Source organism: Paraglaciecola sp. L1A13 (genome assembly GCF_009796745.1).
In the GTDB taxonomy this organism is placed as follows: Bacteria; Pseudomonadota; Gammaproteobacteria; order Enterobacterales; family Alteromonadaceae; genus Paraglaciecola.
This window is the reverse complement of sequence record NZ_CP047024.1, coordinates 346,030-403,700: the sequence shown is the minus strand read 5'-3', so window position 1 is coordinate 403,700 and position 57,671 is coordinate 346,030. Positions and strand designations below refer to the sequence as shown.

At 43.8% G+C, this 57,671-nt stretch carries 52 protein-coding genes and 1 pseudogene (2 of these 53 only partly in view); 21 read left to right on the top strand and 32 right to left on the bottom strand.

What is annotated here, in order from left to right; translation table 11 throughout:
• From GQR89_RS01655 to GQR89_RS01645, 3 genes are all read right to left on the bottom strand, one after another.
• On the bottom strand, nucleotides 1–674 hold the beginning of the coding sequence (locus GQR89_RS01655) for a TonB-dependent receptor (protein ID WP_158768445.1). The gene continues 2,710 nt to the left of window position 1, outside the view; 674 of the gene's 3,384 nt are visible here — the first part of the coding sequence; the start codon lies at nucleotides 672–674; the stop codon falls past the left edge of the window.
• A 118-nt stretch (nucleotides 675–792) separates the two neighbouring features.
• Nucleotides 793–1,923: a FecR family protein gene (locus GQR89_RS01650; RefSeq protein ID WP_158768444.1), complete on the bottom strand. Its 1,131-nt coding sequence runs from the start codon at nucleotides 1,921–1,923 to the stop codon at nucleotides 793–795.
• The gene (locus GQR89_RS01645) at nucleotides 1,920–2,492 is read right to left on the bottom strand and encodes an RNA polymerase sigma factor (RefSeq protein ID WP_158768443.1); all 573 of its coding nucleotides are present in this window, start codon (nucleotides 2,490–2,492) and stop codon (nucleotides 1,920–1,922) included. Before GQR89_RS01645 ends, GQR89_RS01650 begins: the two co-directional genes overlap by 4 nt.
• 545 nt (nucleotides 2,493–3,037) lie before the next feature.
• Between GQR89_RS01645 and GQR89_RS01640 the strand changes: the two genes are divergently transcribed.
• On the top strand, nucleotides 3,038–4,021 hold the full coding sequence (locus GQR89_RS01640; RefSeq protein WP_158768442.1) for a GGDEF domain-containing protein: 984 nt from the start codon (nucleotides 3,038–3,040) through the stop codon (nucleotides 4,019–4,021).
• On the opposite strand, the gene GQR89_RS01635 is transcribed toward GQR89_RS01640, so the two are convergent.
• Nucleotides 4,011–5,243, bottom strand: a complete 1,233-nt coding sequence (locus GQR89_RS01635) for an MFS transporter (protein ID WP_158768441.1) — start codon at nucleotides 5,241–5,243, stop codon at nucleotides 4,011–4,013. The genes GQR89_RS01640 and GQR89_RS01635 overlap by 11 nt on opposite strands.
• A gap of 371 nt (nucleotides 5,244–5,614) precedes the next feature.
• Between GQR89_RS01635 and GQR89_RS01630 the strand changes: the two genes are divergently transcribed.
• The 8 genes from GQR89_RS01630 (at nucleotide 5,615) to GQR89_RS01595 (ending at nucleotide 16,185) form a co-directional block, all read left to right on the top strand.
• Entirely contained in the window at nucleotides 5,615–7,966 is a 2,352-nt protein-coding gene (locus GQR89_RS01630) for a TonB-dependent siderophore receptor (protein WP_158768440.1), read from the top strand.
• Nucleotides 7,967–7,973: 7 nt separating this feature from the next.
• Complete coding sequence (locus tag GQR89_RS01625) at nucleotides 7,974–10,115, top strand: FAD-dependent oxidoreductase (protein ID WP_158768439.1); 2,142 nt, start codon at nucleotides 7,974–7,976, stop codon at nucleotides 10,113–10,115.
• 135 nt (nucleotides 10,116–10,250) lie between these two features.
• On the top strand, nucleotides 10,251–11,117 hold the full coding sequence (locus tag GQR89_RS01620) for a DUF547 domain-containing protein (protein ID WP_158768438.1): 867 nt from the start codon (nucleotides 10,251–10,253) through the stop codon (nucleotides 11,115–11,117).
• A complete protein-coding gene (locus GQR89_RS01615) occupies nucleotides 11,101–12,333 on the top strand; it encodes an ABC transporter substrate-binding protein (protein WP_158772098.1) in 1,233 nt (410 codons plus the stop codon). The genes GQR89_RS01620 and GQR89_RS01615 overlap by 17 nt, the downstream gene beginning before the upstream one ends.
• Nucleotides 12,309–13,958, top strand: coding sequence for an ABC transporter permease (locus tag GQR89_RS01610; protein ID WP_158768437.1), 1,650 nt, complete (start codon nucleotides 12,309–12,311; stop codon nucleotides 13,956–13,958). Before GQR89_RS01615 ends, GQR89_RS01610 begins: the two co-directional genes overlap by 25 nt.
• Nucleotides 13,942–14,607, top strand: coding sequence for an ATP-binding cassette domain-containing protein (locus tag GQR89_RS01605; protein WP_158768436.1), 666 nt, complete (start codon nucleotides 13,942–13,944; stop codon nucleotides 14,605–14,607). Before GQR89_RS01610 ends, GQR89_RS01605 begins: the two co-directional genes overlap by 17 nt.
• A gap of 73 nt (nucleotides 14,608–14,680) precedes the next feature.
• Complete coding sequence (locus GQR89_RS01600; protein ID WP_158768435.1) at nucleotides 14,681–15,307, top strand: CDP-alcohol phosphatidyltransferase family protein; 627 nt, start codon at nucleotides 14,681–14,683, stop codon at nucleotides 15,305–15,307.
• 170 nt (nucleotides 15,308–15,477) lie between these two features.
• Complete coding sequence (locus GQR89_RS01595) at nucleotides 15,478–16,185, top strand: DUF1499 domain-containing protein (protein WP_158768434.1); 708 nt, start codon at nucleotides 15,478–15,480, stop codon at nucleotides 16,183–16,185.
• A gap of 84 nt (nucleotides 16,186–16,269) precedes the next feature.
• Here the strand turns inward: GQR89_RS01595 and GQR89_RS01590 are convergent, their stop codons facing one another.
• Nucleotides 16,270–16,497: an EexN family lipoprotein gene (locus tag GQR89_RS01590; RefSeq protein ID WP_158768433.1), complete on the bottom strand. Its 228-nt coding sequence runs from the start codon at nucleotides 16,495–16,497 to the stop codon at nucleotides 16,270–16,272.
• Between the two features lie 294 nt (nucleotides 16,498–16,791).
• Here GQR89_RS01590 and GQR89_RS01585 point away from each other — a divergent pair, with 294 nt between their 5' ends.
• A complete protein-coding gene (locus tag GQR89_RS01585) occupies nucleotides 16,792–17,352 on the top strand; it encodes an outer membrane beta-barrel protein (protein ID WP_158768432.1) in 561 nt (186 codons plus the stop codon).
• Nucleotides 17,353–17,442: 90 nt separating this feature from the next.
• Here GQR89_RS01585 and GQR89_RS01580 read toward each other — a convergent pair whose 3' ends face one another.
• The 4 genes from GQR89_RS01580 to htpX all read right to left on the bottom strand — a co-directional run bounded on the left by GQR89_RS01580 (nucleotide 17,443) and on the right by htpX (nucleotide 21,259).
• Nucleotides 17,443–17,859: an acyl-CoA thioesterase gene (locus GQR89_RS01580; protein WP_158768431.1), complete on the bottom strand. Its 417-nt coding sequence runs from the start codon at nucleotides 17,857–17,859 to the stop codon at nucleotides 17,443–17,445.
• 64 nt (nucleotides 17,860–17,923) lie between these two features.
• Complete coding sequence (locus tag GQR89_RS01575) at nucleotides 17,924–18,793, bottom strand: hypothetical protein (protein ID WP_199271361.1); 870 nt, start codon at nucleotides 18,791–18,793, stop codon at nucleotides 17,924–17,926.
• A 257-nt stretch (nucleotides 18,794–19,050) separates the two neighbouring features.
• Nucleotides 19,051–20,232 carry an NAD(P)/FAD-dependent oxidoreductase gene (locus GQR89_RS01570; RefSeq protein WP_158772097.1) on the bottom strand — a complete coding sequence of 394 codons (1,182 nt, stop codon included), beginning with the start codon at nucleotides 20,230–20,232 and terminating at the stop codon, nucleotides 19,051–19,053.
• 154 nt (nucleotides 20,233–20,386) lie between these two features.
• Nucleotides 20,387–21,259, bottom strand: coding sequence for a protease HtpX (gene htpX, locus GQR89_RS01565; RefSeq protein ID WP_158768430.1), 873 nt, complete (start codon nucleotides 21,257–21,259; stop codon nucleotides 20,387–20,389).
• Nucleotides 21,260–21,578: 319 nt separating this feature from the next.
• Here htpX and GQR89_RS01560 point away from each other — a divergent pair, with 319 nt between their 5' ends.
• The gene (locus GQR89_RS01560; protein ID WP_158768429.1) at nucleotides 21,579–23,948 is read left to right on the top strand and encodes a bifunctional diguanylate cyclase/phosphodiesterase; all 2,370 of its coding nucleotides are present in this window, start codon (nucleotides 21,579–21,581) and stop codon (nucleotides 23,946–23,948) included.
• 59 nt (nucleotides 23,949–24,007) lie between these two features.
• Here the strand turns inward: GQR89_RS01560 and GQR89_RS01555 are convergent, their stop codons facing one another.
• From GQR89_RS01555 to gmk, 19 genes and pseudogenes are all read right to left on the bottom strand, one after another.
• Entirely contained in the window at nucleotides 24,008–24,844 is an 837-nt protein-coding gene (locus tag GQR89_RS01555; RefSeq protein WP_158768428.1) for a hypothetical protein, read from the bottom strand.
• 241 nt (nucleotides 24,845–25,085) lie between these two features.
• Nucleotides 25,086–26,720: a long-chain fatty acid--CoA ligase gene (locus GQR89_RS01550; RefSeq protein ID WP_158768427.1), complete on the bottom strand. Its 1,635-nt coding sequence runs from the start codon at nucleotides 26,718–26,720 to the stop codon at nucleotides 25,086–25,088.
• A 199-nt stretch (nucleotides 26,721–26,919) separates the two neighbouring features.
• A pseudogene (locus GQR89_RS01545) lies at nucleotides 26,920–27,165 on the bottom strand (GMC oxidoreductase); the annotation flags it as partial.
• Between the two features lie 1,014 nt (nucleotides 27,166–28,179).
• A complete protein-coding gene (locus GQR89_RS01540; RefSeq protein ID WP_158768426.1) occupies nucleotides 28,180–28,461 on the bottom strand; it encodes a hypothetical protein in 282 nt (93 codons plus the stop codon).
• A gap of 174 nt (nucleotides 28,462–28,635) precedes the next feature.
• On the bottom strand, nucleotides 28,636–29,130 hold the full coding sequence (locus GQR89_RS01535) for a hypothetical protein (protein ID WP_158768425.1): 495 nt from the start codon (nucleotides 29,128–29,130) through the stop codon (nucleotides 28,636–28,638).
• Nucleotides 29,131–29,546: 416 nt separating this feature from the next.
• Nucleotides 29,547–30,164: a DNA-binding response regulator gene (locus tag GQR89_RS01530; RefSeq protein WP_158768424.1), complete on the bottom strand. Its 618-nt coding sequence runs from the start codon at nucleotides 30,162–30,164 to the stop codon at nucleotides 29,547–29,549.
• Entirely contained in the window at nucleotides 30,151–31,299 is a 1,149-nt protein-coding gene (locus tag GQR89_RS01525) for a sensor histidine kinase (protein ID WP_158768423.1), read from the bottom strand. The genes GQR89_RS01530 and GQR89_RS01525 overlap by 14 nt, the downstream gene beginning before the upstream one ends.
• A gap of 49 nt (nucleotides 31,300–31,348) precedes the next feature.
• Nucleotides 31,349–32,167 carry an ABC transporter permease gene (locus tag GQR89_RS01520; RefSeq protein WP_158768422.1) on the bottom strand — a complete coding sequence of 273 codons (819 nt, stop codon included), beginning with the start codon at nucleotides 32,165–32,167 and terminating at the stop codon, nucleotides 31,349–31,351.
• The gene (locus tag GQR89_RS01515) at nucleotides 32,167–33,138 is read right to left on the bottom strand and encodes an ABC transporter ATP-binding protein (RefSeq protein ID WP_158768421.1); all 972 of its coding nucleotides are present in this window, start codon (nucleotides 33,136–33,138) and stop codon (nucleotides 32,167–32,169) included. Before GQR89_RS01515 ends, GQR89_RS01520 begins: the two co-directional genes overlap by 1 nt.
• A 146-nt stretch (nucleotides 33,139–33,284) precedes the next feature.
• Nucleotides 33,285–33,758, bottom strand: a complete 474-nt coding sequence (locus tag GQR89_RS01510) for a peroxiredoxin (protein ID WP_158768420.1) — start codon at nucleotides 33,756–33,758, stop codon at nucleotides 33,285–33,287.
• Nucleotides 33,759–33,795: 37 nt separating this feature from the next.
• Complete coding sequence (locus GQR89_RS01505) at nucleotides 33,796–34,191, bottom strand: VOC family protein (protein WP_158768419.1); 396 nt, start codon at nucleotides 34,189–34,191, stop codon at nucleotides 33,796–33,798.
• 49 nt (nucleotides 34,192–34,240) lie between these two features.
• Entirely contained in the window at nucleotides 34,241–35,029 is a 789-nt protein-coding gene (locus tag GQR89_RS01500; protein WP_158768418.1) for a class I SAM-dependent methyltransferase, read from the bottom strand.
• Nucleotides 35,022–37,097, bottom strand: coding sequence for an ATP-dependent DNA helicase RecG (gene recG / locus GQR89_RS01495; protein WP_158772096.1), 2,076 nt, complete (start codon nucleotides 37,095–37,097; stop codon nucleotides 35,022–35,024). Before recG ends, GQR89_RS01500 begins: the two co-directional genes overlap by 8 nt.
• Nucleotides 37,098–37,353: 256 nt before the next feature.
• A complete protein-coding gene (locus GQR89_RS01490) occupies nucleotides 37,354–38,001 on the bottom strand; it encodes a peroxiredoxin-like family protein (RefSeq protein WP_158768417.1) in 648 nt (215 codons plus the stop codon).
• 107 nt (nucleotides 38,002–38,108) lie between these two features.
• Entirely contained in the window at nucleotides 38,109–38,858 is a 750-nt protein-coding gene (gene trmH / locus GQR89_RS01485) for a tRNA (guanosine(18)-2'-O)-methyltransferase TrmH (RefSeq protein ID WP_158772095.1), read from the bottom strand.
• A 162-nt stretch (nucleotides 38,859–39,020) separates the two neighbouring features.
• On the bottom strand, nucleotides 39,021–39,407 hold the full coding sequence (locus GQR89_RS01480) for a RidA family protein (RefSeq protein ID WP_158768416.1): 387 nt from the start codon (nucleotides 39,405–39,407) through the stop codon (nucleotides 39,021–39,023).
• 21 nt (nucleotides 39,408–39,428) lie between these two features.
• Nucleotides 39,429–41,558 carry a bifunctional GTP diphosphokinase/guanosine-3',5'-bis pyrophosphate 3'-pyrophosphohydrolase gene (gene spoT / locus GQR89_RS01475; protein ID WP_158768415.1) on the bottom strand — a complete coding sequence of 710 codons (2,130 nt, stop codon included), beginning with the start codon at nucleotides 41,556–41,558 and terminating at the stop codon, nucleotides 39,429–39,431.
• A 114-nt stretch (nucleotides 41,559–41,672) separates the two neighbouring features.
• Entirely contained in the window at nucleotides 41,673–41,945 is a 273-nt protein-coding gene (gene rpoZ / locus GQR89_RS01470; RefSeq protein ID WP_158768414.1) for a DNA-directed RNA polymerase subunit omega, read from the bottom strand.
• 105 nt (nucleotides 41,946–42,050) lie between these two features.
• A complete protein-coding gene (gene gmk, locus GQR89_RS01465) occupies nucleotides 42,051–42,698 on the bottom strand; it encodes a guanylate kinase (RefSeq protein ID WP_158768413.1) in 648 nt (215 codons plus the stop codon).
• A gap of 120 nt (nucleotides 42,699–42,818) precedes the next feature.
• Here gmk and cyaY point away from each other — a divergent pair, with 120 nt between their 5' ends.
• The 9 genes from cyaY to GQR89_RS01420 all read left to right on the top strand — a co-directional run bounded on the left by cyaY (nucleotide 42,819) and on the right by GQR89_RS01420 (nucleotide 50,353).
• Nucleotides 42,819–43,145 (top strand): iron donor protein CyaY, encoded by a 327-nt coding sequence (gene cyaY, locus GQR89_RS01460; protein WP_158768412.1) that lies wholly within the window; start codon nucleotides 42,819–42,821, stop codon nucleotides 43,143–43,145.
• A 22-nt stretch (nucleotides 43,146–43,167) separates the two neighbouring features.
• Nucleotides 43,168–43,839: an alpha/beta hydrolase gene (locus tag GQR89_RS01455; RefSeq protein ID WP_158768411.1), complete on the top strand. Its 672-nt coding sequence runs from the start codon at nucleotides 43,168–43,170 to the stop codon at nucleotides 43,837–43,839.
• 166 nt (nucleotides 43,840–44,005) lie between these two features.
• A complete protein-coding gene (locus GQR89_RS01450; protein ID WP_158768410.1) occupies nucleotides 44,006–44,467 on the top strand; it encodes a YHS domain-containing (seleno)protein in 462 nt (153 codons plus the stop codon).
• 34 nt (nucleotides 44,468–44,501) lie between these two features.
• On the top strand, nucleotides 44,502–44,984 hold the full coding sequence (locus tag GQR89_RS01445) for a GNAT family N-acetyltransferase (RefSeq protein WP_233269049.1): 483 nt from the start codon (nucleotides 44,502–44,504) through the stop codon (nucleotides 44,982–44,984).
• 161 nt (nucleotides 44,985–45,145) lie between these two features.
• The gene (hemC, locus tag GQR89_RS01440; RefSeq protein WP_158768409.1) at nucleotides 45,146–46,075 is read left to right on the top strand and encodes a hydroxymethylbilane synthase; all 930 of its coding nucleotides are present in this window, start codon (nucleotides 45,146–45,148) and stop codon (nucleotides 46,073–46,075) included.
• Between the two features lie 3 nt (nucleotides 46,076–46,078).
• Nucleotides 46,079–46,801 (top strand): uroporphyrinogen-III synthase, encoded by a 723-nt coding sequence (locus GQR89_RS01435; RefSeq protein WP_158768408.1) that lies wholly within the window; start codon nucleotides 46,079–46,081, stop codon nucleotides 46,799–46,801.
• A complete protein-coding gene (locus tag GQR89_RS01430) occupies nucleotides 46,802–48,124 on the top strand; it encodes a uroporphyrinogen-III C-methyltransferase (RefSeq protein WP_158768407.1) in 1,323 nt (440 codons plus the stop codon).
• Nucleotides 48,121–49,302, top strand: coding sequence for a heme biosynthesis HemY N-terminal domain-containing protein (locus GQR89_RS01425; RefSeq protein WP_158768406.1), 1,182 nt, complete (start codon nucleotides 48,121–48,123; stop codon nucleotides 49,300–49,302). The genes GQR89_RS01430 and GQR89_RS01425 overlap by 4 nt, the downstream gene beginning before the upstream one ends.
• Before the next feature lies 1 nt (nucleotide 49,303).
• The gene (locus tag GQR89_RS01420; RefSeq protein WP_158768405.1) at nucleotides 49,304–50,353 is read left to right on the top strand and encodes an MBL fold metallo-hydrolase; all 1,050 of its coding nucleotides are present in this window, start codon (nucleotides 49,304–49,306) and stop codon (nucleotides 50,351–50,353) included.
• A 91-nt stretch (nucleotides 50,354–50,444) separates the two neighbouring features.
• Here the strand turns inward: GQR89_RS01420 and GQR89_RS01415 are convergent, their stop codons facing one another.
• From GQR89_RS01415 to GQR89_RS01400, 4 genes are all read right to left on the bottom strand, one after another.
• Entirely contained in the window at nucleotides 50,445–51,602 is a 1,158-nt protein-coding gene (locus GQR89_RS01415; RefSeq protein ID WP_158768404.1) for an ROK family transcriptional regulator, read from the bottom strand.
• Between the two features lie 167 nt (nucleotides 51,603–51,769).
• Nucleotides 51,770–53,008: a glycerate kinase gene (locus tag GQR89_RS01410; protein ID WP_158768403.1), complete on the bottom strand. Its 1,239-nt coding sequence runs from the start codon at nucleotides 53,006–53,008 to the stop codon at nucleotides 51,770–51,772.
• A gap of 8 nt (nucleotides 53,009–53,016) precedes the next feature.
• Entirely contained in the window at nucleotides 53,017–54,597 is a 1,581-nt protein-coding gene (locus tag GQR89_RS01405) for a sodium:solute symporter (RefSeq protein WP_158768402.1), read from the bottom strand.
• Between the two features lie 145 nt (nucleotides 54,598–54,742).
• The gene (locus tag GQR89_RS01400; RefSeq protein ID WP_158768401.1) at nucleotides 54,743–57,190 is read right to left on the bottom strand and encodes a TonB-dependent siderophore receptor; all 2,448 of its coding nucleotides are present in this window, start codon (nucleotides 57,188–57,190) and stop codon (nucleotides 54,743–54,745) included.
• A 184-nt stretch (nucleotides 57,191–57,374) separates the two neighbouring features.
• On the opposite strand from GQR89_RS01400, the gene GQR89_RS01395 reads away from it, so the two are divergent.
• Nucleotides 57,375–57,671: the beginning of a trehalase family glycosidase gene (locus GQR89_RS01395; protein WP_158768400.1), read on the top strand. 1,002 nt of this gene lie beyond the right edge of the window; 297 of the gene's 1,299 nt are visible here — the first part of the coding sequence; it begins with the start codon at nucleotides 57,375–57,377; its stop codon lies beyond the right edge, outside the window.

The window sequence follows — 57,671 nt, the reverse complement described above, 5'->3', positions numbered from 1 at the left end:
TTAAGATTAAGAGAGCCGGTATCTCCTCGAGCCGCGTTACTACTGCCTGGTATCCATGACTCATTCCAGGTCATATCCCCCATCTGAGGCATACTTCTAACCAGTTCATTACCGTCCCCAGCACCGATGGCATCAATTGCATCTTGATCGAATACCGCGACCGGCAGCGCGGCCTCAGTACGCAAATTACCAATCTTAGAACCAACGACCGCAATTCTTTCTACTTTCGCCTCTTTATCGCTAATGAGGTTAGTATTTGTAGACTCATTCTGGCCTGTCTCTACTGACATCCTCGTCTGGCTGTTGGACGCCAGTTGGGACTTTCCCAATGGTTTACTACCATCGAGTTCAGAAATAGCGACCGTGTCATCACCAATAATCGTATAGGTGAGCCCAGTATTACTTAGTAATGCACTGAGAGCTTCAGAGCTCATTTTCTGACCCATCACGCCTTGTATATTGACCCCTTCAATAATGTTTGTTTGAACGGCTAGTTGCACACCTGATTGCTTTGAAAATGCTAATAATGCTGCATCCAATGATTGCGCTGGAATATTAAACTCGATGGATTTATTTAATTCGTTAGCATCAACTGTGAACATCAAGGAAGGAATTAAGACTGAGAGTGCTATAGAGAGCTTCCTATTGAATTTCCCTTTATTTAGTTGTCGCATGTGATTTTCCACCATTTTAATTATTTTTGATTTATAGGTTCAGTAGCTGTCATTTAACTTTAATAAATGACAGCTACCGACTAAGACGGAAAAACAAACAAGAACGGAACTTAAAACTTTAATTAACAGAACTATTTTTTATTCTGGTGGTATCAGTGACCAATACAATGTCACCATTATTATGACTTAAAACCTTTATTGGAAATGCCTGCGAAATACTGTCTAACCAGTTTTCTATACGGTCGGTATACACCGTTCCCGAATAAGCTTGGTTGCCAACCTGTTCGTCACCGATTCTAATGGGATGCTCTGAATAACGATTGATATCTTCAACAACAAACTTCAGCTTCTCAGTTAAGTACTGCAAGCTTCCTTCTCTCCAAGATGTAACAGTCTTCGAATTTGCTGGTTCAACCTCAGAAATCGTATCGTCGTTATACGTCAGTTGCTGTTCAGCAAGTAAAAATGTATTCGTATTACCGTACTTCTTTTTAAACGCTTTAATAATCCTAGGGACTGAGGATGGCTTGGATTTAGGTTCAACTAATACTTTGCCTTCAGCCACAGTTACTACCACTCGTTCAGACTGGCGCATAATGTTAAACTCAGTACCTACAGCAGTAACTGTGCGACTACCCGAACCCACTACAAAAGGTCGATTAGGATCTTTAGCTACGTCGAAGTAAGCCTCGCCTCGTTCTAAAAGTACTTTTCTTTGCTCTTCACTATATGCGACTGAAATCAAACTTTGGGCACCCAGCGTAATGACTGAACCATCATCGAGCTCTATTCGTTCATGCTGGCCAGATGCCGTTTCATGTACTGATACGGCAATATCACTTTCGCCCAAGTTAGGCATGTGAGCGCTTAGTAAAACGAATAAAGCAAATGCCATGACTGATAAGGCAAATGAGGGTAAGAGATTTTTTTTAGCCGGTAATTTAAAATCTAAGAAAATCCTATACCATTTTCGCCAACCCCTTTGATTCAAACGCCACTGCTGGACACTAATGTCACCATCATAGTCATCATCTAACAACTCATTATCGTCTGGCCAATCAATCTCTTTCGCTTGAGTGGTCAATTGCATAAGCTGTTCAACTTTCTCAAATGCTTGCGTATTCTCCTCACTGGCTTGTAGCCAAGAAAGCCAATCGACTATGGCCTGCTCAGTAACTTCTGGATCCTTAATGGTGTAGTACCATAGTGTTGCCTCATGCAGGGGCTCTAAGGTTTTTTCATCTTTCACTGACCACCTCCGGTCGCTTCTTCCAAACGCATTTGACAATGTTCGGTTGCGCGAACCAGATACTTTCTGACCATTCGGTCTGACAACCGCATTAACTGAGCAATTTCATTAGTCGTCATATCGTGATAACGACTTAACATGAATACTTTGCGACATTTAGCTGGCAGCTCATTCACAAATCCATTCATCAATCTCATTTTTTCATTTACTAAAGCGACATGTTCTTCCGAAGGAGCTTCTTCTTTAAAAAATGTCATTGGCCGATACCGACTAGCCCGTTGCGCAGAGCGCAAATGATCCACTGCTAAATTCGACGCAGTCTTAAAAAGATAAGCACGTAAGTAGCTAATTGCTCCCGGTTTATCCAGATCAAGTAACCTAACATAGGCTTCTTGTGCAACTTCATGGGCATCTGAGTCCGATGGTAAACGCGCGCGTAAAAAACGTAACAGAGTATCGTTATGTTGATTAAATAAATCCGTAATTAATGCCCGCTGAGCTTCACTCAGATCGTTATCTTCTACATAAATTCGGAGATCACGGTTGTTAATATGTTGTGCAACTGACACCGTTTGTCTCCTTTTTAGTCGTATCCTATATGCCCTAACGCTTAAGACGCTAAAAACGGAACCTTAAAACAAAATTAAATTTATATTTTTTTTATTAGCACTATATCCGATGACCTAAAAATGTTCTTAAGTAATTGTTTAATATTGATTTTTATATAATAAATGTGAAATGTGACAAGTATTAAAAATATTACACATAATGCGCAATATTAATACGGGACGAAATATTGTCTTTTAACTGCACCGCACTTTATAGCTACTTCAAATAAGAACATGACATTGCACTTTTGAATCATTGTGCCGGTGATTCTGTGCGCCAATCTATAGCAATTTTAGCCTTGAGATTTTCTACCGCTACAGCATGACCGTTTTCGTAAAGCTTGAAAGCATAAAAAACAACCTGCCCGAACCAATCTAAAAACAAAATAAAAACCTACAAATCAATAACTTAAAAAAGGAAGGTTAGCAGAAGGTATTAGAGACTTTAGTTTAATAAAGTGTTTGCCATCAAACATCAGCGTGACAACGCAAAACAAGGAAGAACGATGTCAAACTCAAAAAAATCGAACGATAAAACGCCTAAAATATCTTCATTGCTAGATACTTTTTCGGTCCCTTTATTAAATGAAAAGATGACGGCGTTTAGCAGAATGGCGAACGTAATAGCTGAGGCTATTTTTATCGTAGATAGAGATGGCGTAATTGAAATGATAAACCCGCTTGCGGCAAAATTTTTCGGTGCACCACAAGAATCTCTTGTAGGACAAAAATGGTTTACCTTTCTTCACGAACGTTATCGAGAACAATATGAATATTTATTTTTGAATTGGCAACGCAATCCCGATTTAGCCTTAAATCATGGCCCCAAGGAAGTACTTATTACGCGCTGTGATAGTACATGGTTGGAAGCCGATTTATCTGTATCTTGCCTGCCTACATCGATTACGCATTCCGCACCATTGTTTGTGGGCGTTATCCACAACTTATCTAAACACAAATCAGAGTACAGCGAACTACGCAGATTGGCATCCACTGATCACTTAACTGGCTTAGCCAATCGCCACAACCTTGAAAAAAAATTAGAGAAAAGTTGGCTCGAGTGCCTCAACAATACCCAACCCATAAGCTTAATTTTGATTGATGTGGATTATTTCAAATTATTTAACGATCAGTTTGGCCACGTCAATGGAGATAAATGCTTACAGAGGATTGCTAAGACGATACAAGACTGCCTTCCCGCCAATGACAGCTTAGCAGCACGCTATGGCGGAGAAGAATTTGCCGTAATTCTGCCGCGCTTTAAAAGCGCCAGTGCTGACATTGTTGCTAAAGACATTCAACAACAGATTAATACCCTTACTTTTAGCGATTTGGGCTTACCTGCAAATTTCAGGGTCAGTGTCAGTCAAGGCATTGCTACTGAGTTCGGCGGGCAGTTTCGTACCACTGAAGCCTTAATTTGTGCCGCTGACACCGCCTTATATCGCGCTAAAGCCGATGGCCGAAATAGAATTAGCATCAGCCTTTAATATCACCAGGAGGCTCGGCTACAGTAAAGGCGCGCCTAAAAAGTGACAACATAATTAAGCACAACATGACCACAAACGCGCTAATGCTGAATAGCCCCTGGGGCGGCAGGTATTCAACTGCCACCCCAGTAGCAAACCCGGCCAGCAGCATTCCCATGGCAAATGCGTTTTGATACAGCGTTGCGGCAAAAGTGGGTTCGCTAGGCAGTAAACGTTGTAATAAATTCACGCCTAGCCCTGCCATAATTCCGTACATGATGGCTTTTAGAATTTGCAGTAAAAATAAATATGACGTGTTTTGACTAACAGGCAACAGCACAAAGAAAGTAATACCGACAAGGCTCGCGACAATAAATAGCTGATGGTACGAGAAACGAGAAAGTAAACTAGGGCAGCGCATAATTAAGCTAATTTCAACGATCGCTGCGCTCATAAAAAGCCCCCCAACCAGACTAACAGACAGTCCTTCCTCAACAAAATAGACTGGCAACAGATGTTGATACAAATTAATGGCAAAACTGAGTAACGTGAAAAGCAGTATTGGTGGCCATAAGTATGCGTAGTCCATAATGCCATTGACCGTTTTAGTGGGTGGGTAAACCAGATCGCCTGACTTTACTTCGCAAGCCTGCCTATGCAGTTCGGCGCAACTATTCAAATCTACCGCTATAGCGTTGTCAGAGACAGGCAAATAACAAAACAACAGAGCGAGTAGTATTAACACCGCCCCAAGGGCATAAAAAAACACGTTAAACCCGAGGTGTTCAGTCATATAAAATGCCACACTTGGGCACACTACCCACGCAGCGCTGATTGTTGCCATTAACCGCGCATTTACCGTGGTCATTTGTTCTTCTGGAAAATATCGAAACGCCAATCCCATTAATAGCGACGTTGATGCATGAAACGGGGCAAACAGGGTTATCATGATAAGCGCAGCAAACAGATAATTTTGCGTGCTACTTAAAAGCCATACTGCGCAACTGGCCATCAGGCTGGTACCCAGCAGCCAAATCTTGTGTCCGCCGAGACGCTCCACAATTCTAGAAATAACAGTAGCGTAAAAAATACTGCTAAGGGAATATCCGCCCAACAACACACTCAGTTGCGCAGAGTTTGCACCGAGATACCGGTATGCATACAAAGACATGACAGGGATAAAGCACGCCATAACGCAGGCGTTAATAAAGCCGATTAAATAGTAAGGGCTATACCTGTACATAAAGTTTACGCCGTATTTCACCACGGATGAATCGACTTCCTTCTGAATTGCATAAAATTAGCTATTTTTAGATCTTTTTCACTGCCCTAACCTATTACATCTTCAATATAACAAAATGGTTTATGGAATATTGGGCCTTCACAAGTAAGATATTGTTTTTTAAGACTTTTACTTACTCTCCCAACTTAATCAAAACTATCACTACAATGACAAATATGGCATATAAGTAAAAAATTAAACTAAATCAGTTATAAAACGTAAAAGATATATAACATTTAGTACCAATCTAAGCTATTTGCATTGAATACTAATGTAATAAAACACAAGGTTACTAGGTCTCTAAGCACAGAATCATTTATAAGGGAAAAATTATGTCGACTTTACCGCACAGCTTGTTTGTTAGTGCAAGCTTAGCGATGGCTTTTAGTGCCGGCGGCCAAGAGCAAGACAACAGTGTCGAACATGTTACTGTTACCGGCTCAGCGCTACCTACTTTGATCATGTCCCCCAAAAATGCGGTGATCGACGGTCCATTCGGTAAAGATAAAAGCTTAACGGACATTGCTCGTACTCTGACCTCGATTTCAAGCGACATGTTAGAGCAGTTGTCCATTGACGACCTACAGGACGTACTAACTTTAGTCCCGAACACGTACTCAGCCAGTGGCTTTGGCGCACCGAGTTTACCTACCATTCGAGGCCAGTTAGGAGAACTCTTTCAGCAAGGTATGCGCCGACAAGCCGGTAATAACGGTTTCGGTATCCCACTGTCATTTAACAGTGTAGGCCAAATAGACGTCGTAAAAGGTGCACCGTCAGTAATACTCGGTACCACACAACGCAACGGTGGCTTCGTCAATTTAAACAACAAAGTCGCCACTTTGTCAGGTACCGATATAAAACTGCAAGCCAGTGCCGGTAGTTGGCAGCATTATCGCGGGCAAGTTGATGTAAATACCGCTATAGATGAAGGTAAAAGTGGTATTCGAGTCAGTGCAGAATACATAGACAACGACAGTTATTACGATTTTAGCGAATATCAGAGTAAAGACTTATTTGTTGCTTATCGCTTATTACCCGACGATAAATCTAGTTGGGATATCAGTTTTGAATACTTCGATGTCGATTTTACTGATAATGCAGGGATCAATCGCCCTACACAAAATCTTATCGATAATGGCTTGTACATCACAGGTCAAGGCGTGCAGCCTAATGGGTCTCAAGTACCGGGGGCATTTGCAGTCGTCTCACCTACGGGTGAAGTTCACATTCCTCGCAATAGGGTGCTAACCGACCCAGACACCATTAACAACGCTCAAACTTACGTTTTGCATAGTACCTATGAGCGCCAGCTAAGTTCTGTACACAGCCTAACCAATCGTAGTTACTTTCAGTATCTAGACCGCGAAGAAATTGCCCCAAATAGCTTTGTTGAAATTATTGATGGTGCCAAAACGGTACAAAACCGTATAGAAATTAATTCAAATTGGAGCGCCGACCAGCAAACCACATGGGGTTTGGATCTGCGTTACAACGATGTATTAGGCTACAGCCAATTCACCACTGAAGCAGACTTACCCATTGATCTACTTGGCAGTGTAGAGCAGCGCCGTATTCCATTAACCAATGCACAACAAGCTCGTTTGGTTGAACTTCGCCCAGGTGTTTTCGTATCACCCGGTGCAAACTACGATGTGGACGGTGATGGCACTAACGACTTTTCGTTGTCTGATACCACTGACTCCACTGCATGGCAAACAGGTTTATTCGCCGAACAGGACAGTGACTGGAGTAACAGATTCAGTACCACAGTCGGTTTGCGCGCGGACCATTACGATGTAACAGCCCGCGATGCTCTGGCTCCACAAGGTCAAATAGCGGCCCAAGACAGCTTTAGTAAATGGTTGTACGCTGGCTCAGCCAGTGCTCGTTTTAAAATTAACAGCGATATTGTTACCTATGCGACTTATAGTTACAGCGAAGCAACGTCTAACAGTATGGGAGGCGGCACGGTACTAGGTGCAGACAATAAAATAAGCCCCCTCAATTTTGCCACAGAAAATGAACTTTACGAGCTGGGCATAAAGTACTCACCTGCAAATACCCCTTGGTATGCTGATGCCTCAGTATTTGAACAAACTCGCAGCTTACGTAACCGTGACGGCAGCAACACAGGCATCATCGCCAAAGGTTTTGAAGCCCAAATGTTTTATCAAGGCGACGCCTTGTGGGCTAATCTAGGGTACAGCTATCTAGATGCGCGTTATGACGACTCAGCCAGTGCTCAAGATTCACAGCAAGTCGCCGATGCCTTTGATAACTCCCGCCCTGATATTATTCAAGGTACCGGTATAGGTGCACCTAATTTTGCAGGCTTTGCAGCCTCAAATCAACGTGTACAGGGCATACCACAACAGACTGTTTCTGCCAGTGCAGGTTATCAAATATTAGATAACTGGGACGTTTCGGGCTCGGCTATTTACAGTAAAAGTTACCCGCTCGATTATTTAGCCACAGTGTTAATACGCGACCAGATTACGATTAATGCCAACACCAATGTGACGCTATCAGAGCAATCAAGCTTACGCTTGGAAGTACACAATCTAACAAATGAAAAAAATTGGCGTCCCGTTTTTGAAGGCGGCTATTTCGGTTCAACCTTGGTTTTTCCTGAACTCCCACGAAATGTTCAGTTAACCTATACCTACAATTTTAAGGCCTAAATTAGACATGAATAGTAAACGTACAATATTAGTCGTTATTATCGCTGCGCTTATCGCCAGCTTTTTTATATTCGATTTAAATCAGTATCTCACCCTTGAGAGTTTAAAGAGCAACCAACAAGACCTCGCTGAATATATCAATGCAAATTGGTTAGTCGCATTTATCGGTTACCTTGTCATTTATGCTGTCGCCACCGCCCTAAGTGTGCCAGGGGCAGCTATTTTAACCCTGGGTGCAGGTGCATTGTTTGGCTTCGGTTGGGGTTTATTACTCGCTTCCTTCGCCTCAAGTATAGGTGCGACATTGGCCTTCTTAGCATCGCGCTTCTTACTGCGTGATTGGGTAAAAAGCACCTTCTCAAAGAAACTTGATTCCATTGATAAAGGGATCGAAAAAGACGGCGCGTTTTATTTACTTAGCTTGCGTCTTGTTCCTATATTCCCTTTCTTTATCATAAACTTAGTTATGGGCGTAACGGGCATTAAAACGTGGACTTACTACTGGGTTAGCCAAGTAGGTATGCTGATTGGCACCGCGGTTTTCGTCAATGCGGGTACCCAATTGGTAGAAATAAACCAATTATCAGACATCGTTTCAACTGATCTTATCCTATCGTTTGTATTGTTGGGTATATTCCCTATTTTAGCCAAGTTCATTCTTAGTGCTTTGCAACAACGTCGGGTATATAAAGGCTGGAAGAAACCTAAAAAATTCGACCGTAATCTTGTTGTTATCGGTGCAGGCTCAGCAGGTTTAGTAACAGCCTATATAGCAGCAGCCATTAAATCATCTGTAACCTTAGTTGAACGTCACAAGATGGGCGGCGACTGTTTAAACACAGGTTGCGTACCGTCCAAAAGCTTATTACACGCCAGTAAACTCGCCCACATTCACCACACATCGCAAAATGCAGGTGTGACTTATGAAGCGCCAAAGATAGATTTTGAAGCCGTGATGAACAAAGTTCATAACGTTATTAAGTCTATCGAACCCCATGATTCTGTTGAGCGTTACGAATCCCTTGGTGTAAAAGTAGCTATTGGTAGCGCGACCATAGTGTCGCCTTGGCAAGTGGACATTCAAACCGAAGATGGGGTGCAATCACTCACCACTCGCAATATCGTAATTGCCACCGGTGCCCGCGCATTTGTGCCTGACATTCCAGGTTTAAAAGACATCGATTATTTGACTGCTGACAACCTTTGGGAAATTACTGAGCAGCCTAAACGCCTAATCGTACTGGGTGGTGGGCCGATTGGTTGTGAATTATCTCAAGCGTTCGGTCGTTTAGGTACGCACGTCACCCAAATTGAACGCGGTGATCAGGTACTGAGCAAAGAAGATCCAGATGCAGCTAAGCACTTACAAATTCAGCTGGAAAAGGATGGTATCGACTTACGCCTCAATACCAGTGCGATGGCGGTCGAAAGCACCAGTGAAGGCAATGTGTTATTGGTTGAGTTTGAAGGTAAAGAAGAACGCATACCTTTCGATAAAATCCTAGTGGCCGTCGGCCGTCAAGCTAACCTAACCGGTTTTGGTTTAGAAAAATTAGGTATTGAGACTGATCGTACCGTCATTACCAATGAATTTTTACAAACCAAATATCCGAATATCTTAGCGGCCGGTGATGTAGCAGGCCCTTATCAGTTTACCCATACTGCCAGTCATCAGGCTTGGTATGCTGCGGTAAATGCGTTATTCAGACCGTTTAAAATATTTAAAGTTGATTACAGTGTTATTCCTTGGGCAACCTTTGCTGAGCCAGAAATAGCGACAGTGGGTTTGAACGAGAGCTCTGCTAAACAACAAGGTATTGAAGTAGAAGTCACCCGTTACGACATTGGTGGACTCGACCGAGCTTTGGCTGATGATCACGCGCGTGGTTTTGTTAAAGTGTTAACCAAACCCGGTACAGATAAAATTCTAGGGGCCACTATCGTAGGAGCCAATGCAGGCGAACTATTGGCTGAATTCGTATTAGCCATGAAGCACGGCCTTGGCTTAAACAAAATACTGGGCACCATTCATATTTATCCGACTATGGCTGAAGCTAATAAAAACGTAGCTGGGAACTGGAAAAAAGACCATGCACCGCAAAAAGTGCTAGCCTTTCTTGAACGCTTCCATACATGGCGCCGTAAGTAGCATATTAGGTAAACAGGACATGCTCATTTGAGTGTGCCTTCGACTGTTTAGTAAATGCCGAAGCTATTGATAGAACGATAGCTTCGATTTTGCTTATTTATATTCAAATGAACGATTTTTTATACGAGGAATAGCATGAATACGTCACATAGTATCTCGAAATGGTTAGCGCGTTACACTGCCACCTTTAGCGCTCTCATTTTGCTGTCGCTCGCAGCTAAGCTGCATGCAGCTGACTTTGATCACAGTTATGCTGGCTTTGACCAACTGTTAAAAGAGGTTGTTCAGGTTTCAAAAGACAATAAACAAACTCGAGTCGACTACCAAAAACTTGCCATGCAAAAGGAGACGTTAAACACCCTGCTGAGCGCATATTCCAACGTCACAAAAAGTCAGTACGATACTTGGAGCAAAACCCAAGAACTAAGTTTTTTGATCAATGCATACAATGGCTTTACGTTAAAACTCATCGTGGATAACTGGCAAGAATTCACCGCAGACGCTGAATCTATCCGTGATTTAGGCAGTTTATTCACTACCCCGTGGGAAAAAAAGTTTTTCACACTCTTTGGTAAAAAGCATAATTTAGACGATATCGAGCACAACATGGTACGCAAATGGTTCAAAGAACCTCGTATTCATGCCGCTTTGGTTTGTGCTGCTGTTTCCTGCCCTCCCCTTCGAAATGAAGCCTTTGTCGCCGACCAACTGGTACAACAGCTCGATAACCAAATGCAGTTATTTTTAGCTGATAATAGCCGAAACGAAATACTAGTTGATGGTCAAGCTTCATTATCTTCGATTTTCAAATGGTATCGGGGTGATTTTGAAAAAGGCGACCAGGGCTTTAATTCGTTGTTCGATTTATTGAGTGCCTACAGCGATGCATTAGTGGAAGGTGACAACAATCCACAGGTGCAGCGCGCGTTAATTCAAAGTGGCGATTACCCCATCATATTTAAAGATTACGACTGGCGTTTAAATGATGTGGCTAACTTCTAAATCGTTGCGCTTTTTTAGCAACCTAAAACGCTTAAATCAGTTAGCGGCTTCGATTGTATTAACAGCTGTATCTATTTTGGCAGTATTGCCTGGCGTAAACGCACAGCAAGTGCTAGATACACCAATCATCCAGCTTGAGAGCAGCTCACAATGGCAGCAAACCTTGGCTGAAGCTAAGGGCGAAACGGTGTATTTTTATGCATGGGGCGGCTCAAAGCCAGTTAACGATTATTTACGCTGGGCAGCACGAGAAATCGCCAGTCGCTACAATGTACGCCTACGCCATGTAAAAGTAGCGGATATTAGTGAAGCCGTTAGTCGTTTAAAAGCGGAAGATGGCAGTAAAAGTGCTATAGACCTACTATGGGTAAATGGCGAAAATTTCAGTTATCTAAAAGAACAACATCTGTTACTTGGCAACCTTTGGTCATCAATCCCTAATAGCGCATTACTCGCCATACAAAAATTGCCCCTACAAAACGATTTCGGTGTGCCAATAGAGGGCTTTGAAGTGCCTTGGGGAGTTGGCCAATTCAATATAATTGCTGACGAGAGTTTATTTTCTCATACTGGGTCTAAGCAAAACACAGTGACGCCAAGCAGCATATTGGCAGTCGCTACGCAAAATCCTGGGCGCGTTAGCTATCCTCGCCCGCCTGAGTTTCATGGCACTACTTTTTTAAAACAGCTATTGGTTGCTCTAAGTAACAAAGACCAACGTCTCTTTTCTGCTGCAACGCCTCAAGCCCAAGAAGATCTGTTGCCCTTGTTATGGAATTACCTTGATCAACTTCACCCGCTCAGCTGGCAACAAGGTAATGCATTCCCAAGCTCAAATACCGAGCAGCTATCATTATTTCAGCAAAAGCAATTTGTGATGACTGTCAGTTTTAACCCGAACGAAATAGAGAAAGAAAAAAGTGAAAAACGCATTCCTGCCACCTCACACCGTCTGTATTTCGCTCAAGGGGCTATCACCAATAGCCACAACTTAGCCATACCCAAAGCAGCACAAAACTCAGCCGGCGCTAAGGTCGTGATTCATTTTCTATTAAGTGAACTGGCACAAAAGCAAAAACTTAATGGTAGTTGGGGTGATCCGAGCGTTATTACCCCCTTGTTAGATGAAGCTTCAACTTTACCTGCGCAACAAGAACTGCATAGTTCATGGCAACAAGTTATCGAAGATAAATGGCAACAAAAATACGGCGCCTAACGCTTAGTACGGGCTGGCTAATTGTTGCACTTGTAGCAGGCCTGCCCTTATTTGGCGTAATAGTCGGGTTATGGCCATCTGTTCCTATCTCGGGGGCTGATGTAATACGTTTCTTTGCGTACAACGGATTGACGTTATCCATCACCAACACTTTATTCATTTCTTTGGCTGCCCCACTTTTAGCGCTGTACGTAGCCTTTATGGTTTATAGCCAATATCGTTTTAATCCACGCTGGCAAACATTAGAAAAACGACTTGCTCCGTTGTTATCGCTGCCTCATTTAGCCGTTGCGTTAGGTTTAGTGTATTTGTTTAGTTCAGGTGGCATGGTGTTCAATGCTCTTTGGGGATTATTCGGTCAAGCTGCTCCTGACTGGTTGGGGTTACCACGAAAAAGCCTTTTAACTATGGTATTGGCAATCAGCATAAAAGAAGTCCCGTTTTTTCTGCTGATATTAAGCGCACTAGGCCGCCAACTCGCCATCAAAGACTGGTTACTGCAAGGCAAGGCCCTAGGTTATACCGAGAGGGCAAGTTGGTGGCTATTAATTTTCCCCATTATGCTTAAGCAGTCGCGTTTAGCATTGCTCGCCGCAATGGCCTATACCTTATCGGTACTGGATCTTAGCTTACTTATCGGGCCAAATATTCCACAACTTTACGCTGTCGTGCTTTACAACTGGCAAACAGGTTTTACCACCTATGAACAAGCAAATGCATTTCTGGGCAATCTGGTTTTACTGGTTATGCTTGGCTTATTGATATTCAGTATCTATGTGCATGAATGGTTTGCTGTAATGCGTTTACGCACTAACGCAATTATGGCCAACCCGTTTAGAATTGCTCGCATAAGCCAGATATTTACAGCATGGTTAAGTTTTTTCAGCCTGTTAACAGTGGCTATCTTAGCAACCTTTTTGCTCTGGTCTATGGGCTGGAATAGTCAAAGTACCCTGAGTACTGCTAACTGGTCATTTGTCCTTTGGCAAGATGAATGGTTCTTTATGCAAAGGCCACTGCTAAATAGCCTAAACATTGCATTTTTTAGCAGTATTTTAGGCGTTGCTGTCACCCTACTCGCCTTAGAACTGCAGCAACAAACTAAACGTAAGCTACCCGATTATATTTGGTTAATGGCTATATTGTTGCCGCAACTGAGTATGGTGTACGGTTGGCAAGTTGCCCATACAGGTTTATCAGGTAGCTACAGTACTGGTTGGATCATTCTGTCTCATTTGCCCTTCACGTTTGCTTATAGCTACTTAGTATTACGAGGACCTTTTCAAAGCCTGAACCGACACTACGAATTGGTTGCTGCAAGTTTTGGTTACACCTATTGGCAACGTTGGTGGCGAATACGCTTCATGTTGTTGCGCCCTGCACTACTAAGTGCTTTGGCTATCGCATTTTCCGTTAGTGTTGCGCAATATATTCCCACACTTATGATTGGTGCTGGACGAGTCACCACCATTACCACAGAAGCGGTAGCTATCGCCTCTGGCAACGAGCAAAGCATTACAGCAGTCTACATAATCGTGCAAGCCGCCCTTCCTTTTATTGCTTTTTTAATTGCCAGCATACTGGCCCAACGTATTCGAGGAAGTTTTGATGCTGAGCATCCGTAATTGTCATATTCAGACCGATAGTGGTCGCATTGCGCTACCTGATATCAACTTAAAAAGCGGCGAATTGCTCGTCCTGACAGGACCAAGCGGCATGGGTAAGTCAACGCTTCTGCATTGGATATTAGGTGATGAAATTCTTCATGCCGATATTAGCGGTGATATTACTCTGAATGACATTCCACTTAACGGCCTTAACATCGAAAAACGTCGTATCGGCTTACTTATGCAAGACGTGCATCTATTCCCCCATTTGAACGTGTTAGACAACATCTGTTTTGCTTTACCTTATTCCTTAACAGGAGCGAACGGTAAAAAACTGAACAAAAGCCAGCGCCGTGACGTAGCAACTAGCATGTTAGATAATATTGATATGGGCTATGTTGCCCAGCACTATTCTGACCAACTTAGTGGCGGCGAGCGTTCTCGAGTAGGCTTGATAAGAGCATTGGCTAACCAGCCCAAGGCATTATTGATGGACGAACCTTTCGCTGCGCTTGATCCAAGCACCGGAGCACTCGTTAGTCAGTGGGCTTTTAAACAGCTACAAGAGCGAGGAGTGCCCAGCATCATGGTTAGCCACGACATAAACAATATACCACCCCAAGCTCAACACTTGGATTTAGCCACCTATTATCACAGTATAAAGTGAAGTTATAAGCAGGCGCATGTTCGGTAGTGAAACCTGTAAGCAGGTGAAAATACTCTAATTAACAAGGTAAACCATGATTGACCCCATACTAAATAGGCTATTAAAGAAGCCACTTTGCAGCCTAGCTAAACAACTAATTAAGCGTGGTGTCACTGCCGACGGCGTAACATTAATCGGTTTCATTATTGGCATGCTAGCGGTACCCGCTATTTTTTACGGCCACTATACATTAGCGCTATGTCTAATTTTATTAAACCGGCTGGGAGATGGGCTAGATGGCGCCATAGCGAGAGAAACCTCCCCTTCAGACGCCGGTGGTTTTTTAGATATTACCCTAGATTTTATCTTTTACTCTGCCATTGTGTTTGCCTTTGTTTGTGCAACGCCAATGCAAAACGCTATTGCAGGTAGTTTTTTGATGCTGTCGTTTATGGCTACAGGGGGCAGCTTTTTAGCCTTTGCGATTATGGCCAGTAAGCACGGCATTGATAGCCCAAATTATCCGCAAAAGAGTCTGCATTATATGGGGGGGCTGGCGGAAGGTTTTGAAACGATTCTTGTACTGTGTCTGTTTTGCTTGTTTCCAAGCTACTTTGTGCCGATCGCCAGCGTGTTTGCCGTTATTTGCTGGCTGACGGCGATCATACGTATCTGGGTAGGTTATAACACTTTAGTTGCCACTAAAACTCGCAACACTTAAATCGAGATTGACCAGTCGCACTTCATTTTGATTGCTTATCTAAATACATAATTAATAACAAACTTAAGTCCAAAAACTGTTACTGATAGTATCAGTTGGTTCATATATCATGCGTTAACAAAATTCGATTTATAAAATTCGAATATTACAATAAGAACGGAGAACATCTTATGAAGACCTTGGTCAGCCTTGTCAGTTTACTGGCGATTTTACTCGTCGCTTTACCCGGACCCTTATACAAGTTTGGTATTTTAGAGTTAGGACCTGCATTTACCGCTTTACGTTTTGGTGTATACGCCGGTATTGCAGCATTAGCACTTATCCTTATTCAACTAATTTTCTTACGCAAAAACATCAGTTGGGCAGCTGTTGGTGTATCAGCAATATTGGCTATTGTTGCCGTCGGTTTACCAATGAGCATGATGGGGAAAGCGAAATCAGTACCACCTATTCATGATATTTCTACCGATTTGGTTAACCCTCCTAAGTTTGTCGCCATTGTTGCCCTTCGTGCCGATGCGCCAAACCCAGTGGAATACGCTGGCGAAGAAACGGCTAAACAGCAACGCGAAGCCTACCCAGAATTGATTACTCAAAAGTATCCTCAAGACACAGAACAATTATTTGATGCTGCCGAGGCTTCTATTAACGATTTAGGTTGGGAATTAGTCAATGCTGATAAATCATTAGGACTTATTGAAGCCACAGATACCACTGGCTGGTTTGGCTTTAAGGATGACGTTGTTGTGCGTATTCGCACCACCGGAGAAGAAAGCTACCTAGATATACGCAGTAAATCTCGCGTTGGTATGAGCGATTTAGGTAAGAACGCCGAACGTATCCATGCGCTTATCGATGCGATAAACAGTAAATTTTAATCCCGCTCCTAGCGATATAGAGCATAAAAAAATGCCCAGTGATACACATCACTGGGCATTTCTTAGTTTACCGTTAGGTAATTATTAGTTACCTAGCAAACCTTTCATCACGTTATTTAGAATTTGCTTTTGCGCTTCAGTCGCATTTTTGCACTCTTGCGTCTTTGCATCTTCGCCTTTCATCAGCTTAGTCGTACATTCTGCCAATATTTCACTTAGCAGCTCAGGGTCGTCTACCAAGTCTTCAACTGAGGGAGTACCACACGCGGCTAATCCAAACACCAAAGGTAGTACCAATATAAATTTTTTCATTTTTCTTCCTTAAATACCCAGTTTAAAACGCTGATCGCTCGGGCTAAAACGTCAGCTTTATCCTCTCAACTAATTGAAAAAGCGAACATTACATATCCGTTAACAATTTATCACGTTTAGATACTAAAAAAATATCTCGTGAAGTACAACTTTTTCTATTGAAAATCAGACTGTTAACATCATCTATTAGGCGAGGACAAAAGTAGATTTCCATTTTCTGTGTTCGCTTTTAATGTGCATACACGTCTGCTTTATGTTGCTCACTCAATCAATTTTTTTATTTAAGGAATTTCAATGAAAGCTTCAAAAATTGCTTTACTAGCAGCGACCGTGATCTCAGTTCCTTCTGTTTACGCAGCATCTCCTGATTTTAATTACGTAGAAGGCGGTTACGCCAAAATTGATGTAGACGACACCAGCTACGATCCTGACGGTTTTAAAGTGTCTGGCTCGGCTTTGGTAGGTAAAAATGTGTTTTTGAATGGTTCCTACACAGATACCTCAGATGAAATTGCTAACCGAGATATTGATTTTAATCAACTAAGCCTAGGACTGGGTTACCGGATGGCCGCTTCAAGCAATACTGACGTATACGGCGTAGTCAGTTATGAAGAAGCAGAACTCGAATCATATGATCAAAACGGTTACGGTCTAACAGCGGGTATCCGTTCTCGTGTAACACCTAATATCGAATTAGACGGCGGTGTTTCATATATCGATTTAGACGACGATGACGATACATACTTGAACTTAGGTGCAAGTTATTATTTCACGCCTGAAGCAGCGGTAAGCATTTCTTATCGTACGTCAGACGACAACGACATTATGGGTATCGCCGCGCGTTACTCGTTTTAATCTGAATATCTATCGCGAATACGCAGATGAGGGCGACATATAAACGTGTCGCCCCGTCTTAATATTTGCTGTAGGTACGCCTTTAGGTAACTAAAAATTTCCTAGTACGTAATCTGGTAATTCATTTTCTAACGGCAACGGTGTAGGCACGCCGTTATCGTCGATAGCAACAAATTTAAAATGCCCTTGGGTGACCTTTTCACGCAAACCAATACGATCACGCCTTACCCACGCCTCAACGTTGATCACCATTGAGGTGCGCCCTAAATGTACAACACTAGTGTAAAGACCCAAAATATCGCCAACTTTCACGGGGCGAATAAAACTCATGCTATCAACTGACACAGTCACCACACGACTTTGCGCTCTTTGGCCGGCACATATACCTGCTGCAATATCCATTTGTGATAGTACCCAACCGCCAAAAATATCACCTGAAGCGTTTGTGTCAGACGGCATGGCGAGTGTACGAGTGGTAAGTTTACCAGTGGCTTTTTCTTCGGGCATTTCGCTACCTTTATGTTAGTTCCCAATGGGATAATCAGCGCTGTGGGGCGATTGTAGCACTTTTTTATTTTGTGAGCTGGTACCAAAGTGTTAAGTCAGATAATGGGGTTTGCGAAGGAATAAGTGGGTTAGGCAAGTCAATAATTTTGCGTCCATTCAAATTCCCCCTTTGAATAAGCCACTCATTGTGCTTCAGAAACATCTGTTCAAATGAACCGTCTTCGATGGCTATTTTCAAACCTCGTTCTATGTCATCAGCCAGCGCTTGATCATCTTTATTGACAAAAAAATACATGGCCGTGGGATAACGTAGCAGAATAGTCTTTTCAACGGCGAGGTTATATTCGGGCCAAGCTTCCAGCTCACCCCATATTTCGATAATAGAACGTGGGAAAAAGTCAAAACGTTCGCTGTCAGACATATCGAACAAACGCTCATAACTCGAGGATGTCATCACTTCGATACCACTGTTGTTCAAAATATAATTGTCTGGCCAATCGTGACCTTGCCCGGCGGTAAGGTGCCGTAATTCAACCAAGCCAGTTACATAATCAAATTTGCTCTGTTGACTGGCATGGATCAAAAATAATCGCCAACCAATTAAACCTTTATAAATTGGAATACGAATAGGTATATAATTTTTTTCTCGTTCCTCTGTGCTCATGGTCCAAACAACATCCGCAGCATTCTGTGTGCCGACCATGCGCAGCGCACGACTTTGGGTCATTTGTACCTTGCTTGGTTTTAAGGCATAGGGTTTATCGAGTTTACTCAGTGCGAGTTGCAATAATCGTAAAGGATAAAGAGGCCTTTGGTCTTTAATAGAAAGGGGGTTAGGGTAAAAAACCGTCACTTGAGCACCGAATGTCGCTGTAGCAGTCATTGAGAATAATAACCCTATAACGACGCCAAGGAACACGCTGAAACGCTTCACGAGTTCCACCAATTTTCGGTAAGCGCGACTTACGAAAAGCATGGAGTAGCGAATTCCGCTCAACTTACCTTCTCCTTCCATGTTGAATTAACCTAGTTTAGCTAGAAATCACATAACCGACTGATTTTTAATCATATTGGTCTATAATAATTTAGCTGTAAAACTAAGGAACATCAATAATAAAGAGAAATTAAATACCCTATCGCCCTTAAGGGATCCTCGTTGGAACTATTTCCTTCACGCTGCTTATTTCCTACTTAAGCGTTTTGCCCTGCTACCCAACCACTGCTCCAAGCCCACTGGAAATTGTACCCCCCTAACCAGCCCGTGACGTCCATGACTTCGCCAATGAAATACAGGCCTTCAACGTCTTTGGCCATCATGGTTTTAGAGGATAGAAAATCGGTGTCGACGCCGCCTAAGGTGACCTCTGCGGTGCGATAGCCTTCAGTGCCGTTGGGCTTTAATTGCCACTGGTGAAAGGCTTGTGCAACGTCATTTAAGCTTTTACCTTGGTATTGTTTTAGGGGCTTATTCTCAATACCTAAATACGGCAATACAGCTTGTACATAGCGTTTGGGGTAAAACGCAGAAAGAGCATTACTTAGCAGTACATCTGGCTGGCTCTGTTGCGCTTTTTGCAGCTGTTCCTGCAAGTCGCCGTTCGGGTATAAATCAAATTCGACTGCTTGACCTGGCTCCCAAAAAGATGAAATTTGTAGCACCGCAGGGCCGCTTAAGCCTCTGTGAGTAAACAGAATATTCTCGTTGAAGCTAGTGTTGTTGCAACTGGCGCTCGCATCCAGAGAAATACCGCTTAGCTCGGCTAAAACGTTTTTATCTTGTTCATGTAGGGTGAAAGGCACTAAGCCGGCGCGCGTGGGCTTAACCGTTAAACCAAATTGCTCAGCTATTTTGTAGCCAAAGGGGCTTGCGCCGAGTTTGGGCATAGACAAACCGCCGGTGGCAATGACCAGTGATTCACACTGGTATTCGCCTTTGCTGGTTTTCAACGTGAAGCCTGTAGCAGTTTTTTCAATGCTTAAAACGTCACATTGACTGGTCACACTCGCCCCAGCTTTTTCGCATTCACTAAACAACATATTAAGTATATCTTTAGCGCTGTCGTCACAAAATAGTTGGCCGAGGGTCTTTTCGTGATAGGCAATACCATACTCAGCGACCAAGCCGATAAAATCCCATTGGGTATAACGGCTGAGTGCTGACTTACAGAAATGTTTGTTGTCACACAGAAAATTCTCGTGAGAGGCATACATATTGGTGAAGTTACAACGACCACCGCCTGACATCAAAATTTTGCCACCGATACGCTTAGCGTGATCTAGCACAGCTACGCTGCGCCCGCGTTTTCCTGCTTGCGCGGCACAAAACAAACCGGCTGCACCAGCCCCTAATACGATGACATCTACTTGCTTAATATTCAGAACCAATACTCTTGTAAAATTGCGCTCGATCGACAGTTTGTATTGCCGACCATTTTGGTCGGCAATTCTAACAGTTTATTAATGATTTAGGTTCTACGTATTAAGACTCTTAAATCAGTACGACCAAATATGGATGCAGTCGGTACATTTAGCCTTTTTGCAACGCCTCAATACGCTTGTCGAGTGGCGGATGGCTTGAAAACAGTTTTTGCACCTTGCCAGCGCTAATTGCAAACGCGGCCATTTCTTCTGGCATAGGGGGCGCATCTTGATTTTGTTTTAAGCGTTTAAGCGCTGCAATCATATTGTTACGCCCTGCCAAGCTTGCGCCACCCGCATCGGCTTTAAATTCGCGATAGCGTGAGAACCACATAACGATCATTGAAGCCAAAATGCCCAACAGCACTTGGCTAACAATAGACACGATCCAAAATGCTGGCCCGTGACCCCGTTCGACCTTAAACACTACTCGATCAACAACATGCCCTATCACCCGAGATAAGAACACAACGAAGGTGTTCAACACCCCTTGAATAAGTGTCATGGTGACCATATCGCCATTAGAAACATGGCTAATTTCATGGGCCAGAACTGCTTCTACTTCATTTTGGGTCATGTTTTCTATTAAGCCCGTGCTTACCGCAACTAAGGCGTTATTTTTATTCCAACCAGTGGCAAACGCATTTGGGCTTGCATGCACAAATATGCCTACTTCGGGCATACCGATATTGGCTTGTTTAGCTTGATGTTCAACAGTACGTAATAGCCATCTTTCGGTGTCATTCACTGGGCGCTCGATAACATGAACTCCCATGCTGCGCTTAGCCATAAATTTAGACAGTAGCAGTGAAATAATCGAGCCGCTAAATCCTATTACCGCCGAGTAAACCAACAAGGCTTGTAAGTCTAAGTCGACACCATTTTGCGCCAACAAACCTTGAAAGCCAAACAGACTAAACACTAAACTAATCAATGCCATCACAGCAATGTTGGTGGCCAGAAACATCATTATTCGAAACATACTTATTACTCCAAATTTGTTGAATGTAATATGTGGACTATAAACGTTCAGTACAATACCTATACATGAAAATTAGCTAATCCTAGCTTGAAAATAAAAACGTTAGAACTTGCTTATTCACTCGCGCCAAAACCTAAAACACAAACCAGGCGCCAATTAAGGCGGTTATTTATATTTTACAATCGAATTTGCACAGGATCTAACTAATGTTTACAGCTGTTGTTCTAATAGGATCCCCTTAACTCGAAACCAAACTGGCGCATAGTAACTTAGGGTATTAAACTAGTAATTAATTTCTCTAATCCATCTATATAACTTAATGAATCAAGACGTTAAACGTAAAACAAAAACGCAGGCGTTGATTTATTTACTCAAATCTTGTTGGATGGCACCGCTGGCGAGCAAAGAAGCGACAGCTAAGTTCCGTAGAAGCCAGTTCCTTGCTGTGTTGCAGGTTGTGCCATTGGCCAGCTTGGCGACCTATTTAATAATCGCGTTAGCGTTCTTTACCACTTCAGAAATAGTACCGCCTCCTACCTTTATTATTTGGGCCTGTGGTCTGACCCTCATTGCTAGCTATAATTTGATGCTTTGGCGGCGCTTTATCTTACATCGACAATGGGCCAGATACGGCGTCGTCACCCATTACATATTAATCTTTAATTTGAGCCTCGCGGCTTTACTTTACGGCTATTTATCCCTGCAATTATTTTCTCTGCTTGCTGATAACCAAAGAATATTACTTGTGGCCATAATTGCTGCATTCTCTGCAACGGGTTGCTGGATGTTTGCCAGTATTCCATTAGCTGGCTTGTTATGGAGCATGCTGCTGTCAGGTGTGTTCGGCATGGGTATATTGACTACCTCGAGCGATTTTACCTTTCTGGGTTACTTAGCCATTGGCTACAGTTTATTCCTGTGTGCGACAGTACTGATAACGTCAAATCGCTTTATTCATGCGCTAGTAACCAGAAAGAAGATGAGGCAACAAAGTGAGTTAATTAGCTTATTACTCAATGACTTTGAGGAAAACGCTAACGATTGGCTTTGGGAAATAGACAGTCAAGCTCGTATTCAACACGTGTCCATTCATTTGATTAACGCCACTGGAAAATCAGCACACGAACTAGCCCAACATGATTTTATTGCTATTTTGGCGAGTATTATTGATACATCAATCGAAACTGCGCCCTCTGATTTACATAAACTGCGTCAACGGTTAGCTCTTGCGGTGCCATTTAACGATCTTCGAATACGCGTACAAATACAAGGTGAAACCCGGTGGTGGGCGTTTACTGGTAAACCCTTGCTTCAAAATCGTCAAAGCACGAATGGGTGGCGTGGAATTACCACTGACGTGACTGAACAACATCAGCGAGAATTAGAAATGGTGAGGCTAGCCAATGAAGACTCGTTAACAGGGCTAGCTAACCGATACCGCTTTATAAAAGAATTAAACACCATAGCTTTAAGCATTAACAACCCGCAACCGTGTTTTGTGATGATGCTTGATATAGACAATTTCAAGCATGTTAATGATTCAATGGGACACCATGTAGGTGACCAATTACTGTGCGTGATTGCTAGGCGTCTGACTAATATCTTACCCTCTGACGCCGTTTTAGCGCGCTTAGGTGGGGATGAATTCGCCATACTGATTACCCAGAATGTTACCCAGCAATGGGCACGTAAGTTTAGTCATTTGATACAAATAGTACTAGCAGAGCCAACCATTCTAAGCGCCCATAGCTTAGATATACGAGTCAGTATTGGTATTAGTTTTGCTCCACAAAATGCCAATACTGTCGAAGAGTTACTTAAAACTGCAGATATGGCGCTTTATCACGCAAAAGAGGAGGGACGAAACAGAGTCTGTGTATTTACCTCAACCTTAAAAGAAAAATCACTACACAAACAGCAGTTACTTAACGATTTAAAAACAGCAATTAAAAAACAGCAATTTTTTCTAATGTATCAACCGCAATTTGATCTGCAGACATCACAATTAGTTAGTTTTGAAGCGTTGGTACGCTGGCAACATCCTACATTAGGTTTGGTTTCACCAGATGAATTTATTTCTTTAGCTGAGTGTAGCCAGTTGATTATTGAACTCGGAGCATGGGTATTAGAGCAGGCATGCCTAGACTGTATGCAATGGCCAGCATCAATAAGCGTCGCAGTAAACGTTTCAGGCGTACAACTAGAGAATTCAAATTTAGCTGAAACTGTTAACACCATCTTGGAAAACACCACTTTGCCCCATCATCGATTAGAGTTAGAGCTGACGGAGTCGTCAATTATGAGTAATAGCAGTAAGATACTTACCATGCTCAGTAACTTTCGCCTTGCCGGCGGGCGCGTAGCAATCGATGATTTTGGCACTGGCTTCTCGTCGTTTTCCTACTTACATGACTTCCCTTTGGATAAACTAAAAATAGATCGTTCGTTTATTAATTTACTTGACGCTGGCATCCCCGGTGACAAAGCACATGCGATTGTACATTCGATTATTCAACTCGGTAAAACCTTAAAATTACAAATTACCGCCGAAGGAATAGAAACCCAAGAGCAGTATCGACAGTTACAGCTACTGCACTGTGATTTAGGCCAAGGCTTTTTGATGGCAAGGCCATTAGATGCACAACAAGTTTTGAACTTTATTGCTGACTACCAAGTTAAAGCGTCTTAAATTAACAGCGACAAAGATGCAGTTACTGTCAATAACATAACCTATAGTTTCAGCTTCGATTATAAATGCAATATTGTTACGTTACGTCTATCCCAGATTTTTATAAAATATATTTCAACTTCAAAAAACTGCTCAGTATCCGAAACGGAAATTTTTATTGCCCGGTGGTGAGATACATAAATGCACTTCAGCAGCGTTAGAATTGATTGGTATAAGAATTTCAAAATAAGCATCTGGCAGGCAACGTAGTTAAAACCAGAATTATGCATTTTTTGCGTGGCGATATTCTCAGCTTGAAACGTTAAGTCTGAGGCAGTCCATGGTCCTGGCGCAACAATCGTTGGGCAAACCGCGCCCAGTTCCGATGTAATAGGTTTAGCGAGCTTGGGCGTTCCAACCGCCTTGTTACGCTGACCTTCTTCCCCTGCACCCCAAACAATCACATCATGAGATGCGCCAGAACCTGTGATATGGATTTCGTCCACGTCACCATGCTCACATAGGTACCCGCCAACATCGGCACCGCCTTTAACAATGCGCGATACATTGATATCACTTAGAGGCTTAAACGTGTCGTTTAAAAAATCCGTAAGATATTCATTCACCGGTTTCATCTTCAGAATAAGCACCTGATGTTCGCTAAAGACTTTATGCAATACATCCAACGGAGCAATTGCTGCAATATTGCCTGCCCCCAAAACGAGCGCAACTTTACCATGGCGTTGATTCGCGGGCGTGTTGTAAGCGCTTGCTGTGTGCTGAGCAAGGTTATCGAGGGTAACGCCATCTTCCATCCAAACTTCTGCTGAAACGCCAGACAAAAGCAGATGATCCCAAATGGTGTGTGGTAGCACTCGTAACGCAGTTTGCCCGCTTTGAGTTTGGCGTTTTTTCAACGATTAAAGAAAGCCCTTTCCTTCCATTTTCGATAATGTCTGTATTAAACCATTACCAGCAGACATCAACGGATATTGCCCAGAAACCCACTCTTCACCAACTAGTGCGGAATCTTCAGGCATCCCTTTCATACGACTAGCGGTTTCGGCTCAATCCTTGGCGGCGGATAGCTCAGCAAGCGCCTGATCCAACGGAATATTACGTGGGGCTTCGGGAAAGACATCATCTTTAATTGCCGTATTAAGCATTGTTTTTTCCTTTTTCTATAAGGTGTTCACCAAACTGTTTACGCAGTTCAACTTTTTGCACTTTCCCAGTGGCACCTATAGGCAATGTGTCGACAAAAATAACAGCATCAGGGATCTGCCATGATTGAATTTTGCCTTTGTAGAACGCCAATATATCGGCTTCAACAGGAGAGGTATTTGGCGCTTTTACCGCAACAACAATGGGACGTTCATCCCACAACTCATGGCGAGCAGCAACGGCAGCGGCATTAACGATATGAGGATGAGCAATGGCTATATTTTCTAATTCGACTGTTGATATCCATTCACCACCTGACTTAATAATGTCTTTGGATCTATCGCGAATAACCATATAGCCGTCTTCATCGATCGTTGAAACATCACCGGTATCGAACCAGCCATCATCAGTTAACGCGTCACTATCTTTACCAAAATAGCGTTTAACGACCCAGTGACCGCGTACTTGAAGATCACCTTGCGTCTTACCATCGTGTGGCAGTAACTGTTTGTTTTCATCCAGCAAACGTAAATCGACACCAAATAAGGGTCTGCCTTGATTAGTGCGTAGCTCGGTCTTTTCTGAGTCAGACAGAACACTGTGGCGTTGTAGAAATTGGTTTATTGTGGCAACAGGTGAGGTTTCAGTCATACCCCAAGCATGGAGTAACTCCACTCCGTAAGCAGCGAATTTGGGGATCATTGATGGTGGCAATGGTGCCCCACCGACCACAGTTCGCTTCAGGCTAGGTAATGTGGACTCTGATGCCTCAAGCGCCGTAAGTAGATTCATCCAGATTGTCGGTACACCCAATGCCATGGTTGTTTTGGTCTCATCAATCAAGGCCAAGATGCTTTCGCCGTCAAGATTAGGACCCGGAAGCACAAGCTTACAACCGTTAGCAGCCGCGATATACGGCACTCCCCATGCATTCACATGGAACATTGGAACCACAGGTAAAACCGTATCTTGCGCTGACAGCGCAATGCCATCAGGCTGATTACCCACAAGCGTGTGCAATAGCGTAGACCGATGTGAATAAAGAACCCCTTTGGGCTCGCCAGTTGTACCAGAGGTATAACACAGACTTGATGCTGCACGTTCGTCTACATCGGGCCAAGGCGCATCTGCCTCACCGGTTTCTAATAGATCATCGTAAAACAGTAATCCTGGGATACTTTGTGCGGCGGCGTCATCCCGAGGGCCCATAACAACAAAATATTGCACCGTTTCTAACAAAGTATGAATTTTTTCGATTACCGGTAAAAAGGACTGTTCAAAAAACAATACCTTGTCTTGCGCATCGTTAGCCACAAACGTAAGCTGTTCTGGAGCAAGGCGTGGATTGATGGTGTGGCACACCATACCGCCGCCCGAAATGCCAAAGTAACTTTCAAGATGACGTCGATTATTCCACGCAATCGTTGCACAACGATCACCATTAGCAATACCAAGCTTGCCTAACGCTGAAGCAAGCATACGGGCATGTTGTCCCACTTCTTTCCAATTACTGGTGGTCCGTTCGCCGGAAGTTTCAACCGATATTATTTCGGTTTTTGGGTGATAACGCTCGGCATGTTCAATAAGGCTGCCGATTGTTAGCGGCATCTCCATCATTTGTCCTAGCATTGCGGCTCTCCTATTAATGAATCGACGGGGTTTTACTTGTTATTTAAAGCATTCCCGTACAGGTATTTATTTAAATGATTATTGGCTGTGACCAAAGGGTATTTCCCAGCACATACGCCTTATGAAACGGCATTACCCAATACGAGTACCATTGCCGCAACCCTAATAAAGTAGTAGTTGAGCAAGGGTTTTGCAGACGTTATGCCCTGCGAATTAAATCTGCACATTTCTCACCAATCATGATGGTAGATGCGTTGGTATTGGCATTTATGATTGTCGGCATGATCGACGCGTCAGCGACGCGCAGTCCATCGATGCCATGTACACGTAGTTCATGATCGACAACCGCCATCTCATCATTACCCATTTTGCACGTTCCGACTGGGTGATAGATGGTTTGAATATACTTATTTATGTAGGCTTTTATTTCTTCGCCAGTCTGAATGGTAGGATCCGCTTCCAGTATCAGAAGGTTGTTGGCGGCATATTCAAGGAAACGAGCCGGTATAGCACAGCCAGCGGAGTCCGAACCAATTACTACGTAATCGTATTCTTCAGACGACGGGGTTTGCGCTTGAGCCGCGCTCAGAAAAAGCGTAGCTTGCGCTACAATCACGAGTGTTGCGACCATACGCAAAAACTCGCAGCGATAAACTTTACCTGCATTGAAGTCGTTTGATAACGATGAAGCTTTTAAATTTTTCATATCTTTCTCAGCTTGCGTAATCTTTAGTATTTTTTAGGTCGGGCCTATATCAGACATAAATCGAGACCCCAATTTGCTTCTAATTATTTAGATACAGGAAAGCAGGATACATGCTAACGTAAAATAAATGTTAATTTACTGAAATAAAGAGGTTTATTTTGGAGAGTTAAAAAACTTGAAGGTGGATAAATCAACTTAAGACAAATTGAAATTAAATGGGTATCAAGATGAAAAACTTGTAACGTAATTGGCTGGTTGTTTACGATGCAGAGTGGCTCGAGACATACCTAACTACTTGGCCGCTTAACTCACATTATCTTTACTTTACGCTAAAGCCGTTGAGATGAGTTTTTGCATCTCAAGATCCACTTTGCCTAATGACTTTTTATTTTCAATCGCCAAAGCTGACTAAGGTAATGGGTCTACAAGTGCAAGGTATTCTTCAGGCAATTCTTCAAGCGTTATCGGGTCGTCCCCTTAATTAATCTTATCTGCATAAAGTAACGCACTCCCATGTTCTTGAGTATTGCTAGGCCAATCTCAGCAGATAACGTGGAGGCTCCATTGATACAGCCACTGTACACTTAAAAATCATCATCAGTATTTTGGTAATACAGGGCGGTGACCTAGATTGGATTTCAGAATATAAATAGGGCTGAAAAATTCAGCCCTATCATTCGATTATTCCCTTAGCTTTAAAACCAATGTTTTAGGAATAGACTCCCTACTGAGTTGCCCAAGCTAAACACTAACTTATTTACGGCTAAGCAATGAGCGAATTAATATGCCACTCAGTAGCACTAAACCCGCAGACCGAACAGGATGCTCCTGAATATGGTGCCTTAGATTGGATTGTTGCCAGCGATTAGCAATCTCCACTCCTTTGCCCGCTAACATCCGACGGCGCGAGCCGCTACCTTGACGTTGGTCACCAGTAGGTTGTGCCGCTTGGTGTAAATTCTGTTTGTCTGTTTCACTCAATGTGTCCGCTATGGTTGGAGACACATGGTTATTTGCATCAACTGAATTATTCATTTCTTCTCTCCAATAGTGTGTGTAAATCACCTATATAACGTGTTCAATATGCGACTCAAGCCGGTTAGTTCTGAGCCTCTTGAATGTTTAAAAAAGATGTCCCAGATGGACTTAAGCCTGATGAAAAGTGAATGGCAGTGTCCGCTGCCATTTACTTGTTCGATTGAAGAAGCCTTATGCTGTAGACACCTTATCGGCACCGGCTGTCTCTAATATCTTTTTGATATCATCTTTATTCTCACTGGTGTACTTAACACCAACCAAAATAGAACCTTTGTCGATTGCATCTTGATAGTATTTAATTTCGTGCTCAGGAATAAATGCACCTATGATTGCACCAATCGTTCCGCCCGCCGCTGCACCAGCACCGCCTGCGGCCAAAGCCGCCACCAATGGGCCCGCGACTAATAATCCGCTACCGCCTGTGGCCACCGCACCTACTGCTGTAAATCCGGCAACAACAGCCGCTAGCACACCTGTGGAGGCCGCGCCTATGATGCCGCCTTCTGCCGCTTTACTGCCTTCGTCAACGGCAAAATCTTCTTTAGAATATGAATCGTTCGCTACAATACTGATGTCCGACTCCCGAATTCCCATTTTCTCTAGGTTGAAAATGGCCGTGCTAGCATCGATTGATTTTTCAAATAGACCTGTAATGACTTCGCTCATAAAGATTCCTTAATAGGTAAATTGTGGATAACAACTTCTACTCAAATAACAAAATAATAAGAGCAAATTTCAGGCCCGAAAAAAATATAATCATCAATTACCCACCAAGCCTTGTGCTGCATGGATTTAACGTTAAGGAAGACAAAAAAAAGTGTAGTATTGTACTCGGAGACTTGAAAATTATGCGAAAGCCAAATGTAAAATTTTCCACTCGCTGTTGTCGCATTACCTGCGCTTTAGACAATTTACTGGCGCGCCAAGTCAGTGCGTCATTTAGGGACTTTTTTGGGAGGATTAACGACCGACAATCATCTGTTACTGGTCAGGATCACCCTAAATCGGTAGACCTCTACTTCCTGTAATTAAATGCAGTATGGCGCCATTATATTCGTGACATAAGGCAGATGTCTCGGCATTTATAACCAACCATTTTGATGGGCGATGCGCGCCGCTTCAATTCGATTTTTAGCATTTAACTTACTGCTTGCAGAAGATAAATAGTTTCGTACTGTCCCTGCTGATAGGAACAATTTGCTGGCAATTTCGTCGGTAGACAATCCTTCTTTGGCTAGGCGTAGGGCGTGCCGCTCTTTGTCTGACAGCGGATCTTTTTCCATCCATGACTCGACCATCAGCTCTGGTGCAATGGCGCTACCCCCTTGCTGCACTTTGTGAATTGCCTTTATGAGTTCATCTGACGGTGAATCTTTTAATAAATAGCCTTTCACCCCTGAGTCCATTGCCCGGCGCAAATACCCACTTCTGGCGAACGTCGTTAAAATAATGACTTTGCATTGGGCTTTTGATTCATAAAGATGCTGGGCGAGCTCTAACCCTGTCATATCTGGCATTTCAATATCGCTAAGCACAATATCCACTTTTTGGCCGCTGAGGGATTGCATGTAATCAAAGGCCAGTTTGCCTGTCGCGCAGCTATGCACTACCTGTAAGTTATCTTCCAAATCCAAAATAGTCGCTAGGGCGTTACGCAACATGGTTTGGTCTTCTGCCAGTAAGATATTAATTTGTTGCATAAAGGGGTTCTCTTTCGCTTATGGGTAGCACTATTTCAGTTAGCGTGCCCTTGAATCCACCGCCACTTTTTATCTGCACCGAACCGCCAAGCTGACGTATACGTTCTTCAATGCCTTGAATGCCAAATCCACTGCGGGATGTTTGTTCAAAACCTTGGCCATCATCATGAACAGTCAATACTATCTGTTCATTGACCTTCTTTAGCGTCACCGATACGTTGCTGGCCTTAGCATGGCGAAGTATATTGGTCACGAGCTCGCGTAATACGATGGCTAATTCTTTATTAGCAGATGAGACTAAATCGATGTGCTGCTCATCTAGATTGTCAAAATGGTAGGTAAAATCAATATCGACACCCGCAAAAACGTTTTTCGCATTAGCCAATTCACTGAGTAGATCACTGGTGCGGTAACCCGATACCACCTCACGAACTTGGCTAAGGGCATCTCTTGCAATATCTTCCAGTTGCTTTATTTCAACCCGGGCTTTAGCAAGGTCTTTATCTAACAAACGACCAGCTAAATCCGCCTTTATGGTGATAACCGAAAACGTGTGGCCGATTAAGTCATGCAGGTCTCGAGCGATACGCTCACGCTCTGCTACCTTAGCAAGGCGCTGGGTTTCTTTGCGCGATAATATCAATGCTTGCTTGTTTTGTTGCAGCGCATATTGGTAGGTATTCATCAGCCCGATGATGGCGGTAAAGGTCAAGCCTGGAACATAAAAATACACACTTAATTTGAATACAAAGCTTATCGCCACCATCCAAAGCAATATGCCAAATATAATGGTAACAGCAAATTTGACTGATTTTAATCGACTACACATTGCCCCGGCATAGATGAAAAATGTGTTGGCGGTTGGGCTAAGCAAAGCCGCTACGCTGCCGATTACCAGAATGGCGATAATATGGTGAATAAGCTGGTGGTTGGGTGCCCAGTAGCAACGAAAGTACACCAATAAGAATGCCAAAGTAGCCAGTGCAGACCATAATAGCTCTAAGGGCTGTTGATAAGTCATGGCAACTGGCACAAAAAAGAACGGCAAGTAAATTAACAGTAAATAAGGCGTCATTGGTTCGCTTAAGTTTCTGGGCAATAACCAATTATCTAATTTTCGCAGTACTTTATTCACCCGTGCTATTTCCTTGTATGTTCGCTCAATCCGTTTATTTTTATTCTATTTATGCTGTTTTTTTCTTCATCGCTAATATAGCCGATGCGAAAAATAATATTGAGAATATCACGAGTATAAGCAGATGTTGTACGACAGAACCACCAGCGTCTTGTCCCACCACTTTTAGTGCTAACTGTGACAAATGGTAGGGGGGTAAGAACTGGGCAAAGGACTGTAGGTAACTCGGCAAGAGGCTTAGTGGTACCCACAAACCTGAAAGGAACGACAAAGGCAAATATATGACATTCACTACCGCAGGGGCGCTTTCAGCTTTAAGCAACAAGCCAAGCGTTAGGCCCAGCAAGCAAAAAGGCAACCCGCCTATGATCAAAATCCCCGACAATAGCAACACTTGCCCCAGCGATAAGCTCACGCCCGCCAAACCAAATGCAACTAAACTTAACGTCACCAGCACAATGATAGAGAACCCCATGGACACAAAAAGACGACTCACAACTTGTGCCGATGCAGGCATAGGCGATGCGTCTTTTATATCTAACCAACCTTGACCGCGTTCGACGGCTAACCCTGCTCCAAATGAAAATAGTGCAGGGCCAATTACGCCAAATGTGCCATAGGTGCATAACAAAAAAGTGGCTGCTTGCGGGTTGTGTTGATTCATTAACACCCCAAAAAACAAATAAAATATGGCAGGAAATAACGTCGCGGGTAACGCAAACGCCGGATTACGAATACTCTTTAGCCACTCAAATTTGGTTTCAAGATAGAACAACTTAGCTATTTTTTTCGCCGTCATTCGATGTGCAGCGCTGTGATTGGATAAATGCGCATTGGATGAAACGTCAATCGTGTTTGAATTATTCATTATTGTTCCCCTTGATTATTAACATTTTCATTAAGTTGTATAAAAGCGTCTTCTAAGCCAACACTTGAAACGGTTAGATCTTGTATATCAGCGTAAAGCGTTAATAACGCTGCTAAGGTTTGATTCACATTTTGGCTAGACAACTCGATAAACTTGCCACTGATGCGCACTTGCTCTACGCCAGCAATATTTCGATAGCGTTTAGCTATATCGGTATTGAAGTCATCAACAGTGTTACCAGCACTGAAACGAATAGTCGTGTGGGCAGCACTGGCCTTTATTTGGCAGGTTGTACCCCGCTGAATAATGTCACCTTGGTTAAGCAAGACAATCTCGTCAGCTAAACTGTCGGCTTCTTCTAAATAATGGGTCGTCAAAACAATACCGGTTCCAGCGGCTTTAAGGTCTAAAATAGCTTGCCATAAGCCTTTTCTGGCCTCGACGTCCATGCCGACGCTTGGCTCATCCAAAAACAGCAGCTTAGGATTGCCGCATATACTCAACGCAAACAGTAATCTTTGCTTTTCGCCCCCAGATAACTTCTTAGAGTAGCGATTTTCCATGCCCTGTAATCCTGCGTACTCAATAACGTTTTCATAAGCCATAGGTTGCGGGTAATAGCTTCGAAAAAGCGCGATATGCTCTTTAATTTTTAACGTTTCAGGTAACGATGCTATCTGTAGTAAAGCGCCCGCTTGGCGTCTTGCAGGTAACGAGCCCGCGGGATAGCCAAATACACTCACCTCGCCCGCATCGGCGTTCAACCTGCCAAGTAAGATATTGATTAACGTGGTTTTACCTGCGCCATTGGCGCCCAAGATAGCCAGTACCTGAGCTGAATGAATATCCAAATCGATATTATTAAGGGCAATTTTATTGTTAAAGCGCTTATGTACGCCGCGCAAACTCGCAATCACCTTAGATGACGCCTCGCTTGAGTGACTGGATACTGCTCTGGTGGAGTATTGCATGGTGATACCTTTCTTCGTTTTGTGAGCGTAGAAAGAGTATGAACAAGGAAAGGGGCTGACATCACAGACAACTGTCATCAATAGCAGATGACAATTGTCACATTATACAATTGACTATGAATGCTCGGGTGAAACGAAGGGAAACCCTACAGGCTGTCTAACATCGTTTGGGCATCGCTGACTTCGAACTTGCTTGGTGCTTCAATGTTCAATGCTTTTACCACGCCATTTTCAACCAGCATAGAGTAACGACCAGAGCGCAGCCCACCAAATGTCCCCGTATCTTTGGCTAACCCTATCGCTTGGCTAAATGCAGCGTCGCCATCGGCTAACATAGTAATATGCTCAGCATTTTGCGACTTGCCCCATGCTTCCATCACAAAAGCATCGTTAACCGATAAGCAAATAATGCTATCAACGCCTTTTGCGGCAAGTTTATCAGCCAACGTGATATAACCAGGTAAATGGGTGTTTGAACAGGTAGGGGTAAATGCGCCAGGTACGGCAAACAGCACGACTTTCTTATTCGCAAATAATGCTGCGGTAGTAGGGTTACTGCCTTCGTCATTTTCACGCAGGCTAAAGGTAACTTCAGGTAAGGTATCGCCGACTTTGATCATTGTATGTCCTTTTTAAAAGTGAGTGGTTGATATTGCGTTATTTTGCCTGCAGCAAGTCCCATTTGTTACCAAAACAGTCTTGAAATATTACGACTGTGGCGTAGGGCTCATCTCTGGGCAGCTCTAAAAAGGTCACACCTTTTTGCAGCATATTCTCATAATCACGTTGAAAATTATCAGTTTGTAAAAAGAAAGCCACGCTACCAGCTGTTTGGTTTCCTATCCACTGATGTTGATTTATCTCAGCTTTCATTAACACCAGCGCAGCGCCCGCCTGACCAAGTTTATGACTTGGTGCGACCCGTACCCAACGGGAATTTGGGCCATTTTTGATGTCGTCAAGCAGGATGAAACTCAAAGAATGGGTATAAAACTCGATGCCTTTATCGTAATCATCCACCAGCAGAGTGACGTTACATACGCTTTGTTGCATGAAATTCCTTACTATTATTGCGCGTTATTTTGTTGTTTAAAAAAACACCTTAGTTAATCAAATACACATCAAAACGATTTGCTTTGCCCTGCATTTCAATCTGCGGTTTTTGCCCAGCTAAAAATGGCGCCCCAGCAGGACGTTTAACCACAACACGTTTTTTAGCTAACGCCAATGCCGGCGCTAGCAAGACATCGGCATCTTCATCAGGACCTAATAACTGCTGAAATAAGCGCATTTCTTTTTTGACTGCGGCACTTTTTTTACGATGAGGGAACATAGGGTCAAGGTACACTACATCGGGGACGCTGTGTGACCAATTACCCATCAAGTCAACCGCAATACCATGATGCAATACCATTCTATTGGGTAACCAAGACGCCAGCGAATCGCTATGCTGGGCACGCATCAAACCGTCGGCCAACAAAGCCGACACAACAGGTGAGCGCTCTATCATATCAACGCAACATCCTAAACTTGCGAGTACAAACGCGTCACGGCCTAAGCCAGCCGTTGCATCTAGCACGCTTAACTCAGTTTGCCCTTTTAACCCAACAGCTTTGGCTATGGCTTCTTTTTTACCACCGCCGTGTAGGCGCCTAAACGTTAGCGCATCAGAGGCAAAATCGACTAACACTTCACCGACTTTCGGTTCATTGAGCTGCTTAAGTGCTAAATGCGCCTCGCTTTGCATTAACACTAATCCCTGGCTGACATTTTCAGCAAACACTAAACGCCACTGTTGTGCCGTATTCCTGGCTCTATCAATAAGCCCCTGACTTGCGTCTTTAGGCACTGTGATCACAGGGATACATTTAACGGGATGATTATCAGGCATGACCGTATTGCTCTTTATGGCCGAGCCAACGATTAATAATGGCTTGAGCGTTAGCTGGGTATTGTTCCCATAATTGCTGAGACAGGGTTTGTACTTGGGGAATAAGCTCGGCGTCGCGTACCAAATCAGCAATACGTAAATCGGCTAAACCAGTTTGTTTCGTGCCGAGTAGTTCACCTGGGCCCCGTATTTCTAAATCTTGTTGGGCGATGTAAAAGCCATCGTGTGACTCACGCAACACGGCTAAACGCTTGCTGGCAGTTTTCGATAGCGGACTCTGATACATCAACACACAGTGACTTTCCACTGAGCCTCGCCCTACCCGGCCGCGCAATTGGTGTAGCTGGGCTAAACCTAAACGTTCCGGATTTTCGATGATCATCAAACTGGCATTGGGCACATCTACGCCCACTTCAATGACAGTGGTGGCGACCAATAAATCCATTTCGCCATCTTTAAATTGTTGCATTAGACGCTGTTTTTCATCAGCTTTTAAACGGCCATGCACCAGGCCAACTTTTAACTCAGGTAAAGCTGACGCAAGAGCAATCGCGGTCTCTTCAGCCGCTTGTGACTGCAACACTTCCGATTCTTCAATTAGGGTGCATACCCAATATGTTTGCCGTCCATCTTCAACGGTCGCCAGGCGGACCCGTTCAACCACATCAATTCGGCGTGTGTCGGGCAAGACTACGGTGGTGATAGGTTTGCGCCCTGGAGGCAACTCATCAATAACTGAGGTATCAAGGTCTGCATAAGCGGTCATGGCGAGTGTGCGCGGAATGGGTGTGGCAGTCATAATTAACTGGTGGGGAAATACCCCCTGTTGCACGCCTTTTTCACGCAGTGCTAGCCGCTGATGCACCCCAAATCTATGTTGCTCATCAACAATAACCAATGCGAGAGATTGGTATTGAACAGCTTCTTGAAACACAGCATGAGTGCCCACCAATAACTGTAATTGGCCACTGGCTAAGTTCTCAAGCGTTTCAGTACGGGCTTTACCTTTTAACTTACCGGCTAACCAGCCTACTTCGATTCCAAGGGGACCAAACCAGCCTTGAAAATTATTCATATGCTGTTCGGCTAATAACTCCGTAGGCGCCATCATAACCACTTGGTAACCTGCACTGATAGCCGACAAAGCGGCCATAGCGGCGACTAGAGTCTTACCGGAGCCCACGTCTCCTTGCACCAGACGCATCATAGGTGTTGGGCGTTGCATATCCTGCTGAATATCGCGTATAACGCGCTTTTGTGCGCCGGTTAACTCAAACGGCAGACTGTCCAGTAGTTGCTTTAATAAAGGCTTGCTAGGTGTAATGGCAAAACCTTTTTGCTGCTGACTTTGATGGCGTACTTTTAACACGCTTAGATGATGAGCGAGTAATTCTTCTAAGGCCAAGCGCTGCTGCGCAGGGTGTTTGCCCTCTTCTAGTAAGGTCAGCGTCACATCGGGCGGCGGCCTGTGCACTAGGTGCAATGCCTCCACTAAGCCCACTTGATGTTGATACATACCATCGGGTAGCAATTCGGCTAAACCGCCTTTATCAAGCAATGCGAGGGCTTGCTCCGTTAAATTACGCAACGTAATCTGCTTTATCCCCTCCGTGGAGGGATAAACTGGTGTGAGTGACTCGGCTAAATTCGTCGGCGATTCAGCACTGATGGTTTTATATTCAGGATGCATGATTTCAAGACCAAACTTGCCTGGACGCACCTCGCCAAAACAGCGAATACGCGTGCCTTCTTCAAGGCTGTTCTTTTGAGCAGCTGAGAAATGAAAAAAACGCAGTGTGATCGTCCCCGTGCCGTCACTGATACGTACCATCAGCATGCGCTTACGGCCAAATTGCACATCACAGGATGTTACCTCTCCTTCTACACTGGTGTGTAAATGAGGCATTAATTCAGCGATGGGATAAATTCGAGTGCGATCTTCATAACGATGGGGTAAGTGAAACAACAGGTCTTGCACGGTATGCAAACCGAGCTTTTCCAGCTTTTCGGCGACCTTACTACCCACCCCCTTCAGCTGAGTAACAGGAGTTTGGGCTAGTCCGAGCATCGCATGTCCGAGCATCGCATGTCCGCGCATCGAATGTCCGAGCATCGAGCACCTATAGGACTAACGCCAACATAAAGCCTCAATGTTGGATAAGCGATCGTATGCTCATTAGAATAATGCTGTGAAAAAGAAATAGCCGCCTACCTTCTGTCTGAATAACGCCGCGCGGGTGCATTATACTTCACGATTTACTCAAGTGGAGCAAGAACTTAACACCGATTTGTTAGATCCTTGCTAGAAATACAAGCAAACAAGGTTATAAAGAATACTTAGCGGCTTGATACAACAACTCAGGAGCTAAGCGCTGTTTATAATTAGGGTTCACATAACTAAATTTGATTATGCCTTGCTCGTCTAATATAAACACCGCGGGCGCAGGCAAAACGGCATGCCCGCTACTATCCGACGCGTTTAGCTCGACGCCCTTTTTTGTTTTGTACTTAGCCGTAGTTTCATCTGCTACATAATACCCAATACCAAACCCTCGAATGGTGTTGAGTTTGCTGTCAGACAATAATTGCACAGTAAACTTGCTTTGCAATTTTTGCGCTTGTAATTGGGCTGGCGTTTCTGGAGAGATGGCTAAAATTTGATAGCCAAGTTCATCAAGAGAGCTTTCTATGTCTTTCAATCCTGCGAGCTGGCGGTTGCAATAAGGGCACCATCCCCCACGATAAAATATCAACACGGTGGGCTTTTGCATGGTCAAGGCTTTTAAACTGACGGGCGCACCGTCTGCAGTTTGTAATGTGGTATTCGGTGCACTGTGGCCAACTAATAGGGGCATCACATTGTTGGCATCATTGGCTATTAACGTGCGATCCAGAGCAAAGCTAGGCATTGAAACAAGCGCAGCAAGCAACAACAATAAACCGCCAAGTCTGATTTTTAGGTGGTAAAGCATTTGATTTCCTTAATCAGTGATCAATTGCAACACAAGATAGCATTGCTTTGGCTGTGCGAAAACAGTCCAAAAAGCACTGCCGCATTCATTGCAGTTAATCAAGCAGCCTAAGGACGCTTATTTGTATAAATACGCTCGTTATCGCGCAGTGTTTCTTGTTCTAATTTGCGCATACCTTTGGCAGTCATTTGCATTTTTTGCCACCAGCTAGCATCCGCTACTATATTGCCGTTTTCATCTATATGAGGGTAGCCGATAGATTTGTTTTTACAGACTCTAGACAATACTGGAAAGCCACCTTCAAACAACACTCGCTGACACTCTTCTTCACTTAAATTAATAGTGTTATACATGCCTGCAAGTTCGCGCTGGCGCTGAGCTTCGTATAATACGACAGCTGCAGCAACCGATACATTTAATGACTGCACCATTCCGACCATGGGTATCACGATGTTTTTGTCTGCTAACGTAATCGCTTCCTCGGTGGCGCCGCTCTTTTCCTGCCCCAAAATAATGGCAGTGGGTTTGGTATAATCTATCTCACGAAAGTCTACGGAATCATCAGATAAATGCGTGACCAAAATTTGCATATCTTGCTGTTTTAAATGACGCACTGCGTCACTTATATTGGCATGCATATCTGTGTAAACCCAGTTTTCAGCACCCATCGAGGTTTTTTTACGCAATCTTGCGTTGCTATCCCATACGGCATGAATTCGATTAATGCCCACGGCGTCGCAACTGCGAATAAGCGCCGACACATTGTGTGGTTTATGCACTTGTTCTAAACATATCGTTAGGGAGGGCTGGCGAGTAGCAAGTAATTTACGGATGCGCTGATAACGCTCTGCAGTCATGGAAGCTAAAGCAGTCATAGTCTTATGTTCTTATTCTTATGATGCATCTAGAGCAAAAGTCCGCATCTTTTAATCAGCGCACGGTATAGGGCTATACGCGTGCGCAACACAGCGCAAAGGCGCCGCCAATATTATAGCGTTAAATCAGAAATAAACGGGGTGTTACTCAGGTAACTCCATCACACCGTCAATTTCAATTTGAGCGCCTCGAGGTAATTCTTTTACACCAATCGCTGCACGCGCTGGGTAAGGCTGCTTGAAGTACTTGCTCATAATTTCATTAACGGTGGCAAAGTTAGATAAATCCGTTAAGAAAATATTAACTTTCGCTAAATCGTTAGTTGTTCCACCAGCAGCTTCACATACAGCTTGTACGTTTTTAAAAACTTGTTCGGCTTGTGCTGCGAAATCGTCAGAGACCATTTCCATGGTTTCAGCTACAAGTGGAATTTGCCCTGATAAGTAGACAGTCGTGCCAGATTTAACCGCTTGGCTGTATGTACCAATAGCTTGTGGAGCCTTGTCAGTATGAATAACGGACTTAGACATAATATGCTTACCTTTTAAAGTTTATACGTTAGGAGATTTATTCTGCTTAGATTGACTATGTCGGGATACCCGCTGTACTTCGGGCATAATGCGAATTTTACGCATCACATCCGCTAGCTGAATACGATCTTTGATGGTCAGTTCTATATCAATATAATAGATACCGCTTTCTTTTTCTTCGGTTTGTAAACCGACAATATTAGAGCCACATGACGCCACATTATTGGTTAAATGGGCCAGCGTCCCTTGGTGGTTAATTAACTCGATTCTCAGAGCAGCCTTGAACTCGCCAAAAGGCTCTACATCCCATTTCATGACTAATACACGTTGGGGCTCTTCTTTGCTTAGCTTGCGAATATTGCTACATCCAGCCTGGTGAATCATCATGCCGCGACCGGGACTAAGCACAGCAACAATTTCATCCCCTGGAATAGGATGACAACAGCGAGAATAAGATACTAACAGACCTTCCGTGCCTCGAATGGCCACTTTACGTCCGCTTTCTGGTATTTCAGCCGCTTCACCTAACAAGCGTCGCGCGACAATGGCACTGAGTTCGTTACCTAAACCAATGTCTGCTACTAGGGATTCAAAATCAGAATGCTTAGTTTCTTCCAAAACACGTGCGATATCAGCTTGCGGGATTTCATCTAACTTAATTTTGCCCAATGCATGGCGCAATAAACGATTTCCCATGCTGAAAGCTTCTTCTGAACGCTGGTTCTTAAGGTAATGACGAATATGTGAACGCGCACGAGCACTGACCACAAAGTTTAACCAACTTGCGTTAGGCTTAGCTCTGGGTGAAGTAATAATTTCAACGGTTTGACCGTTTTCTAATGGCTTACTAAGCGAAAAAGTACGCCGTTCAACTTTCACGCCCACACAGGTATTCCCCACTCCGGTATGCACCGCATATGCGAAATCGACTGCTGTTGCGCCAAGTGGTAACTCGACAATGCGTCCATCGGGCGTAAATCCGTAAATCTCATCTGGGAAGAGATCCGTTTTTACATTTTCAATAAATTCAAATGATGAACTGGCACTTTGTTGTAACTCAATTAATGATTGCATCCACTTGCGGGCACGCACTTGTGCAGTGGTGTCGCTAGATTCTTCGTCGTCTTTGTACATCCAATGCGCGGCGACGCCAATATCAGCCATCTTATCCATTTCGCCGGTACGTATTTGTATCTCGACGGGAATACCATGAGGACCAATTAAAGACGTATGCAACGACTGATAACCGTTAGTACGAGGAATAGCCACATAATCTTTAAAGCGCCCTTCGATTGGTTTATATAAACCATGCATCGCCCCGAGAGCGCGATAACAATTATCCACACTGTCGACCACCACGCGAAACGCGTAGATGTCCATGACTTCGTTAAACATCAATTCTTTATTTTTCATCTTGCGATAAATGGAATAAAGATGTTTTTCACGGCCAATGGTTTGGGCGTCAATGCCAAAAGCCGCTAATCGGCTTTCTACTTCTTTGCGGATATTTTCAATAATTTCTTTACGATTGCCCCGCGCCTGCTTTACAGCAGCTTTGAGCGCACGGTGACGCATAGGGTACATGGCTTGAAAACCTAAATCTTCCAGCTCATTTTTAATATCGTGAATACCCAAACGATGGGCAATAGGAGAATAAATTTCCAGAGTTTCACGGGCAATGCGGCGTCTTTTATCAGGTCGCAGTGAACCTAAGGTACGCATGTTGTGGGTCCGATCGGCAAGTTTGATCAAAATCACCCGAATATCTTGCACCATCGCCATCAACATCTTGCGAAAATTTTCGACTTGGGCTTCTTGCTTGTTACTAAAATGAATTTTTTCGAGTTTGCTAACACCCTCGACTAGCTCACCTACCGCTTCACCAAATTGCGCACTGAGATCATCTTTACTATGGTGGGTATCTTCAATCACATCGTGTAGCAATGCCGCCATGATCGTTTCATGGTCAAGACGCATATCGGCTAGAATACCGGCAACCGCAACAGGATGAGTTATATAGGGATCGCCACTGGAACGCATTTGTCCATCATGGGCGTCTCGGGCTACAACAAACGCACGCTGAGTTTCCGCTACCTTGTCCGGGGGGAGGTAGGCCTCAAGCTTTTGTTTTAAACCCTCAAAAAGATACAAGTGTTGTTTATCTCAAACGGTGGAAAGTTTAAGGATACGGTGAAATAGGCGCTAAGCCAACGGCTAAAACATCTGTTTGATGCACTGCCGCTGGAATCAGGCTTTTTTCTTGATTTACTGGTCTTGAAGGATGTTTGCAGCAGACTCAAACTGAGCTTGATCCTGTGCATGTTGATCACGCAAGTTTTCAGCATCAAGAGTCGAAGCATTTACAAAACCTTCTTCGATTTCACGTAGTGCTACAACTGTAGGCTTATCGTTACCTACCGTTACATGTGCAACCTTACCTTCAATGGCAAGTTGTCGGGCACGACGTGCTGCGACTAAAACCAAATCAAACCGATTGCCAATTTTATTTACGGCATCTTCAACTGTTACGCGAGCCATTTTGATCTCCGTCGGGTAGCTATGTTTTCAAAAAAGGTCGCATAGTGTACTTGCAAACCTCAAATTAGAAAAGATCTTTAATGATCTTAACGCTGAATATTTGTGCTAATCATTGGCTAATAAGTTTTCAAACAGGCTTTGATGGCGCATCACTTGTTTTTCTTTACGCAAACGACGACTTGATACAATAGCGTCAAGTTCCGCTAGGGCGGCCTTAAAATCGTCATTTACCACGATAAAATCAAACTCATGATAATGCGATATTTCAGATACCGCTTTATTCATGCGGTCTTGGATAACCTCTGGCGTGTCTTGGCCCCGCTCGGTCAAGCGGCGCATTAATTCTTCACGAGAAGGCGGTGCGACAAAAATAGTCGCCGTATCCGGAATTTGCGCTTTAACTTGCCGTGCGCCCTGCCAATCAATGTCTAAAAACACATCGATTCCTTGACGCAAAGTTTGCTCAATAACCACTTTAGACGTGCCATAGTAATTACCAAACACCTCTGCCCATTCAAAAAATTCATCTTTACTGATGAGTTCCTGAAATACTTCTCGGCTAACAAAATGATAATGCTCTCCGTCCACTTCCCCAGGCCGCGGGGCCCGTGTGGTATGCGAAACCGATACTTGCATTTCATTATTGTGAATTTCAGTAGAATGATGATTTTGCAGTAACGCTTTGATTAGGCTAGATTTACCCGCCCCTGAAGGCGCTGCAAGTATAAATAAATTTCCGAGTGATTGTGGCATAGAAGATTTTCAGTCAAGTAAGTAGATAAAGTGAGTGTTGAGACATCTATGCAATGTTAGCATATTCCTTTATGCAATGGTGCTAATGCACAAAAACGATCCACACAAGGTGAAGTTACAATGAATGACAGCCAATACCATCAAATGGTCGATGACCTGTTGATAAACCTAGAAGAAATGCTCGATGACATAGAAACCGATATCGACTATGAATCAGCTAGCAGCATTCTTACCCTTATTTTCATTAACGGCACTAAAATCATCATTAACAAGCAACCCCCTTTACATCAGTTATGGGTAGCGACAAAGTTTAATGGTCATCACTTTAATTATCAGGACGGCTTGTGGATTGACGAACGCACAGGCGTTGAGTTCTGGCAATTTATGAACGATGCCGCCAGCAAGCAGGCTGGCGAACCGGTCTCGTTCCCCCGTCCAAAAGCATAAATATTAAGAGAGTTATCACACTATGAGTGACAGTAATTTATCATTTGTTGAAGTAAACCCTAGTCAACCACATACCGCGGTTGTTATTTGGCTGCACGGATTAGGTGATTCAGGTAATGGTTTTGCGCCCATCGTTCCCGAGTTAAAAATGCCTGATTCATTACCCATTCGCTTTGTTTTCCCCCATGCTCCGATTCGCCCCATTACCGTGAATAACAACATGGAAATGCGCGCGTGGTACGACATTACCAGCATGGATTTCAATCATCGGGCAGATCGCACCGGTGTTGAAGAATCAGCAAAACAAGTAGCGCAATTAATTGATGCTGAAATCGCCAACGGCACTCCAGCCGAACGCATCGTGCTAGCTGGTTTTTCCCAAGGTGGGGTTATTGCATTGCATTTGGGTACCCGTATTAACAAAAAGCTAGCCGGCATTATGGCGTTATCTACTTATATGTGTGATCCAGAGACATTGGCCAGTGAAGCGAGTGACGTAAATAAGAGTACGCCTATCTTAATGGCTCATGGTCAACAAGATAATGTGGTACCTGTGTTTATGGGTAACGCCGCTTTTAAAGTATTACAAGACAACGGTTATGCGGTTACTTGGCAAGATTACCCTATGCAACACAGCGTATGTTTAGAAGAGATCAATCATATCTCGGCCTGGTTGCAAGCCCGTTTTAGTTAGCACTTTTTAAATAACCAAATCTATTTAAATTAATGTTTGCCATGATCCCAAAGCACTTTCGTGCTTTGGGACAAAAATGTGATGAAATTAATTTCCTGTATTAGCGGTTTTATTAAGTAGAACCCTTATTACCGCACTGGTAATGTCAATCAATACAGGAAATATTATGTCGATTAATGCACTAGCTCATTTATCACACGTCGCAAAAACTGCACTTTTATTTGTTATTCTTAGTTTTAGCCAAACAGCCTTAGCACAAGACCCTATCGAAACAGGCTTATTTAATAACAAGGCCATATACGGCTACGATACAGTCGCCTACTTCACCCAAGATAAAGCAGTAAAAGGCAGCAAAACATTTACTACCACTTGGCGCGGTGCTGATTGGTTTTTCAGCTCACAGACTCACCTTGATTTATTTAAAGCGGATCCAGAAAAATACGCCCCTCAATACGGTGGATACTGCGCTTATGCAATGGCCACTGGTGATTTTGTTGGTATAGATGAAGACGCATTTGTGATAGATAACGGCAAGTTATACTTAAACTACAGTGCCAGCGTGCAACAGAAGTGGTTAGCCAACAAGGCTCAGTATATTCAGCAGGCTGACGCTCAATATCCTTATTAAGCAACTGAGCTTAATTAACCGTGAAGCGTATAAATTGGCTGATATTAAAATAGCACCATTAATCAGCCAGCACAGTGCAGATATTTCTGCACTGGCAATGCGCGCTAAAGCACATTGGGGTTATTCAGCCGCATTTATGCAGCTATGCCGAGCTGAACTTAGCTATTCACCTGAACAAATAAACCACGAGGATTTTCATTTTGTTGGGGCTTGGTCGCCAGGTACTTCTGATATTCAATCACCGATAGGGTTTTATGCGCTTGAGCGTTTATCTGCCAAGCAATTTGAATTGCTTGCCTTGTTCGTTTGCCCCACCAAAATAGGTTTAGGCGTGGGAAGCATGTTATTACACCACGCCTTAAAATTTGCAAAAGCAAAACGATTCACCTCAATAGTTATTTATAGTGACCCACATGCCGCAGAGTTTTATGCCAAAAACGGCGCAACGCGAATAGGAAGTCAGCCGTCAGGCAGTATCCCAGGGCGCGAATTACCCGTTTACGAACTCGCCTTTTAATTTGCGCTCTAGGTTTTAGCAGAGCAATCTGCGTGTGTATTTATCTACCTTATTACTCGTATTACGCTTTTTTCACTAAAACTAGGCCTTTGTCTACTCAAAACCTTGGCAAATTCTGATAATATCCCCTTATAAACTCGTTAGTTAATAGTGAAATTTTCATGTCAGAACGCGTCATTCGAATCGCCACACGCAAAAGTGCTTTAGCCATGTGGCAAGCAGAATATGTGCAAGCCAAACTTCTTGCAGCACACCCACATATCAGTGTGGAGCTAGTGCCTATGTCGACCCAGGGTGATCGTATATTAGACACGCCACTGGCTAAAATTGGCGGCAAAGGTTTATTCATCAAAGAGTTGGAAGTGGCCATGAACGAGGGCCGTGCCGATATTGCGGTGCACTCTTTAAAAGACGTACCGGTAGATTTCCCTGACGGCTTCGGCTTGCACTGCATATGTGAGCGTGAAAACCCTTACGACGCATTTGTATCAAATACCTATTCGAACATCGAGGAATTACCTCAAGGGGCGATTGTTGGCACGTCGAGTTTACGTCGTCAGTGTCAAATTCGCAGCGCGCGACCAGACCTAACCATTCGCGACTTACGTGGTAACGTGAATACGCGTTTAGCTAAGTTAGACGATGGTCAGTACGACGCTATTATTCTGGCTGCCGCAGGGTTAATTCGTTTAAATATGCATGGGCGCATTAAGACTTATATTCAACCAACCGTATCCTTACCCGCTGTTGGCCAAGGGGCCGTGGGTATTGAGTGTCGTAATGACGACGCTGGGTTAATTGAATTACTTAAGCCATTAAATCACCAAGCAACTGAATATCGCGTAACAGCAGAGCGCGCCATGAACGCAAAATTAAATGGAGGTTGCCAAGTTCCAATCGGCAGTTACGCAGAGCTAACAGGGGATGAACTTTATCTAAGAGGCTTAGTGGGCTCACCCGATGGCGCGGTCTTATTACATGCAGAAAAACGTGGCCATAAAGACGACGCCATAAGCATCGGAGTGGATGTAGCTGAACAGTTACTCACCCAAGGTGCCGGTGAAATTCTTCAGGCTTTGTATAAAGACTAATTGATGTCAGTGTTAATTTTTCGCCCCGAGCAAAAATGCGTCAATAGCGCGGCGAGCTTCGCTGAAGCGGGCTTGCCTGCGATTGGTATTGGCCTGATTGACACCCAAGTTTGTGAGCATGCCCTTGAACAACTGCCCGCAGCTCTTGCTGCACTTAAGCAAAACGACTGTATTATCGTTACCAGCACAGTAGCAGGCGATTTACTTAACCTTCGTAATATACGCATACCAGCTAACATCAATATTTTTGCTGTAGGCGCCAGCACCGCTAATAATTTAAGGGCCCAAGGGTATGAAGTGGTGGTGCCGCAAAGTCCAACCACTGAAGGTTTATTGTCGTTGAAACAATTAGTCCAACTGAGCGGGCGCAACGTGGTGATCATCAAGGGCGAAGGCGGTCGCCAAGATTTAGCCCAACAACTGACTCAGCGAGACGCTAATGTTTATTTGGCTGATATTTATCGGCGGATAAAAATTGCCACTCCTAAAGCAACACAACAGTGGCAAGCTGAGCAGATTAGATGCATCATTGCTACCAGTGGTGAAATGATTGAAAGCGCGTTTGAACAGTTTGAACCCAAGTGGTTACAGTCCTTACCTTGGATTGTAGTGAGCCCCCGAACTGAACAAATTGCAGCTAAACTCGGTATAAACACAATATTTGTAAGCGATGACGCTAGCGACCAGGCACTTATTCGCCGTGCCAAGGAATTTTTGGAGCATTAAATGGCAGACCAATCAGATACAAACAATACCTCAGGCAATAAGCCAAAGAACGAGACGTCAAACAAGGCGCAAGACAAGCCGAAGACGATAGACTCAAGTGCAGTCATCACGCCTGCGCCGCCTAAAATCGAATCAAAACCCGATACAGATAAAAAGAATCCTGCAGCTCCTTTGAAAAGCGACAACAACGTGAAAAAAACTTCCAGTTCAAGCGATAATGCTAGCGTGAATTCCGCGCCCAAAGCTAAAAATGAAAATAACAGCAAACCTGCAAAAACAGGCTTTCTGTGGTTTGTGACCATTATCAACCTGTTGATTTTACTATTAATTGTAGCTGCGGCTTATTGGGGGTGGACCCAATGGGATGAGCAAAAGCTCAATCAAGAAACGAGTCAAAGTGAACAGCAAGATATGCTTAATCGCCAAGCTCAGCAAAATCTAACGATTACCGATGAAGTTCGACAACAAAATCGCACTTTAGAAACTCAATTACGTACTTTAGGCCAAGAATTAGAAAGCGCCTTAAGCGACGCTCAGGCGGCGAAAGCGCTATCTCAAGCCAACAAGCAAATGTTGAGCACAATAGCCGGACGACGCCCAGCAGACTGGTTACTGGCCGAAGCTGACTTTTTAGTGCGTATGGCTGGCCGAAAGTTATGGTTAGAGCATGATGTTAAAACCGCCATCGCGATGCTGCAATCGGCTGACAGTCGCTTACAAGATTTAGACGACCCAAGCTTGTTGCCAGTGCGTGAGCGTTTAGCCAACGACATTCAAGCATTGGCTCAAGTCAATCCGGTATCTTTATCGTCTATCGCCCTTGAGGTGAGTGCTTTACTGCCTCAAGTAGACGAGCTAACCCTGAATACATTTGAACGCCCTGATATCGCTGCTAACCCTGATAACGTCTCTGCTTCAGTTGACGACTGGCGCAGTAACTTAGCGCGAAACTGGCGTGCATTCACCGAAGATTTCTTTAGCTTTAAAAAGAAAGAAGCTGACGTGCAACCTTATATGTCCGAGCAACAACAATGGTTAGCCAAAGAGCAACTTAAGCTGTCGTTGTTGCAAGCTCAAAGTGCCGTTTTAAAAGAAAATATTGAGCTGTTCCAGCAATCGCTTAAAAACGCACAACGTGCACTGACAGAAAATTTTGCGGCGGATGACATGTCTGTTAAACAGTTCTCCCAGCGCTTAAATGAACTGACAGAGACTGATATTGAACGTGTTTATCCAAGCCAATTCAATTCAGCGCCGGCACTTCAAGATGTCATTCAGCAACGTATCGACAATGTGTTCGTTAATGGAGTTAGCCAACCATGATAAGAATACTAATGGTCTTTGTGGCCTTACTTATTGCAGTGCTTATTGGCTCATTAATATTCGATGATAAGGGCTACGTATTTATTGATTTCGCTGGTTATGTAATGGAAATGAACGTGTTTTCCATGGCAATCATGACCATCTTACTGATTGTCGGTTTATTGTTGTTCTCGTGGGTGATCAAAAAATTAATTATGATCATCTCAGGCTCAAAAAACTGGTTAGGTAACTGGGGCTCACGTAAGAAGAAACGCGCCTTCACAGGAGGCTTAATTGCCCTCGCCGAGCAAAACTATCTTGAAGCACGTAAGCAACTTGCCAGCATTGAGCAAGAAGACTTCGACGGTTTAAATTTATTGGCCGCAGCTGAGGCTGAATTACAGCTACAAAATCCCACAGGAGCGCGTGAAAACTGGCGCTTGGCGACGTCTTACCCTAAGTCGGCGTTTGCCGCCAAGTTATGCTTAGTGCGCGACCATTTACAAAACCAACAACCTGGTAAAGCCCTAGAAATATTAGGGGAGCTTGAAGACAAGCAAAAGCGCCAGAAGTCAGTATTAATCCTGCACGCACAAGCTTTGGTTCAAGCGGGAAAATGGCATGAGTTAAAAGACCGCCTGCCCTCTTGGAAAAAAGCCTTAGGGGAACAATACGAACATTATATGCAACTCGCTTCTCAAGGTAATTTCGCTGAAATTGCCAGCAAAGAAGGCGCAAATCAGTTAAAAGAGAATTGGCATTCATTGCCTAAATCAACCCGCCGAGATCCAGCCCTGCAAGCCGCCTATGTTAAGCAGTTAATCGATCAAGGAATGCATATTGATGCCGAAGCGGCATTGGGTGAGTATAATAGAAACAAACCCCATCCTATGTTACTACCTCTTTATAGAGAGCTTAAATTGTCTCACCCTACTACGGCCTTAAAACAGCTGGAGCAGTGGATCAAGCAAGACGATATGAACATAGAACTACTATCGACCTTGGGTGCACTCGCCTATAATGCTAATGATTTAAGTCTAGCCGAGAAAGCGTTAAGCAAAGCGATTAAGCTGGGCAGTCGTCAGCAAGATATTTTACTGTTGGCTAGAATCAAAGAGTCCCAACAAGACAGTCAGCAAGCCCTGGCCTTATACAAACAAAGCTTGGCTGAGCCAAACGAACTGAAAAAAGCAAACTAATATGCACACTTCTTTATCATTAGCGAAATGGCTGTTAACCATTTCGCTTTTTACGGCGACTCAAGTTTTTGCCCAAAGCCCTAAAACTCACCAAATCTCTGAATTAGTAACCATAGCCCCCGCATTTGAAGTCATCGTACTGGGTGATAGCGGCGGTATACAGGATGGTAATTTAAGTGCCTTCTTGCTGCGCGCCGTAAGCGAAGCAAACTATGTAGCATTAGATGCTGGTACCTTGGTTAACGGTATAAATCAAAGCATTAAGCGTGGGGCATTCACTGATTTAGCTTTAGTGGATGATAAAAAATGGGGCAAGGCAGGAACAATATTACGACGCCATGTAAAAGCATATTTACTCAGCCATGCCCATCTCGACCACGTCAATGGCATGTTGGTTTCGTCACCTGAAGATAGCGCAAAAAATATCTACGCATTGGCTTCCGTTAATAACATGATTGGCGAGACCTACTTTAATGGCAAAGCGTGGGCCAATTTTAGTGACCGCGGTATTGAGCCCACACTGAATAAATATCATATGGTAGATTTACTTCCGAGCAAAACAACGCCTATTGCTAACACGCAACTTAGTGTCAGTGCATTTAGCCTTAGCCATCCAGTTGAATCCAGCGCATTTGTGATTGAGCATAACAACGATATGTTTGTGTACTTTGGTGACACCGGAGCTGATGTAGTCGAACAACAAGGCAAATTAGCAAAAATTTGGACGTATTTGGCCAAGCAGGTTAAACATAAAACCCTACGTGGCATCATCATTGAGACTTCATTTGAAAATGAGCGACCCCACAACTTACTATTCGGTCATTTGACCCCTGAACTTCTGATGCAAGAGCTCGGTAATTTAGGACGAAAAATCGGCGGCAATGCCCCCCTTAAAGATTTAAAGGTCGTTATCAGTCATATCAAATATACCCTCGCTAAAGATACCGACCCAAGAGCGATAATCGAGCAACAGCTCAATGAAGCCAATGAAGCCAATGACCTAGGACTAACGATTATTATTCCTAAACAAGGGCAAAAACTGCTGTTTTAATCTTCTTTTGGGTTAACGATAAATGTAAAAAAACGCGTATTGAATGAATCAATACGCGTTTTTTTATATTAGCCGTTATTCATGTAAATCTTTACAAGCAAAGTTCTCGCAGTGGTATCGTGGCCGCACCAATGGCAACCGGAAACTTCTCGACGCCTGACACCACTATTTTTGGCATAGGACGCTTAGCCCCGCGCCTGAATTGAGCGTATACGTCAATCCGCGGTATCACCATCTCGGCTAATTCTTTAGGAATATGCCCCCCAAGTATAATTGCCTCGGCATCAAGTAAGGCAGAGCAACAGGTGGCAACCAAGTCGAAAGAATCCTGCACTTTGAATATCCATTCTTCGACGCCAGGCCAGTTGGGATCAAACTCCTCGTTCAAATTATAAATAGAGCTGAAATTCACACCGTTTTTCTTCAAGATACGTTTTAGCAGTTCTAAATTTGGATGAGCGTATATTTTAGTGGGTAACATATCGCCCAACTCACCAGCATTACCATAAGTACCCCGTAATACCTCAGAATTGGTAACGATCCCGCCACCAAATGCCGATGAAACAAATAAATATACAAAGTTCTTATACTGGCGACCGACCCCAGCAACACCCTCACCCGCTGCGCCAGCGGTACCATCATTTACCACCCAAGTCGGAAGTGTGAAATGGCTAGATATTATTTCGACTATATCGACTTGCGCCCACTCCTCTAACATATGGTGGGTGTTCATCTTGCCATCCATTGAACTAAAGAAACCGGAAATACCCACGCCAATACCCAGCACTCGAGTTTCGTCTAATTTAGCCGTTTCACACAGCTCAGTTATCAAAGTGTCAATCGCTTCAAGTACATGAGCAATACTCATGTCGTCCATTTCACACATATTCGTGGCAATAACATTACCAGCAAAGTCCATTACCGCTACACCGACAGCATCGAGCAATATCGACACGCCAAAGGTATAGGCATAGTCTGGATTCAACTCGATAGCAAAACCCGGTTTGCCTTTAGGATTAGGGATCATATCTTCGGTTTGACGCAGCACCTTAGACTGGGTGAGGCCTTTTAATAAGCGAGACACCGTTTGCTGGGGAATTTTGGTAGCAGATACGAGCTGACTTTGGGTAACGCGTCGTTCCCAGAAAACAATCTTGATAATATCACGCTCAATATCTTGAAAAAGCTTATTGCCTTTCCCTAACGTAAACCCTGAACGTAAATATTGACTGTTGTCGATTGAAAACATCTGTAATACATCTACCTTAAAACGCTATAGCCTATTTGAATCGTGAAAATAGAACAAGAAACAAAACCTTAAGTCTGGCGTTTGCTGGCTTAAGGCTAATAGTAAGCTGGCGAATATAAGCTTAACCACCAGCCCGAAGCAAGCTGCTATTTGTCGTCAGCTAAAGGCTATTCAATAATAATTGCTCTGAAATCATTAACATTAGTATTCGTTGGGCCAGTGATAACTAAGTCATTTATAGCGCCAAAGAACTTATGACTATTGTGAGTAGCCAATAGTTCGCTTGCGCTCACACCTGCTGATAACGCTCGAGGCAATGTGGTTTCATCAATATAAGCTCCCGCGACATCTTTGCTACCATCCACGCCATCGGTATCACAAGCCAGCGCAGAGATCCCTTTCGCGCCATCTAGCTCAAGGGCTAATGCCATTAAATATTCTTGATTAGGCCCACCGTCACCGTATTCTTTGCCCACCGTTACCGTTAGCTCGCCCCCTGAGAACAACATCATGCGCTGACCGTTGGCCTTGCACGCCAAGGCTTGTTTAGCGTGTATCTTAGCAACATCTCTGGCTTCACCTTGAATGTCATAACCTAATACTTGGGTTTGCCACCCTTGCTGCTGGGCAACGCTAATGGCGGCATCAATCGCATGCTGTGCGTTCGCCACAATATGATATTCACTTGGGGCAGTGTGCTTTGGCGCAGCTTCAGGCTTTGCCAAGTAATTAGCAATACTGCCCACAGGAGACCAATTGTACTTTTGCAAAATAGCCAACGCCTGAGCCTTGGTTGAGGGATCAGCAATGGTTGGTCCAGAGGCGATATCAGCGGCGTTGTCCCCCACCACATCAGAAATCATCAAGGTCACGTGCCTTGATTTAGCGGCCTCAGCCAATCTGCCGCCTTTCACCTTCGACAACTGTTTACGCACGGTATTAATTTCATCGATACTGGCGCCGCTTCTGAGTAGAAACTGATTGAGCTGCTGCTTGTCAGCAAACGGCACATCGTCATCGGGTAAGCACATAAGTGATGAGCCACCACCTGAAATTAAAAATAAAATAGGTGTCGTTGCTGGCGTATTTTTCACCAACTCCAGTAGTTTTGTACCGGCGAGTAAACTGTTGTCATCTGGCGTAGGGTGGTTCGCCGTCAGCACCTCTATTTTGCCGGTATCCCCTGCGCTTTCGTACCCGTAGCGGGTTACGACAGCGCCGTAGCATTTATCACCCAAGGTTTTATGTACCTCAGCAGCCATTTCAGCAGCCGCTTTACCCGCCCCGACCACACATATGCCATTGCTGGTATCTAGCTTACTTAACTGCTGGGCCATACAAGCACTAGGCTGACAAGCAGCCACAGCGATATCAAATAAATCACGTAAAAAAGCCTGATATTTCATAAAAAACCTTAAACAAACGCCGTTGGAATATACAAACAGAAAGCAATCATCGCACCGAACATGCTAAGCAATATCACCACATCCTTAACGGTAAGAATGGACAAAGAGACAGGCGCCGCGGCCAATTCCTCATCGTTAGGTTGATAAGTGAAGGGCTTAATTTTACTCATTAGCACTGCCATCATAACCGTCACAACAAAACCAATGAAGTTCCACCAAAACCAGAAGATCTCGGGAGCGATAAACGATATTAATAAGTTAAACAAAACACCGCTGACTAACCCAATATTGACGTGCAGGCTTGATGTGCTTTTCGTTAGCACTGCAAGCAAGAAGACCGCTAGGATTGGTCCATAAAACAATGAGCCGACTTTATTGATAGCTTCAATAATGGTTGGCGCAATATTGCCTGCATACAGCGACAATATTAGAGTGACAGCCCCCCAGCCCAGGCCCATATATTTTGCCAATTTCAAATAACTTTCTTGGCTCACTTCTTTGTTGGTAATGCGGCAGTAGTCTTCGATGGTCACCGCAGACAGAGAGTTGATTGCAGAGCTTAATGACGACATAGCAGCAGCCAAAATAGCCACAACCAATAAGCCAATTAAGCCATGAGGTAAGTAGTCAAGGATGAACATGGGCATCATCCAATCAGGATTATCTGCTGGGATTTTTGCCATAAAGCTTGGCTCTGACATGGCTAGCGTGCCTACAATTAAACCGGATAAGCAGTACAAAATAGTAATGGGGAAACGAATAACTCCGTTAGCTAAAATCATATACCGTAGGTTTTTTGGATCTTTTGCAGATAGTGCTCGTTGCGCCTGAGTTTGGTCGCAACCATAATATGACGCATACAATACTACGCCACCAAAAATCATTGGCCAAAAGCCAAAGCCGTCACCGCTAAAGCCGTATGAGTCAAACTTAATCGCTTGCAAGCGGTTCGGATCTACATTAGCTAGGAATGTGTCAACGCCACCTAGGTAGTAAAGACCGTACCCAATACAGGCGATTGTACCTAATACAATGATAATCATCTGAATGGCATCGCCATAGACGACCGCCTTCATGCCGCCTTGCAGTGAATAAAGTACGGTTATCACACCGGTTAACAAGATAGCTTGCCATGCTTCGATACCCATGGTGCCTTGCAGAATAAGGGATACCGCATAAATCATAATGCCGGTCGCAAACGCCCGACTAAATTGAAAAACAATACTGATCAATACCCGCGTAGAACGGCCAAAACGGGTTTCAAGGTAATCATAAATACTGACGATCCCTGCGCGGTATAACTTAGGTAAAATAGTAGATAACACCAGCAGCATAGCTAACGGCACCCCTAATTCGTAGGAAAGCCACTGCAAGCCACCACCTTCACGCAACCCTACAAAAGCGGGGGCAGAAATAAAACTAATAGCAGAAAGCTGAGTAGCCATGACCGACAACGCCAAGGGCTTCCATCCTAGACTTTTCCCACCCAAAAAATAGTCACTTTTATTTGTCTGTTCACGCAGCATAAATCCCATGACTAAAAGCGCCACCAAATACAATGCAACAATTAAAAAATCTAGTGTATTCATAATTCTCTTCACATATCTGCACGAGCTAAAACCATACCGTTCAAGCTACTAAATTAAAAGAACGGTGAATAGTTACCCACTGGGATCTTTTCCAATGGGTAAGCTACTCAACCTAATTGGCGCAAGCAGACACCAATACACTCACTTAAAAATCATACCGAGCGGTTAGGCTCACACGACGAGGCAATACGGGACGTCCGATAAAGAACTCACCACCAGAAACTTGGCTATTTCCTTGACGTGGAGAACCTTCCGTAATTCCTTCACTGTCAAATAGATTCCATACGCTAATGCCCAGTCTTATTTCTTGGTCGTTATTAAGCTCCCAAGAATAACCCGCATTAAAGGTGGCAATAGTGTGGCTATCTAATTCAACCGAGTTGTCGTCATTGGCGTAAGAATCACCGAAGTAACTCACGCCTAAACGTGCATCAACAAAGCCGTTGTTATAAGAAACCGCTGCGTTGCCGGTAAATTCAGGCTGTCTTCTGGGTTGTTTACCCACATTAGCCCCTTCGCTAAATTCAGCATCTTGATAAGTAATATTACCTTCTAGCGTGATTTCGTCAGATACATTCCAGCGTGAAATAATTTCAGCACCGGTGGTTTCAGTAGATTGCTGCTTAACCACTTCAAGTAAACCGCCTGAACCATCATTTTCGAAATCAACAGAGCGACGATTATCTAGATTAGCAATAAACAGTGATGCATCTATATATAAGTCTTTCGGGAAGTACTTCACACCTATTGCGCCAAGGGTAATATCTTCGCCTTCATAGCTTTGCGGCTCACCGTTGTCGTTAAAGGTGATACTTCTGATTTGTGGGAAGAAATAACCCTTTGATGCGTTAGCGTACAAGTTCATGTCGCTGTCATCCATTTTGTATAACAGCGCACCAGAGAAAGCAGCTTCTGTGGTACCGACTTCACCATAAGTGAAACGACCGTTACCTGTAGTATTCACTTGCAGGTTAGATGCTAATGACGGGTCATCAGATACTACAACCACTTCACTGCCTTCTGACTTAGTGGTGCCTTCAGCGCGCTCTACACGCATACCCACATCAAACGCCCAATTGTCGTTTTCCATTTGGTCTGTGACATAAAATGCGATCCGTTTACTGGTTAGGTCTTTGTTGGTATAACTCGTACCTGGCCCTACAACCCCATTTTTAGAATACTGAACCGTTTCACCTGCTTCGTTAGTAAAAGACAGGTCAACTAAACGTGCATTCTTACCGTTACTAAAATCAGCTAAGTAACTGGATATAATGTTGTAGTCCATTTGCGAGGCGTTAATGAAAAACGTACCAATATTCACAGTATGGTCAAAGCCGCCTGCTTCTAGTTCACCTGTTACGTTAAACTCAGTGCTGAAAAAGTCACCGTCTCTTTGGCGATCCAATAAACGGTTACCGAAGACTAAATAATCGTCAGGTAAGGCGTTACCTGTTTCAGACCACGTGTAATTGGCCGTGCCCAATGAACTGAGCAAATCACCATTTACCGTTCTGCCTGCGTTGGTAACATAACCACTTTGAGGCTCAGGCGTATTGGCGATACCGTCTCCGTCAAGGAATAGATTGAATTGATGATCATAACTTGCGGCTTTCGCTTTACCGCTTAAGCGCCATGTGTCTGTTAATTCTTTTTCAAAATCAACACCAAATGAACCACCTTCTGTAGATACACCGTCACGAATAGGCGACTCGTAGGTACCATCCGCAGTGGGGTAACTTAGGTCAGCGGCAGCTACCGTCTGGGCAACATAAACGGTTTCACCGTCATTACCGGTTAATCGGTCACGCGATGCGCCCTCTAAAGGCAATGGTAAGAAGAATTGCACTTTGTCGTTAATCATTTGACCATGGAATGCGATATGACCATCATCAAATTCTTTGCGTATATTACCTCTAAGTTGGTAACCTTTAGTGGGTAGGCCAGTATCTAGAGGGCCCTCGTCGTAACGGTAGAAACCAGAGATAGCATAGTAAATATTGTCATCGCTTGATAACGCACCACTATTGAAAAAATCTGTTCTAATGCGACCGTCTTCGGCAAGTTCTACTTGAACGGTACTTTCTGGGTCGTCACTTCCTTTACGAGAAATATAGTTGATTATGCCTGCCACTGAACCAGGGCCGAACAAGTTAGATACACCACCACCAACATATTCCACTCTTTCTATACCTATATCAGGGCGGTAATAAACATCCTGTGCAGAAGAGGTTAACCCAGACTGAAATGCAGGCATGCCATCGTAATTAAGGGGCGTAAACTGGAACTGGCCTCCTGAAGGTAAACCCCTTACAAATGCGTTGGTTGCCACTTCGCCACCACCACCTTCCACTTTAATACCGGGAACACTCATCAATATGTCTGCCTGACTTGAAAAACCTGTGTTCGCAATTTGGTCTTTCCCAATCAGCGTTGTTTTAGCAGGTGTATCTGCTTCTGTACGCGCAACGCTTGAACCGGTAACAATGATGTTTTCATATTCATCAGCCTTTGGTTTCTCAGTCTTTTCTTCTTGGGCAAATAACGGTGCAGCAAAAAGTATCGATACTGCACAGGCAATAGGTGTCATTTTCATGGTGTTCTCCAATCTCTTAAAGATGGTCAATAGTGTGTTCGTCATAAATGATGCGAACGTTTAACGTTATGTTATTTATTTGTTACTACAAATCAAATTTAAACACACAAAAAAAACATTTACAACCCATTATGAGTGCTTTAAGATTCATTTGTCGGCTAATAAACCAAAAAGAGCACCCATTATGACTTATGATGTTAATAGAAAAGATGTTTCAGAAAATACTGCTGCATTAATAGAAAAAGCCAAAGAGACACTGATTGCGAATGATCTTGGTGGGTACACTGTGCCTACCCATGGCTTGTATCCATTCCAGTGGAACTGGGACTCTGCTATTACCGCCTTAGGTTGGAAACACTTCGACGAACCCCGTGCATGGCAAGAATTGGAAGTATTGTTTGACGGTCAGTGGGATAACGGCATGGTGCCGCACATCTTGTTTCATCAAGACTCCACGACTTATTTCCCGGGTCCAGATATT

What these genes read in the sequence shown, in the direction of transcription:
- GQR89_RS01640 (WP_158768442.1), top strand. Translation starts at nt 3,038, where the DNA reads ATGTCAAACTCAAAAAAATCGAACGATAAAACGCCTAAAATATCTTCA.
- GQR89_RS01635 (WP_158768441.1), bottom strand. Translation starts at nt 5,243, where the DNA reads ATGTACAGGTATAGCCCTTACTATTTAATCGGCTTTATTAACGCCTGC.
- GQR89_RS01630 (WP_158768440.1), top strand. Translation starts at nt 5,615, where the DNA reads ATGTCGACTTTACCGCACAGCTTGTTTGTTAGTGCAAGCTTAGCGATG.
- GQR89_RS01625 (WP_158768439.1), top strand. Translation starts at nt 7,974, where the DNA reads ATGAATAGTAAACGTACAATATTAGTCGTTATTATCGCTGCGCTTATC.
- GQR89_RS01620 (WP_158768438.1), top strand. Translation starts at nt 10,251, where the DNA reads ATGAATACGTCACATAGTATCTCGAAATGGTTAGCGCGTTACACTGCC.
- GQR89_RS01615 (WP_158772098.1), top strand. Translation starts at nt 11,101, where the DNA reads ATGTGGCTAACTTCTAAATCGTTGCGCTTTTTTAGCAACCTAAAACGC.
- GQR89_RS01610 (WP_158768437.1), top strand. Translation starts at nt 12,309, where the DNA reads ATGGCAACAAAAATACGGCGCCTAACGCTTAGTACGGGCTGGCTAATT.
- GQR89_RS01605 (WP_158768436.1), top strand. Translation starts at nt 13,942, where the DNA reads ATGCTGAGCATCCGTAATTGTCATATTCAGACCGATAGTGGTCGCATT.
- GQR89_RS01600 (WP_158768435.1), top strand. Translation starts at nt 14,681, where the DNA reads ATGATTGACCCCATACTAAATAGGCTATTAAAGAAGCCACTTTGCAGC.
- GQR89_RS01595 (WP_158768434.1), top strand. Translation starts at nt 15,478, where the DNA reads ATGAAGACCTTGGTCAGCCTTGTCAGTTTACTGGCGATTTTACTCGTC.
- GQR89_RS01590 (WP_158768433.1), bottom strand. Translation starts at nt 16,497, where the DNA reads ATGAAAAAATTTATATTGGTACTACCTTTGGTGTTTGGATTAGCCGCG.
- GQR89_RS01585 (WP_158768432.1), top strand. Translation starts at nt 16,792, where the DNA reads ATGAAAGCTTCAAAAATTGCTTTACTAGCAGCGACCGTGATCTCAGTT.
- GQR89_RS01580 (WP_158768431.1), bottom strand. Translation starts at nt 17,859, where the DNA reads ATGCCCGAAGAAAAAGCCACTGGTAAACTTACCACTCGTACACTCGCC.
- htpX (WP_158768430.1), bottom strand. Translation starts at nt 21,259, where the DNA reads ATGTTTCGAATAATGATGTTTCTGGCCACCAACATTGCTGTGATGGCA.
- GQR89_RS01560 (WP_158768429.1), top strand. Translation starts at nt 21,579, where the DNA reads ATGAATCAAGACGTTAAACGTAAAACAAAAACGCAGGCGTTGATTTAT.
- GQR89_RS01550 (WP_158768427.1), bottom strand. Translation starts at nt 26,720, where the DNA reads ATGCTAGGACAAATGATGGAGATGCCGCTAACAATCGGCAGCCTTATT.
- GQR89_RS01540 (WP_158768426.1), bottom strand. Translation starts at nt 28,461, where the DNA reads ATGAATAATTCAGTTGATGCAAATAACCATGTGTCTCCAACCATAGCG.
- GQR89_RS01535 (WP_158768425.1), bottom strand. Translation starts at nt 29,130, where the DNA reads ATGAGCGAAGTCATTACAGGTCTATTTGAAAAATCAATCGATGCTAGC.
- GQR89_RS01530 (WP_158768424.1), bottom strand. Translation starts at nt 30,164, where the DNA reads ATGCAACAAATTAATATCTTACTGGCAGAAGACCAAACCATGTTGCGT.
- GQR89_RS01520 (WP_158768422.1), bottom strand. Translation starts at nt 32,167, where the DNA reads ATGAATAATTCAAACACGATTGACGTTTCATCCAATGCGCATTTATCC.
- GQR89_RS01515 (WP_158768421.1), bottom strand. Translation starts at nt 33,138, where the DNA reads ATGCAATACTCCACCAGAGCAGTATCCAGTCACTCAAGCGAGGCGTCA.
- GQR89_RS01510 (WP_158768420.1), bottom strand. Translation starts at nt 33,758, where the DNA reads ATGATCAAAGTCGGCGATACCTTACCTGAAGTTACCTTTAGCCTGCGT.
- GQR89_RS01505 (WP_158768419.1), bottom strand. Translation starts at nt 34,191, where the DNA reads ATGCAACAAAGCGTATGTAACGTCACTCTGCTGGTGGATGATTACGAT.
- GQR89_RS01500 (WP_158768418.1), bottom strand. Translation starts at nt 35,029, where the DNA reads ATGCCTGATAATCATCCCGTTAAATGTATCCCTGTGATCACAGTGCCT.
- recG (WP_158772096.1), bottom strand. Translation starts at nt 37,097, where the DNA reads ATGCTCGGACTAGCCCAAACTCCTGTTACTCAGCTGAAGGGGGTGGGT.
- GQR89_RS01490 (WP_158768417.1), bottom strand. Translation starts at nt 38,001, where the DNA reads ATGCTTTACCACCTAAAAATCAGACTTGGCGGTTTATTGTTGTTGCTT.
- trmH (WP_158772095.1), bottom strand. Translation starts at nt 38,858, where the DNA reads ATGACTGCAGAGCGTTATCAGCGCATCCGTAAATTACTTGCTACTCGC.
- GQR89_RS01480 (WP_158768416.1), bottom strand. Translation starts at nt 39,407, where the DNA reads ATGTCTAAGTCCGTTATTCATACTGACAAGGCTCCACAAGCTATTGGT.
- rpoZ (WP_158768414.1), bottom strand. Translation starts at nt 41,945, where the DNA reads ATGGCTCGCGTAACAGTTGAAGATGCCGTAAATAAAATTGGCAATCGG.
- gmk (WP_158768413.1), bottom strand. Translation starts at nt 42,698, where the DNA reads ATGCCACAATCACTCGGAAATTTATTTATACTTGCAGCGCCTTCAGGG.
- cyaY (WP_158768412.1), top strand. Translation starts at nt 42,819, where the DNA reads ATGAATGACAGCCAATACCATCAAATGGTCGATGACCTGTTGATAAAC.
- GQR89_RS01455 (WP_158768411.1), top strand. Translation starts at nt 43,168, where the DNA reads ATGAGTGACAGTAATTTATCATTTGTTGAAGTAAACCCTAGTCAACCA.
- GQR89_RS01450 (WP_158768410.1), top strand. Translation starts at nt 44,006, where the DNA reads ATGTCGATTAATGCACTAGCTCATTTATCACACGTCGCAAAAACTGCA.
- hemC (WP_158768409.1), top strand. Translation starts at nt 45,146, where the DNA reads ATGTCAGAACGCGTCATTCGAATCGCCACACGCAAAAGTGCTTTAGCC.
- GQR89_RS01435 (WP_158768408.1), top strand. Translation starts at nt 46,079, where the DNA reads ATGTCAGTGTTAATTTTTCGCCCCGAGCAAAAATGCGTCAATAGCGCG.
- GQR89_RS01430 (WP_158768407.1), top strand. Translation starts at nt 46,802, where the DNA reads ATGGCAGACCAATCAGATACAAACAATACCTCAGGCAATAAGCCAAAG.
- GQR89_RS01425 (WP_158768406.1), top strand. Translation starts at nt 48,121, where the DNA reads ATGATAAGAATACTAATGGTCTTTGTGGCCTTACTTATTGCAGTGCTT.
- GQR89_RS01420 (WP_158768405.1), top strand. Translation starts at nt 49,304, where the DNA reads ATGCACACTTCTTTATCATTAGCGAAATGGCTGTTAACCATTTCGCTT.
- GQR89_RS01415 (WP_158768404.1), bottom strand. Translation starts at nt 51,602, where the DNA reads ATGTTTTCAATCGACAACAGTCAATATTTACGTTCAGGGTTTACGTTA.
- GQR89_RS01410 (WP_158768403.1), bottom strand. Translation starts at nt 53,008, where the DNA reads ATGAAATATCAGGCTTTTTTACGTGATTTATTTGATATCGCTGTGGCT.
- GQR89_RS01405 (WP_158768402.1), bottom strand. Translation starts at nt 54,597, where the DNA reads ATGAATACACTAGATTTTTTAATTGTTGCATTGTATTTGGTGGCGCTT.
- GQR89_RS01400 (WP_158768401.1), bottom strand. Translation starts at nt 57,190, where the DNA reads ATGAAAATGACACCTATTGCCTGTGCAGTATCGATACTTTTTGCTGCA.